This window comes from Deltaproteobacteria bacterium (assembly GCA_016874755.1).
Classification (GTDB): Bacteria; Desulfobacterota; Binatia; order UBA9968; family UBA9968; genus DP-20.
In genome coordinates, this window is record VGTH01000007.1 from 1 (window position 1) to 57,671 (window position 57,671).

Consider the following 57,671-nt stretch of genomic DNA (forward strand, 5'->3'; position numbering starts at 1 on the left):
AAGAGCTTCCGCAAACTGAACGCACCACAGCTTGTCGGAAAAGTAGCGCGCGGGACGAAGTATGACAATGGCAAAGAGATGAGGGTCGCCGCCTAGTATCTTTTTACACACCTATTGACAACGGCTCGGATAACAGGGTCGGGTCAACGCGCTGTTGCCGTTTTTAATATGGCAATTAAGAAAAATTTGCAAGAAAATGTTACAAATCTTGGCTTATTTCTGCTTTAAGGCCGCGTGAATTTTTTCTGCGGTGATGGGCAGGTCTTTGATTCTAACGCCCACTGCGTCTTCGACCGCGTTGGCGATGGCCGGTGCCACCGGGCCAATCGGATTTTCGCCAATGCCCTTCACATTGTAGGGTCCAACTCCGCTATCGCCCTGCACTAATACGGTTTTGAGTGGCGGAATGTCTTTGACGTTAGGAATCTTGTACTCCCCGAAGTGAGCCACCTCGACCCGTCCATCTAAAACTGGCAGGTGCTCGATCAAGCCGTAGCCAACGCCCTGCACGACGCCGCCGTCGATCTGCCCTTGGTGGCCGACGGGGTTCATGATAACGCCGGTATCGTGGGCCGTAATTAATCTGCGTAGAGCTATCGCGCCGGTTTCAGGATCGACGTGCACTTCGGCCACCTGCGCCGCGAATGCCGTGACGGGTGAATGTTCTTCGTCTTTGTTGACGGCTTCGCCGACGATTGAGCGGCCAACGCTTTTGAGCAGCTCGCGCCAACGGCGGCGCTGTTTGGTTTGTCGGTGAAGCAGCGAGCCATTTGCGAGAGAGATCTCTGCCTTAGGCCAATTCAACAATTTTTCCGCCAATATGAAAAGTTTTTCTCGTGCATCACATGCGGCGGTGTGGGCAGCGCCGCTGGCAACTCGTGTGCCGCGGCTGCCGCCAATGCCGGAATCGAAGGGCACGCCGCCGTCGGTGTCGAGGGTATCGATGCGGATCTCTTCCGGCGTGCAGCCAAGCTCTTCGGCGGCGATTTGGCGCAGCGTCGTATAGGTGCCGGAGCCTTGCTCGAAGAGGCCGGTGTGAATGACGATTGAGCCGTCGGGTTCCAAGGAGATTTGCATCGCCGTGTTGCCGCCGCCCGGACCGCGATAGCCCATGGCCACGCCGCGCCCGATGTTGGTTGGCTTGGGCGCCGAATAGCGTGCTGCGTCGAGCGCGGCGCGCAGGGTCTCTTTGGCTTTGATATTCTCGTAGTGGCCGCCGGTCATGGTGCGCTCGCCCTCTTCGATCAAATTCTTCAGGCGAAACTCGGCTGGGTCCATGCCGAGCTTGCGCGCCACGCAATCGATGTGCGACTCCGCTGCCCACATGCCTTGCGGTTCGCCGGGCGCGCGCATCTGGCCGCCCGGGAGATTGTTGGTGTAGACGCGCTTGACGGCGATGCGCGCGTGCTCAGCACGGTAGCAGCCGCCGCCGTGGGAGATGCCGCCGACGACGGCGCCGGGACGAAAACCGCCGTAGGCGCCGGCGTCCAAGTAGGCGTCCATTTCGTGGGCGACGATGGTGCCGTCGCGCTTGACGCCGGTTTTAAGCCGCATGACAGCGGCGTGGCGCGGTGCGCCGGCAAGAAATTCTTCACGGTACTCCATCACCATCTTTACCGGCCGGCCGGTTTTCTTCGCCAGCAGGTAGCAGATCGGTTCGTCGAAGGGTGCGCCCTTGCCGCCGAAGTCGCCGCCGATGGCGACCGGGTTGACGCGTATTTTGTCCTTGGGCAGATCGAAGGCCGCCGCCATGCTCGACTTCAATCCCTGCGGTACTTTGCAGGGTGACCACATTTGGATGCGTTCTTGCTCGTCAATCCACACCAGGCAGCAATGTGGTTCAAGAAACGCCTGATGGACGCGCGGCACTGTGTAGGTGTTCTCGACAACGATGTCGGCTTGCGCGAAGCCAACGGCCACGTCGCCGCGAATCGCGACGTCGTCGACAAACACGTTGGTTGGCCCGGCGAGCGGCTTAGGTAGCCCTTTGTAGGTCGCAACCTCGGGGTGGACAATCGGCGCGCCCTCTTGGCTGGCAGAGACGGGATCGAACACCGTTGGTAGCTCCTGGTATTCGACCTCGATAAGATCGAGGGCGGCTTCGGCTTGCTCCAGCGTATCGGCCGCCACTGCGGCGACGCGCTCGCCGACGAAACGGACCTTGTCCTGGGCGAGCACAGCGATATCGCGATAGCGCCGCCCGTAAATAATACCGCGCACGTCGCTGCCGGTGAGCACGGCGCGCACGCCCGGCGCCTTCTCGGCCCGTGCCGTGTCGATGCGCGTAATGCGCGCGTGGGCGTGCGGGCTGCGCAGCGTCTTGGCCCACAGCGTGCCGGGCAAGAGAACATCAGAGGTATAGCGCGACTCGCCGGTGACTTTGCCGATGTTGTCGATGCGCGGCACCGGCTGGCCGATGATTTGATAGCTCATGGGAAACCTCAATTGGGATCGATGGAGTGTTGGAGTATTGGTTCGGCATCCATCATGCCAAAACTCCAGTACTCCAAACCCGATTTTCTACAGATAGCCCTTCTCGCGATAATACTTCGCCGCGCCGGGATGGAGCGGCACCTGCAGCGGGCATTTTTCCGAGCCGCGACAGAGTTCTTTCATGTTGAGCGGTTTTTCGTCGTCGATCGGCAAGAGCTTGCTTTTTTCGTCGATGGTCTGGATCGCCGCGTACGCGACTCTGTCCGGTAGCCACTTGTGTGTCACCAGAGCCCAGCCGCTGTAGTCGATGGTGAGCGCGTCTGCCGTCAATTGTTTAAAGCGCTTTTTCGGCAGAACAGCGCGGGTGTAGCCCATCTGTTCCATTTTTTTTACGATGGCCAGTTCGATCGGGATAATTTCGAAGCCGTTTTCCAACGCGAGATCGAGCCAGCCGCCGACCGTGCTGACGCCTTCGTCGAAAACCGCATTGATGGCGCGCTTGCCAATCGCGTTCATGCGCTCTGCGGCAAACGGCCGGCCACATTCTTGAACCCGGCCGCCCCATTTCTTGATGTGGCCGAAGGAAAAGCCGTAGTGGGAGAGCAGGGCGGAAATCGTATAGTAAGTCCCGTTGTTGACGCCGGAGAAGCGCGTCGAGACGCGCAGCGGAATCTTGCGCTTGGCGATGTCGTGCAGCGATTTTACGCCGAGATCCTTCGAAACAACGAGCGCAATCCGATCCCACGACGGGAAGCCGCCGAGCACGCGCAGCGGCAGCTTTTGTTTGTAAGGGCCTTTGCCGCGATACGCCACCGTGACCATTGCTGCCGGGTTGACGTAGGCGATGTCGACACGCCGTGTGCCGACTTCCAGAGGCGCCAAGATGCCGCCGTAAACGTCGCCGTTGATGCCGATGCGAAACTCCGTGCGGCCGCGGTCGCGTTTGCCTAGACCGAGCGATACTTGCAGTTGAGTCGCCAGACTATCCGAACATTTGGCGAAAACCCCGGCAGCCAACTCCAGGCCGGTGATCGCGCGAATCTGCGGCGGTTCGAGATCGGTCATCATGTCGTCAATCGCCTCTTGGAATTTATTCAACTCCGCAGTTAACGTGAGCCCACCGACACTGTCAAACAAGTTATCAACAGCAACGCATAACGGCGCACCGATCGACGATTGACTTGTTTGTGGCGCGGCGACTATAACGCGTGGCCAGGAGGGGAGCATGATCCACAACTACAAAGTTTTCGATGCCGATGCCCATGTGATGATGAGCCCGGCCATGTGGGCGGACCTGCCAAAGGAGTATCATGTGCGGCGGCCGCGCCCCTTGACCGTGTCCGATAACGATGGCGCCGGCACCCGGCGGACGGGGTGGTTGATCGAAGGGCGTATGGAGCCCCATCCCTATGGCCCCGGCGCCCAGGGCGCCAACACGCCGACGACAGTCCTGCGCGAGTTCGGCGCGCGCGGTGACGACCTCGGTTCGCAAGACCTTTCCGATCCGGCGGCACGGTTGCACGACCTCGACAAATTCGGCATTGACGCGCAGCTGCTCTTCCCGTCGAGTCTGTACGCGGCCATGGGCAACGATCCATTTTTTGAGGCGGCGATGTTTCGCGCTTACAATCGCTATGCCGGTCGGCAGTGCAAAGCCGATTCGAAACGGCTCAAGTGGGCGGCGCTATTGCCGCTGCGCGATGTTGCTGAAGGCATCGCCGCGGTTGGCGAGATGGCGGAGCTTGGCGCTTCAGTGGCGGTGGTCTTCGGCACGGCCGGTGAGCGCCTGCTGTCACACCAGAGTTTTACGCCGATTTGGGATGAGCTCGCGCGCACCGGACTGCCGCTTTGTGTGCACATGGGCAGGAGCTATCCGCCCTTCGACAATCTGGTCGAAACGCGCCTCGAAGCGCATGTCATTGCCATGGGCATGCCTGCTATCCTTGGCTTCGTTGCGGTGGTGGCGCAGGGCATGCTCGATCGCTACCCGCAGCTCAAAGTAGCTTTTCTTGAGTTCGGTGCCGAGTGGCTCTTTTATGTCACTGGGCGGCTCGGTCACTACATGCCGAGTTATCGGCGCGATCCGACGGTCAAGGCGCTCGGCCGTTTGCCCGAGCGAGCGATTGAGGAATATCTCAGATCGGGAAGATTTTTCATCGCACCGGAAGCTGACGACCCGTTGCTCTTGCAAGAGATGGCGTTGGTCGGTGAGGAGCAAATTCTTTTCTCCTCCGACTACCCGCATGGCGAAGGGCGCGACAACGCGGCGAGTGAATTGTTAGAGCGCAGCGACTTGACCGACGCTCAGAAACAGAAGATTCTCTACCACAACACCGTCAAATTTTGCGGCGAGCCCTGATGCGCCGCCGGGGGCCAGGTGAGCCGTCCGTGGCGCTGGACGGCTCACTTGGAAAATCCCGGAGATAAATACCTTTGGCTTGATCGTGACTTCCACACGGCGCGCTTCGTTGGGCGTGCCGGTGCCGGTGGTTTGCTGGGGTTTGTCGATGACGATGCGGTCGCGCGCGATACCGGCTGCCTCCAAGCTCGCCCGTACGTTTTGCGAGCGGTTGAGCGCTAGCTGGCGGTTGTATTCGGAGTCTGCACCCGCAGGATCGTGAAAGCCGACCAGATGGGCTTTCGCGCCGGCGTGACCTTTTAAGTAGGCGACCACTTTCGCGAAAGTGTTGTTGACGTCGCCTGATACATTGAATTTGTCGAACGCGAAGTAAACGCGCGCATCGGGGATGGGTTCGGCCACCGCGGGCGCCGGCGTCGGAGCGGGCGCAGGCGCGGCGACGGGTTCCGGCGCCGGTGCCACCGGTGCTACAGGAGCAGCCACCGGCGCCGACGCGCCGACCGAGCACTGGCGCCAAGAGCTTGGCCCGATGCTGAATAGCAGCGGCAGCAAAAACAACAGCGCGCCCAGTATCAATCCAACAGTCGTGTCAAGCTTGTTATACGAACTATAGGAATCAGCGGTCATACCGTAATTGGTTTCCATGGGTTACTCCTTAACGATTACCGGCTATGAGGCCGTCTTGCAGCGACTTCAAGGCACGCCAACGATTGCGCGCAGCCAGGTCGGCTTGTTCGGGCCAGGTTTCCGGGTTGGCGACGACTCTGGGCGGCGCCGATTGCAGCGAAACGATTTGACTACGCAGTCCGGCGATGGCCGAGACTTCGGACTCGAGGGCGCGAATCCGTACCATGTGCTGCGGGTTATCGACGGTCTTTTCAACGATTTTTTCGACGACACGGTCGACGACTTTTTCGACCACCCGGTCGACCGGTTTCTCGATAATCTTCTCGACCTCGACGATCTTCGGCGGCGCCGAGCGCAGCTCGACGATCTCATTGCGCAACGCGGGAATCCTGGCGATTTCGTCTTCCAGGAATTTAATGCGGATGAGGTGTTCCGGGTTGTCGACCGTGGCCTCCAATTTGGCGAGTTGGCTGCGCAGCCCTGGCAGCACGGCGAGCTCACCCTCCAGCGTTTTGATCCGTGCCAAGTGCTCCGGGTTGTCCACCATACGGTCGACGATGCGTCCACCGGTCGATTGATGACCGTCGGCGGGCGTTTGTAGCGCTTGCTGGGCAGCCAACTGGCGAGCCAGCCTAAGAACGCAGCCAAGACGATCCACCACAAAAAGCAGAGAAATGATGGCATGATTCCTCCTCTCAACGTAAACCATCAGAATAAAGCGACGCAGATGGTCCATGCCGCAGAAAATCCGGCGAATGATTGGATTGGACGTAACAACTGCCCGATTCCTTTCAATGGTCTAGAGTTTAGGTCCGAGTCAAGAAAATTTTCGTGAACTCTTGGTGAATAAATGCAAAGCGCTCATCGAAGCGCTTGCTTACCGATGGGCTGGCGGTGTAAATGAGCAGCTAAATAGAGTCTTAACAACGCAAACTTCCGGAGGCCAGTCATGGTGCGCCCAGTCCCGGTCATCGACGCTGACGGTCATGTCGTCGAAGTATCACACGAACTGCGCGAGTTCTTGCCCAGCGGTTTTCACAAAGAAGACGGCAAGCGCGAATACAATTTGTTTCCGCGCGACGGCTGGATGCGCGGCGCTTTGACGCCGCGCAAGCGCGAGTCCCCCGACGCCAAACGCTGGATCGAGTTTCTTGATGCCTGCCAGATCGATGCCACCGTGCTTTACCCGAGCGGCGGGTTGTCGCTCGGTCTGATTCACGATGCCGATGGCGCAGTGGCTTTGGCACGCGCCTACAACGACTGGCTCCATGAGCACTACATTAAAGTGAGCCCGCGCTTTCAAGGCGTGGCGCTGCTCCCGGTGCAAGATCCGCCGGAGGCTGCCAAGGAGTTAGAGCGCTGCGTTCGTAAACTTGGCATGGTGGGCGGCATGCTGGTGGCGGTAATGAATCCGCTAAAGGGCTATGGTCTGCCGCAGTTCGAACCGATCTTTGCGATGGCGGACCAATTGGGCACTGCCCTCGGCGTGCATGGCGGCTCGGCGGCGGAGCTGGGCTTGGATCATTTCACCAGTTTTGCCGGGGTCTATCCGTTGAGTCATCCGTTCGGTCAAATGCAGCAACTGACGAGCATGATGATTCACGGCATTTTCGAGCGTTACCCCAATGTGCGTGTCGCGTTTCTCGAATCGGGCTGCGGCTGGGTGCCCTATCTGATGCACCGGTTGCAGGAGAGCTTCGAACAGCGCTACAACCGCTGGCCCTATCCTGCGAAAAAGTCTCCCGCCGAGCTGATGCGCAACGGCAATCTTTATTATTCCTGTGAAGTCGGTGAGGAGATGATCCCCGCCGTGGCGCAGATGATGGGCAGCACGCAGCTACTCTGGCCGTCGGATTTTCCCCATGAGAAGCCACCGGAGCAGTTTAGCGGTGAGCTCGACGGCTTCATCGGGCGCAAAGATCTGAACGAAGCGATGACGCGTCAGATCGTGTGGGACAACCCGTGCCGGCTCTACGGCCTGTCCAAAGAAAAAATTTCGGTCCATAGGAGCGCTGCTTGACTCCTGCCGCACCAGACTGTGTCGCAATGCGGAAAGTCCCCGGTTTGTCATCCTGAGCGCAAGCGAAGAAACTGCTTTTTCGCGCAGTTGCATGGAGCAGATTCTTCGCCTTTGGCTCAGAATGACAATTGCGACACAGCCTCCACAGCCGGGAAGGCCGCTGTCGTACGGGCTTGCTGATGTCTGCTGGTAGCGGTCGCGCCGCCTGCCTTTCGATCACGGTGTCGGCTTTACTTTGTCATGCTGACCTGTAATCTTCTTCTGTAACATAATTACTTTTTCATGAACTTTGTCGAACGTTATGGGCCGTGGGCGCTGGTCACCGGCGCCTCCGCCGGCATCGGTGCGGAATTTGCTCGCCAGTTGGCCGCGCGTGGCCTGCATCTAGTGTTGCTCGCCCGGCGCAAGGATAAATTGGAAGAGCTGGCGCTGGAGTTGCGGCAAAAACATCGGATCGAGGTGCGCGTCCTCGCCGCCGACTTGGCGCGCGCGGATTTCGCAGATGAAGTCGGCGCTGCGCTCGCTGCGCAGGAGATTGGCTTGCTGGTGAACAATGCCGGCTTTGGCATCACCGGAGAGTTTCTGCGCCATGATTTGGAGCGGGAGAGCGATCTATTGGCGGTCAACTGCCGAGCGTTGATGATCTTGACGCATCGCTTGGGACCGCCGATGGCACAGCGCAAGCGTGGTGGGATTATTTTTGTTTCGTCCGTGCTGGCCTTTCTCGCCACGCCCTATTCGGCGCACTACGCTGCCAGCAAAGTCTACGAGCTGTCGCTGGCGCAAGGGCTGCGCTACGAGCTTGGCCGTTACGGTGTGGATGTGTTGGCGCTCTGCCCCGGGTCGACCGATACCGAATTTCACGACGTCGCCGGTTCGCGCGCGGTGGGTGCGATGGCGGTGGAGCCCGTGGTCCGCCAGGGGCTTGCCGGGCTCGGCCGCAGATCGGTGGTCATACCCGGTTGGCGCAACCGGCTGCTGGTCGGCTTGCTCAAGTTTGCACCGCGGGCGCTGAGCACAACGTTCGCCGGCCAGGCGATGCGCCGGCTCGGTAGAGTGCAGAAGTAGTTCCTATGGCCGCGATAGCCAGCGCCACGGTGCGCCTGTGGCACATCTTTTTGTTGATAGGATTGTGCGCCGCGCTTTATTTTCCCTATCTCGCGAGCACGCCGTTTTTTGACAAAGGCGAGCCGCGCGAAGCGATGGCGGTGCAGGACATTATGAACCGCGGCGAATGGCTCGTCCCGCTCAAGCGCGCCACCGACGTTCCCTCCAAGCCGCCGCTATTTCACTGGAGCGCCGCCGCGGTGTCCACGCTCGCGGGACAGATGAACGAGGCCACGATTCGCTTCCCGTCGGCGCTCTACGCCACGCTCGGCGTGCTACTGGTGTATTTTCTCGGCGGCAAGCTTTTCGGCGCGGATACCGCGCTCCTTGGCGCGGCCATTCTGGCTACGACTTTGGTGTACGGCGACCAAGCCTTGAGCGCGCGCGTCGACATGACGCTGTGCTTTTATGTGACGCTGAGTTTGGGTTTGTTCTATGCCATCTATCGCGGTTTTTTGCGCTCGGGCGTTTGGCTTTATGTCTTTTATGGGCTCGTCGGCATCAGCACGCTGGCCAAAGGACCTCTGGGGATTCTTTTGCCGGCGCTGGTATGCGCCAGCCTGGTTTTGCTCGAGCGCCGCTGGGATTGGCTGGGCAAATTTTGCGTGCATCCGGGCGTGCTACTGATGCTGATCCTTGGCGCCGGCTGGTATGTGATCGCGGTGAGCCGTGGCGGTGAAGGCTTTTTTAGCCGGCAAATCGTTTCGGAAAATCTCGCTCGCTTCGCCGGCGGATCGGGCCACAGCCACCCGGTGTACTACTATGTTTCTTATCTGTTCTCGCTCGGCATGCCGTGGGCGGTGTTTTTTCCGTTGCTATTTTGGGACTACGGCAAGCGGCGCTGGTTTGCCGACGGCGACAAGCTGTTCTTGGGCTTGTGGTTCGTGGTGATATTCTTGTTCTTTTCGATCTCGGCAGGCAAGCGTCCGGTCTATCTGCTGCCGATCTATCCCGCGCTTGCGCTGCTGCTCGCCGTATGGCTGCGCCAAATGGCTGGCGCTGGAACGATCCGCCGATGGTTGTTGCGCCTGATCGCGCTCAACGCGGTGCTAGTCGGCGCGGCGCTTTTACTGATCACCCTGGGCGCGTTGTGGAATCATGACGCGGCGTGGTTTTTTGAGCCCATCGGCAAGCTCCTGCGCGCCAAGGACCGCGCCAACTTTTTCGTCGTGCGAGATTCGCTGGCCGATTTCGGCAATCTGTTTACGCTAGTCGCGCTGGCGTCGGCGGCGCTGTGGCTTGGGCTCGGTCAGGCGCTTTGGCGATATAGGCTGCGCGCCGCCGCGGTTTTGCTGATCGTCAACTCGATTCTCTTTGGCTTCGTGGCGCATCGGATCGTCGTGCCGGCGATCGCCGAGACTAAAAGCTACAAGCCGTTCATGGCCCAGGTAAACCAGCGGGTGCAGTCAAAGCCGCTCTATCTTTTCGGAGAATTCAACAGTGATCCCGTGCTGTTTTACCGCGGCCAAACTATTCCCATGCTGCGCGCGTCAGTGGCGGAAATCGCGCCGACGCTCGGCCAGGGACAACGTTATCTGATCATGACCGAGAGCGCTTGGAAGGAAATGCAGAAGGCAACCCCGGCATTGCCGGCGCCGCTCTTCACTAGCAGCGGGACCGGGCCCGAGGGGGACGCTCGCTTGGTATTGACTGCGGCGCGGTGATTCCCGCTTGAGACAAAGCACCTGCGGCAACTGCTACCAACACTCATTCATCCATTGAGTGATCTGTGCTCGGCTTGCTGAATCGCTCTTTGCCAATTCCACTAACTGCGTTTTGCAGATGTGATCGCAAAACGCCAACACGGCCTGGCCAATAATCATGGTTTTGCCGTTCATTGTGGCATGGCCGGTGAGCCGGCCGTGACGCAAAAAGATGGTTTCTTCTGGGTGGTAAATTAGATCGTAGAAGCGCGCTTCAGCGGGAATCTGCTGCGCCAGCTCCAAGGAGGCGCGCTGGTTGGCTGCAACTTCCGCTGCAAAACGCTGCATGCTTGGGTCAGCAGAGTCCGTCTTGCTATATTCCAGCTCCGGGACCGCGATGACAGCGGCGCACGCCAGCGACGAGTAGGGCTCGGTGGTTTGCACTATGCCGTTGCCCAACCGCTGGAACCCGCCCTGGCCTTTGGTCGTGCTATTGATGATCACGTCGGCTTGGGGCGCCCATTGGCGCAGCCCGGCTTCGTCGATGGCCTGTGCGTCTCTGTCGAGTTTGCGGATCTCTGCAGCCAGCTCCTGGGCATGACTCAGAGTTCGATTGCAGACGATCAGTCGGCCATGTCCCAGCCGTTCGGCGACGCCGAAGGCGACCGCGCGCGCCGAGCCGCCGGCGCCGAGCAGCAGCACGGTGCGGTTTTCCAGCGCTGGGACAAAGCTCGCTCGCGACCCTGGCTGCGCTTCGAGAATGCTATTGATGAATCCGCCGCTGTCAGTGTTGTGGCCGCTCAGGCGTCCGTCCGGACTGCGGACGATTGTGTTGACGGCGCCGATGCGCTTGGCCAGCGCGTCGATGCTGTCGAGGTAGGGCATCACTGCGAGTTTGTGCGGCACCGTGACGTTGACGCCCAGCATGCGCTCCGAGCGGCGCAGCGCGGCGAGGAGTTCTTGCACCCGCCGCACTTCGACGTCCATGGGGACGTAAATGGCGTCCATGCCGAGGTGGCGAAAGGCGCCATTCCACAGCGCCGGGCTTTTCGAGTATTGCGACGGCGCCGTGCCGATGACGCCGGCGGTGCGGCGCTTACCGATCGCTCCTTGGTCGAGCCGATTGCTAAGACAGGCCTGAATTCTATCGAGATCGTCCATCGAGCTCCAACGTAGCATAGTTGCAGGGACAGGTCGCGGCCTGTCCCGACGGCGATGAAAACGATCCGGTTTGTTTGCTCTCAGTGGACGGGTTTGATGGTCAAACGGTTTTCGCCGAAGTGAAGGTGGTTTTTCTTGCCGTTGATCAGGGTTTCGAGAACCACCTCGCGCCCCCAGAGCTGGCGCAGGTATTGTAATGTCTTCTCGGCGTATTCGAGCTGGAGATCGCGGCCGTCGTGGGCGTGTTTGAGAAATAGCGCGCGGTTGCTGTTGTAGTCGGCATCATCGACGGCGATGACCGGAATCGTGCCGGTGCCGACACTTTGAATCAGCGTGTCTTTGATTCTTTGCCAGTTCTCCTCATCGGCGACGCGGCTAACCACTTTGTCGTTGCCGCGCTGCTGGTACTCGAATAGATTGAGCTCGCGGACCAATTCTTCGGTCAAATAGCGGCGCAGAAACGAGCTGTCGCGCTCGACTTCGCGAACTTCGAAGAGTTTATCGCGGGCGGATTTCTTTTTCGGGCCGAATTCCGCTTCTTCTTTGGAGTTGGGGTCCTTCCAGCGCCGTTCGATATCCTCCCAGACCTTCATGCCGACGTGATAGGGGTTCAAGCTTCCCGGATGGGGGCTTAAGACCTGATTGTGGCGCACGATGAACTCCAGCTGCATGCCCTGGGGCAGCCCGGCGCTATCGAGGATGCGCTTGTGCCAGAAGCTCGCCCAGCCCTCATTCATGATTTTGGTTTCGATCTGGGGGATGAAGTACTGCGCCTGCTCGTGGACGATGGTGAGCAAGTCCTTTTGCCATTCGGCGAGCTGCGGATTGTGATCGCGAATGAACAGCAGGATATCTTCTTCGGGATAGGGCGGCACCTTCGCCAAGTCGGGTGGAACCCATTCTTTGCGGCGATGGATCGACTGAAAGGCGTCGCGCGACGGCTTGGATTCTTCGAGCTTGTCTTCGCGCTGCTCGGCCTCGCTGCGTTTGCGAATCGCGAGATTGCGCCGGCACTGCAGCGACAGGGCATGGGCGGCGTCGAGAATGGTTTCGACTCTTTCCAGGCCGATGCTGGGATCTTCGACATAATGCCGCACCCGGTTGGCGTGGGCCTTGAACGTTTCGATGGTGTAGTTGGCGCGGGTGGTCTTGAAGGTGAAATTATTCTTAAAAAAATCGTTATGGCCATAGACGTGGGCGATGGTCAGCACCTGCAGCGCCAGGGTGTTGTCGCGCATCAGATAGGCGATGCTCGGATTGGAGTTGATGACCATTTCGTAGGGCAGGCCGCTCAAGCCGTAATCGTAGAGCGTTTTGAGTTTCTCAAAGGATTTGCCATAGGACCAATGCGGATAGTGGGAGGGCATGCCGGAATAGACCATGTACGAGAGCGTCTCTTCATGGTCGCAAATCTCGAACTCCTGCGGGTACGGGTCGAGGCCGAACTTTTCGACCAGCTCGACGATCTGGCGGTTCCAGCGTTGGAGGTCGTCAATGGAGTAGGGGGCTGCCATGGCGGATCTCACGCCGCGTCGTCGCGCACACGGTCCTTACTCAAGAAAATCTTGAACGATGGCCAGATGTCTTCTTTGCGTTGAATCTGCACGGTCTGAAAATTGGGCTCGGTGATCTGTGAAAAATATTGAATCATCGTGCTGCCGTAGTAGCCGGCGCCCAGCGGTTTGATCTCGCCGTAGCCAAATAGATTGCAAACCTGCGTCAGTTCTTTAGCGGCCTTCAGCGCCGCTTCGTTGTCCGAGTCGAAATTGTCGCCGTCGGAGCAGTGAAACGCATAAACGTTCCACAGCGACGGATGGTAGCGCTCGTGGACGATGTCCAGGGCTTTGTTGTAGCCGGAGGAAATTAAAGTCCCGCCCGACTCGCCTTTATGGAAAAATTCGTCTTCGGTCACTTCCTGGGCCTCGGTGTGGTGGGCGATGAAAACGATCTCGACGTTTTGATAGCGGGTGCAGAGAAATCGGTAGAGGAGAAAGAAAGAACTCCGCGCCAAATACTTTTTCATGGTGTCCATCGAGCCCGAGGTGTCCATGATGCAAAGCACCACGGCATTGGACTGGCGGCGCATCTCGGTGACCACGTGGTGATAGCGCAGGTCGTCTTTGTGAAACGGGAAACGGTTGTCGCGGTGCAGCGTAACGCCGGCACGCAGCGATGCTTTTTTGCGCTTGATGCGCGAGCGGGCGGTGCGTTTCTTGTCCAAGCGGACGCGCACGCCTTTTTTGCGGTAGCCCTGCTGGCGAAACATCCGCTCGACTTCCATCTCGCGCAGATTCTTGCGATCGAGGTCGGGCAGCTCCAGGTCCTCGAACATGACTTCGACTAGCTCATCGAGGCTGACTTCGGTTTCATAGTAATCGGTGCCCGGCTGGTCGCCGGCCTGATGCCCTTTGCCGCCGTCTTTGCCCTGGCTGACCACTTGGCCAGGTTTTACCTCGCCGTCGCCGCCCTGGCCGACGCCGGGTGCGTTCTCGCCGTACACGAAGCGATACTCTTTAACACCGCGGATCGGCACTTTGACAATGCGATTGTTGTCTTTGCCGATGATCGATTCTTCGGCGATGATGTCGGCGATATTGCCGCGGATCGCTTCACGGACTTTCTCCCGGTGGCGCAGCCGATCGCCGGCGCTGCGGTCGCTGCGCTGCCCGGAGGATGGAATGTAGGGGCGAAAGATCGTATCCATAGAGATCGGCCCGACTGATCTGCTGTTAGTCCTTCCACAGGTTGTTGGCCGCGTACTTAAGAATGACGTCAACGCAGCTGGCACAATAGCCGTGCTCCAGCAGATTCTTCACCATGGTGTTGTACTTTTCGGTTTGTTCCTCGTCGCGCATTCTCGCCTTGGTGATGACCCGGCTCAAGTCGCGCACCGAGGTGATCAATTTCTTTTCGATGGCCTCTTTGAGCGGTTCGTAGCTGCGGTACTCGATCTTCTCGCCGCGCCGGTTGGCGGCCCACAGGAAGGAGATGACTTCCTGGCGGAAGCCGTCGGCGGCGGAACCGATGATGGCGATCTGTTCTTCAATCGATTTCATGAACGGTTCGTCGGGCGTTAGCTCTTCCTTGGTGTTGCGGTCTTTGACTTTGGTTTTGTTGACGTACGCTTCGGCGTGATCGAGATAGTTTTGAAACAGATTCTCCGCCTGCTCCTGGTAGGAGTAAACAAACGCCCGAGTGATCTCTTTCTCCAAGAGCTCGAGATATTCCTTGTGCAGGGTGTCCTGCAGCAGCTCGAGGTATTGCTTGCGAGCGTCGTCGGAGAGCTCGGCTTCCTTGACCATGTTGATGAGCGCTTCGCGCACGTTGATCGGGTTGATGCAGTTGCCGGCAGTGTTGTCCGAGAGCGCGTTGTCGAGTGCTTTCATGATGAAGCGCGTCGAAATTCCGTTCATGCCCTCGCGTTTGGTCGCCTCACGCAGCTCGTGCACATCGACTTTCTTGGTGCGCCCCTTCTCCACGACTTCTTCACCGTTGTAGAGCTTCAGTTTGGTCACCAGGTCGCACTTGTTGGTGGGCTCGAGCCGCGACAGGATCGCGAACATGGAAGCTATTTCCAGCGTGTGCGGCGCGACATGGGCGCGGAAATCCGAGTTGCGGATGATCTTCTGGTAAATTTTCACTTCCTCGGAGAGACGCAGATTGTAGGGCACGCGGACGACGACGATGCGGTCGAGGATCGCTTCGTTGGTGTGATCGCCTTTGAATTTTTGCCACTCAGCTTCGTTGGAATGGGCGACGATGACAGTGTCGACGTAGACCAAACCGTGGCGGCCGGGCGCGGGGACAACCTTTTCCTGGGTCGCCGTGATCATACAGTGGAGGTACTCGATCTCGTTCTTGAACACTTCGATGAACTCGACTAAGCCGCGGTTGCCGACGTTGAGCGCGCCGTTCAACTCTAACACCCGCGGATCGCCCTCGGAGTAGAGATCGAGCTTGGAGATGTCTTCGCTGCCGATCAACACGGAGGTGTCCTGGTTGTTGGGATCGACGGGCGGCACCACGCCGATGCCGATGCGGGCGCGCTTGGAAAATTCCACCGTGTGCACGGGGAATTCTTCGTATTTGCCGGCGAACTCGTCGCGCAGGCGGAAGCGGCAGACCGGGCAAAGGTCGCCCTCGATGTGCACGCCGAGCATTTTTTCGAACTCCTTGCGCAGGTGGCGCGGAACCAAGTGTAGCGGCTCTTCGTGCATCGGGCAGCCTTCGATGGCACAGAACGGCTCGGCTTCTTCAAGGCCGCGGTGGAGTTTTTCCACGAGCGAGCTTTTGCCCGAGCCCACGGGGCCCATCAAATAGAGCACCTGGCGGCTCTCTTCGCCTTTGAGCGATGCGGCGTGAAAATAGCGGACGATCTGAGCTACGGTCTTTTCGATGCCGAAAAATTCATCGGAGAAAAAGTCGTAGACCTTGATCGACTCGTCCTTATAGAGCCGCTTCACATGGGGATCGTCGTCGTCGTGGATGTCGCGCACGCCGGCTTTGACCAGCAGATCGTACATGCGCGCGTGGGCCAAGCGGGCGATGGGCGGATCGTTGCGCAGCTTTTCCAGGTAGCCGAGCAGGTTGCCGCGCCAAGCGCGCGCTTGATGGCGGTCGCGATCTTTTTGAATCAGGTTTTCAAATTCATTGGTCATATCCATTCCGACTACCCCCTTTTCGTCACTGCGCCGAATTGCGTGGCGGCGCATTCCGGCGCGGTTCTATATCACGACAGTGGCAATGAAAATTTGAAATCGTGAAATGGGTGATGCTGAACACACAAATATGAGTGTTTCGTTTCACCTTGAGTTCGAGACAAGCTGTCGGGGAAGTCGTGCGGAGGAAAACCGGGAGTGAATCAGGGCTTGCATGCGACCTCCTCGTACTGCTTAGTCGGCCAGCTAATGCGCTTCCTCTACTTTGACGACGAAGGGCTTACTTCCTTCGTTGCGCCGGTTTCTACTACAAGCATTGAAACGTTATTTGGCTGCGTTGTCAAGAAAATTGTGTCTAGCTCGGTTTGCCACGGCGGCTCGGCGGCGCCCCTTGGGTTATCAAAACGACTATTGTTTGCTACCATGCCAGAGAGTTGACGTTGGTGGTTGCGACAATTATTTACCGTAGACTGGAGAGCCATGACACAGGAGACGCTGCGCATCGAAGCGGGCCGACGTTGGTACGCGATGCAAACCAAACCCATGAAGGAGCGGGAAGTTGCCAAGCGTTTAACCGACTTGGGATTGGAAGTGTTTCTCCCCTGGCTGCGCACGCGGCGGCGCATTGGCAGCCGCCACCAATGGGTGTTGGTGCCGCTTTTTCCCGGCTATCTTTTTTCATTTCTCGATATGGTCGAGTCCGGCAAGGCGGCCCGCTATTCACCCGGGGTCAAAGACTTCTTAAAGTTTGGCAGCCACTTGGCTGAGGTAGGTCAGGAAATTATCGACGCGCTGCGCGATCGTTGCCCCGAAGGAGTGGCGCAGATCGATTTAGTGGCGGCTAAGCCGGGCGATGCGGTGCGCATTAACGAAGGGCCATTTTCCGGCTTGGAGGCCATCTTTGAGAAATCGCTCAAGGGTAGCGAGCGGGTTGCGGTACTGCTGGACATCCTCGGTCGGCAGACTAGGATCGAGCTGCCGGCGGAAGCCATAGGGCGGGTTTAGACCGACACTAAGCCTAGAGCTTTGAGGTTCGAAGTCTGCGCCACTTCTCTCGTCAAGCCTCCTCCTCCAGTCCTCATTTTGCTTCCTTGACACCCCTGGGCTGGTTTGAATAAATGCCCCCGGGAAAAAAGCCTCCCGGCTGCTTCCCAAGGGGGCGTTATGCAACAGCAGGCTCGGCAACAATGGAGCGTACTTGCGATCATTGGGTTCAGTGCGCTGGTCTTACTCGGCAGTTCATTGGCGGCTTCCATCCGGGCGATCAATAATCCTTTCCCGGGATTTTTTGTCCACGAAAACCTGACCGTCGGGCCGTATTTTCTGCCGAGCTGGAGCGGCCAGAAGGCCGGCATCCAATCGCTCGATCGCGTCGTGGCGGTCAACGGTGCGCCGCTTGAGCGGCGCGCCGACTTGTATGAGCAAGTGCAAAAAGCGCCGGCGGGGACGCTGTTTCGCTACACGGTGGAGCGCCACCACAAGACCGTCGACCTGACGGTGGCAACCATGCGGCTAGCCTTCAGCGACTGGTTTTTGATCTTTGGCGTTTACCTGGTCATGGGCCTGGCTTTTCTAGTCATCGGTGTGGCTCCTTACTATTACCGCGCCTCATCGCCGGCGGCGCTGCCGCTTTGCTTCATGGTGATCGCGGTCTTTGTTTGGTTCGTGGCCACCTTCGATTTCATGACGTTGGGAGCGTTGCCGAAAGAGTTGCGTATCTTCGGTTTGACCTTGACGCCCAGCGCGGCGATCCACCTTGCTTGGTTGCTGACCAGTGGCCAATCGATGTGGCGCAATCATCCGGTGGCGCTGGTGGTGCTCTATGCGCTGGGGCTGGCGCTAGGCGGCCTCATCAGTACGACTTTCTTCGGCCCCCTCGATCTTTGGTTTGCGGCGTTTCGCGCCGGTTACCTTTTTACCTGTTTTGGTGCACTGAGTTTCTTATTTATCGTCGGCACGGCGCTGCGCGGTAGCTTGAGCGATCTCGATCGTTCGCGCTTGCGCGTGATGTTCGTGGGCGCGCTGTTTGGCTTTCTTATTCCCACCGTGGCGACAGTTTTGACCAGCTCTTTTCAGTGGCGCATCCCCTATAATTTGGCGTTGGTGCCAACGGTGTGTTTCCCGCTGTCGGTGGCCTATGCGCTGCTCAAATATAGCCTTTTCGATTTGGGCAACGCTTTGAAGATCGCCGTCAGTCGGATCGCCCTGACCGTCGCTTTGCTAGCGATCTACGTCCTGGTGGTTCACCTGTTGGGGCCCTGGGCGGGCATGCTCACCAACGATCCGTTGGTGCCGCTGTTTTTTTCCATTCTCGTCGTGCTGCTCTTCAACCCGTTGCTGCGCCGCATCGAGACGGTCGTCGATCGCTACGTTTATCGGCTCGACTACGACCCTGTCTGGGTGCGTAACCAAACCAGTCTGTTCCTGCGCTCCCTCGCGCCGGCGCCGGAGTTGGCCGAAGGCTACTGCGAAAAACTCAGGGCGTGGATGGGGTTGGAAAGCGTGACGCTCGCCTATCAACCACACAGCGGCGAAGCGTGCCTCATCGCACCGGCGGCCGAGCAGGACGCCGCGGCGGCTGGCGCCACACGTTTATGTCATCTGTTGCAGCAACGCAACGATATCGACGGCAGCGCGATCTCGCGCAGCGAGATCGCCACCGATCCACGTTTTCAAAATCGGCGCGAGGATTGGTTGGCAAGCTTCGCTGGCTTGGCCAACGAGCTCTTGGTCCCGGTGATTTTTGAGAACCAGGTGCGCGGCTTGGTCGCCTTTGGCGCCAAGCGCTCGAGGCGCGAGTACAACGCCGAAGACGTCCGGCTGCTCACCGTCTTGACGGATCAGCTGGCGCTCTCGTTGGAAAACGGCCGCCTCTATGACGAGTCGGTGCAGGCCTACCGCAAGGCCGAAGCGGCCAACCAGAAACTGATCGAGATGGACCGCATCAAAAAAGACTTCGTCGCCAACATCTGTCACGAGATCCGCACGCCGGTGAGCACGATCATCGGTTACGGTGAAATCCTGGCCGACAAAAATTTCAGCGGCGACGCCAATGTAATTCTGGCGCGGCTGATCAACAAAGGCCAGGAGTTAGCCAGCTTGATGGATAACCTGATGAACTTTACGCGCATGGAAAACGATGGCGCGACCGCGCACCTTGAGCTGGTCAAGCTGCACGAAATCTTGGCTGGACTAAAAATGATGACGCAACGGCTGATCCGGGAGCGTCCCATCGAAGTCGGCATCGAGATCGAGCCCGCCATTGAAGCCATCGAGAGCGACGGTCAGAAGCTGCAGCAAATCTTGGTCGAGCTGGTGACCAATGCGCTCAAGTTTACCAAGCAAGGCAAGGTCGAACTGGCAGTGCGCAAGACCCATGAAGCTGGGCGCGATTTCGTCGAGATCGCCGTGGCCGATACCGGGCCGGGCATCAAGGCGGAAGACCAGGAGCTGATTTTCGAAGACTTTCGCCAGCTCGATGGCTCATCGAGCCGGACCTATGGCGGCACCGGGCTTGGTTTGGGCTTGTGCAAGAAACTCGCCGCGGCACTCGGCGGCACGATTCGCCTGTCGAGTGAGCTCGGTGTCGGCAGCGTTTTTAGTCTACTGCTGCCGGTAAAAGGAAATATGCCGCGCGCCGATGGCAAACGCTTGCTGCCGGCGCTTGGATAATTTTCTTCATTGCCGGCTTGTGTTAAGCATGGGGCACGGTTTTTTCGGAAGGGGAGAGTGCCATGCCTCAGCTTCGCCAAGTCGCCATCGCCGCAAACGATCCCTCCAAGCTAGCGGCATTTTACCACGACGTTTTTGAGCTCGAAGTCATTGGCGAAGCATCGACCATGAGCTGCGCGATCCCGACGGCAACCGAATCGGTTTGTTGTCGCGCGCCTTTGACACGGCTTACAAGCAAACTCCGGTGCCGATCCGCCATGTGGCGTTGTTCACGCCCAATCCGCAACGCTTGGCGAATTTTTATTGCCAGCTGTTCGATATGACCGTGGTCGATAAGACCGACCGCTCGTCGATGTTTGTCTCTGACGGTGAGATCAATTTGGCGCTTTTATACCAACGCAAAGAAGAGCCCATCGGGTTTAACCATTTCGGCTTTCACGTGAAGAGCAACGAAGAGATGCAGGCGCGCGCCGAACGGGCTGGTGTTTCTAAAGGAGCCGCGCGCCCCTCGCGCATTCCGTTCGCCGAGTATCGCGTGCACGATCCCGAGGGAAACGGCATCGATATTTCGCAAAAAGGGCTGGAAGCTGCGAGTATGAACCGGTTCCAATCGTTCCAGGGTTCCAGCCATCGGAAGCGGCTCTGCAGCGCCAGAGTATTTGGTGATGAATAGCAGCGAATTTCTCCAAGCGATTTTAGTGCCGGTGCACGAGTTCTGCCGGTCGCTCGACGGCAATCCGCCGGCCTATAGCTACATCCCGCTCAAGAGCGATGAAGAGCGCATTCGGGTGATGCAAAGCCGCTTGTTTAACGAGCTGCGCGCGGCGGACTTGTTCGGCACTTGGCTCCGGACAACGCCGGAGTTCGATGTGAAGGCGAAGCTGGCCGAATCGGCCCATGAAGAGATGGTTCACGCCGAGCTTTTGGCCAATCGGATTCGCGACCTCGGCGCCGAGCCTTTTGATTATAAACCGCTGCCGGCGCAGATGGCGATGTTCAATGCCTTGGAAGCGTTGACTGACACGTGTGAGCGCATCGCTGGGTTTTCGCTGGCCGGTGAAACCGTGGCGAATTATCTGATCGAGATGTGTCTAAAATCGCCGGACGTTCCCGAGTGGATCAAGCAGCCCTATCGCCGCATCACCGAAGACGAAGCCGGCCACGGCAGCGTGCCCCAAGGTTTTCTCAAGCGCTACGCGATCACGGAAGAACGCCAAGAGCGCTGCCGGCGCGCGGTGGCGATGCGCATGGGGTTGTTCCGTGAATATCTCGCAAGCTTAGACCGTTGGGCGATGGGCCGGGATCGCTGGTGAACAGGTTCCCGCGCAATAAAGGAGCGAAAATGAAGCTATGTTTCTTCGACGATTTCAAACTCGGCGTGGTCGAAGGTGACTCGGTTGTCGATGTGACTGACGCGGTGCGCGCGATTCCCCATCTCGGGCCCCATGATTTGATCAACGGTTTGATCGAGCGCTTTGCTGAGTATCGCGCGGCGCTCGAAAAGGCAGCGCAGGGACAGGGAAAACCCGTGAGCAGTGTGCGGCTGCGGCCTCCGCTGCCGCGGCCGGTCAATATCGACTGCATGGCGGTGAACTATATGGAGGATGGCACACGCAAGGAGCCGGCGCCGATCAACGCCTTTCATAAATCGCCGAGTGCGATCATCGGCGCCGGCGACACAATGATTCTGCCCGACGTGCCGGCGACGATTTTCGAAGGCGAAGCGGAGCTGGCCTTGGTCATCGGCAAGCGTGCGCAAAACGTTGCGGCGGCGCAGGCGCTGGATTACATTTTTGGCTACATTAATTTTATCGACGGCTCGGCGCGCGGCCTGCCGCCGAGCGGCAACACTTTTTACCAGATGAAATCGCGCGCGACGTTTTGCCCGATCGGGCCCTATTTGGTGACCAAGGATGAGATCGCCGATCCGCACCAGCTCCAGGTGCAGCTGTGGAACAACGGCACGCTGATGCAGAACTACAACACCAGCGACATGGCGCATAAGATTCCGCGCTGCATCGAGTGGGTAAGCTCGATCCATCCGCTGGAGCCCGGCGACATTCTGGCGCTTGGCACCAATCACCGCGGACTGAACGCTTTTCAGGATGGCGATTTGATCGAGCTTGAAACCGGGCCGCTGGGCAGGTTGCATGTGAAGATCCGCGATGACTTGAAACGCACCTGGGCGCGCGAGACGCGGCTGCAGCGCCACGAGAAGGGCCTCGACGGCAACACGCCGCAGCGCACCGGCAAGTACGCCAAGCCGTAATTGAAAATCGCTAATGGAAAATTGAAAATGTTTCGGAGTCTTGGTTCCGATCTCGGCGGAGGTTGTCAGAATGGCCGATAGCAAAGCTGCAACCGGGAGTAGCACTCTCAGTTCCTACCAACAACTACTCGATGATTTGCCGCGCACCGGCCCGGGCACCAAGGGCGGCGAGATGCTGCGGCGCTACTGGCATCCGGTCTGTGTCGCGGAAGACCTCAAGGACATTCCCATCGCTGTGCGCATGCTGAGCGAAGACTTGGTGGTGTTTCGCGATGGTCAGGGGCGGCCCGGGCTGTTGGGGATTCGCTGCCCGCATCGTTTGGCGTCGTTGGAATATGGCCAGGTTCGTGAGGACGGTCTCATGTGTTCCTATCACGGCTGGCGGTTTGACGTGCGCGGTCACTGCATCGATACGCCGATTGAGCCGGCCGGTAGCGATCTCAAGACTCGCATCAGGCATCTCTGGTATCCCGCGCAGGAGTGGGGTGGGGTGATCTGGACTTATATGGGGCCGGAGAAAGAAAACCCGCCGCCGCTGCCGAAGATCGACGTGTTGGCCCGCACCGACGGCGAGCCGCGGGTGGTGGCGGGGGATTTCCGCAATTACAACTATCTCAACTGGATGGAAAACTTCGCCGACATGGGCCATGCGGTGATCTTGCATGGCTTGTTGGTCAGAGATTTGCCGGATGAGCTCAAACCTTACAGCGATCTCACGATCAAAAATTGGGCGCCGCTGCCGATGGAGTTTGTCGAAACCGACTACGGCATGAAGACCGTTTCGGTGCTCGATACCGGCGATCCGGCAATCAAGTTCGTCAACACCTGGGCTTTGGCCATGCCGATTCACTGGCGTTTTTCTGGTGTGCGCTCAGGGTTTCCGCCCGATTTCACCGACGAGCGACAGGAGGGCGGCGGCATGATCCGCATCATCGACGATACCCACTTCGAGTTGTTCCGCTATAATCTGTTTCGTAGGGGCAATTTCCCCGGTACGTTCTTGTTCGGCCTGCCGCCAGGACTGCGCGGCCCCGGTGAATGCAAACCCTACGACAATCGCAGGTATGCTGGTTGGGAGGGGATCCCGGCCCTGGAAGATCTCGTCATCCAAGAGTCCCAGGGAGAGATTCCCGAGCGCCGCTTGGAGCACTTGGGCACCTCCGATCGTGGCGTCATCATGATGCGCCGGCTCTGGCACAGGGCGATGGCGGATGTAGCTGAAGGGAAGGATCCCAGGGGGGTATGGCGAGAAAATAAAAAGATGCTTGAGGTTGATACATTTCACGGCCACGTCAAAGCCAGTGAGTTGAAGATCGCCCCTGAGAACATGCCATCGTCGTGCGACGGGCGGGGCCTTTTGCGCGATCAAAAGGGCAATCTGATCTTTCCATAGGCATGGCGTTTTAGCTCGTAAGCTGGTGGGAAGCTTGTTATAATAGTGAGCTTAAACAAGGAGAACGAACATGGAAGAGAGCGGCAACCGGCTCTTTGTCGGCATTAAGATCACCAAGGCGTTGCAAGAAGATATCGACAGCCCGGCGCCTGGGGTGAAGCATTATTTTGAAAGCAATAACAAAGAATATCTACAAATAGTTCAAATGCGGGATGAGAAATTTATCGGCCGCTACATCAACGACGGTTTTCCGGTTGCTAACCTTGCCGATGTCGGTCGCAACGTCTGCAGCATCGTAAAGTTGATCACCAAAGGAAAACGCATCGAAGAGAAAGAGGTGCAAATCTATTCCTGCTAAGGTTTGCTTCGACAGCGTAGCGGGCGGCGATCCGTAGCCTAAACTTCAAAGTTTAGCGATCCTGCAGTTTTCGTAAGTCCTCATCGATTTAAGCGGTTGTATGCAAATCCTCCAGATCACGCTCTGGCTCTACGGAACTGCGCTCAAGAAATCCCTGGAGTGCGTGCGTAAGAACTGGGTGGTGAGTTTCGCGCCGGTTGCCTACGGCATCGTGATGTCGGCGGTGGGCATGATCGCGTGGCGCCTCGGGTTTCTCGGTGGTTTTCTGATCGGCTTGGCAGCCCAGGCCTGTATCAGCTCCGGGCTCCACCTGATTGGCAACATGATTCAGCAGGGCAAGGCCGATTTCGATGACTTTATCAAAGGCTTCACTGTCTACCTATGGGAGTTGCTCGGCATCGCTTTCATTCTGTGGATTCCTATGCGGCTGGCGGCGATGGCGCTCGCCGGTGTGCCCAACGGCGGTTTGATTTATCTGATGCTGCAAATTGCCGTTTATGTTTTTCTTAACCCGGTGCCCGAGCTGGTTTATCAATCGCGCACCTCGGGGTTGGGGCTGCTCAGCGCCAGCTACAAGTTCATCGGGGAAAATTGGATCGAGTGGTTTATTCCCAATGTCATTCTTTTAATCGGCGGCTACTTCCTGTGGAACCTTGTCAGCGCGCTCCTCTTGGGCATGCCGGGAATCCTGGCGACCTTCATCGAGCTTTTCGTGCTCGGATTGGCATTGACCTACATCATGCTGTTTCGCGGTTTCCTCTTTGCCGAACTCTACGGTTCGACCCGCCGTAGCCGCGAATATCGCTTCCGCGCCCGCGGCTAACGCCTCGGCCGTTTGAACTTGCCGGGTTCTTATGGTGTCCTAGTTAAGTTCAATTCTAGTTATCCCATGAAAGTAACCAGTATCAGAGGCTTCGCCGATGTGTTCCCCGGCGAAGTGGAGACGTGGCAAGCCCTGGAGGCGGCGGCGCGGCGGGTTTTTGCGGCGTATAACTTTGGTGAAATTCGCATTCCGATTCTAGAAAAGACCGAGCTCTTCAGCCGCTCCATCGGCGAGACCACCGATATCGTCGAAAAGGAGATGTACACTTTCGAAATCCGCGACAGCCGCAACCCCGACGCCGTGCCCGCGGAGAGGGTCACCATGCGACCGGAGGGCACGGCGGGTGTCGTGCGCGCCTACGTGGAATCGGAAATGTACAAGGTCGAACCGGCGCGCAAGCTCTATTATCTCGGTCCGATGTTCCGCCGCGAACGGCCGCAGAAGGGACGCATGCGTCAGTTTCATCAGATCGGCGCTGAAGCGTTCGGCCGTGAGGATCCGTTCATCGATGCGGAAATCCTGTTGATGGTCAACGACCTGTTCGCCGCGGTGGGTTTGACCGAGCCGATCCTGCAGCTCAATTCGCTCGGCTGCTCCCAATGCCGGCCCGAATACCGGACTAAGTTGTTGGGTTTTCTCAAGGAGCGTGAAGCTGCGCTCTGCGGCAACTGTCAGCGGCGCATCGAGCGCAATCCCCTGCGCGCTTTGGATTGCAAGGAGCCCGGCTGCATCGATGCGACGCAGGATGCGCCGGCGATTGTCGATTCGCTGTGCGCGGCTTGCCGCGAGCATTTTGAAACTGTGCAGCGTTTACTGTGGGTGACCCACGTCGAGTTTAGGCTCAATCCGCGCATGGTGCGCGGCCTGGATTACTATTGCCGGACGACGTTCGAGTGGACGACCAGTTTATTGGGCTCGCAAAGCGCCGTGGGCGGCGGCGGCCGCTACGATGGCTTGGTCCAAGAGCTCGGCGGGCCGCCGATTCCCGGCGTCGGTTTTGCGCTGGGCGTCGAGCGGTTGACCATGCTTTTGCGGCAAAATCAGACCGATGCGGCGGCCGAGCCGTCCGTTTATTTTGCTTGGCTCGGCGACAAAGCGCGCGATTGGGCGTTTCCGGTCGTGCACCGTTTGCGGCGAAACGGCTTGGCGGTGGAGCTCGAAGCCGAGGCGCGCAGCCTGAAGAGCCAGATGCGCCGCGCCGACAAACTCAAGGCGTCCACGGTGGTGATCGTCGGCGACAATGAGCTGGAGAAAAGTATCGCAGTGCTGCGCGACATGGCGAGCAAGGTTCAAGAAGAAATCGGTTTAGATGTTTTAGAGGCCAAGCTGGTGGCGAGGAAGGCGAGTTAATGGCGGAGCGAGTTTTTAGCGATCAGTTGGGAGAGTGGAAGCGCAGCCGCTACTGCGGCGAGCCGCGCAAGGACGCGGTTGGGCAAGAGCTGACGCTGTTTGGCTGGGTGCATTCGCGGCGCGACCATGGCGGCGTGATCTTTGTCGATTTGCGCGATCGCAGCGGTATTTGCCAGGTGGTTTTCAATCCGGAAGTCGACGGCGCTTCCCACGAAAAGGCCAAACAGCTCCGCTCCGAGGACGTGATCGCCGTGCGCGGCAAGCTGGCGCCGCGCAGCGCCGAGACGATCAACCCTAATCTCGCCACCGGTGAAGTCGAGTTGATGTGCCAGGAGCTGCGCTTGCTCAACGCCTCGGCGGTGCCGCCGTTTATCATCGACGATGAGACCGACGCCAACGAGAACACCCGGCTCAAATATCGCTACCTCGATCTGCGCCGGCCGCAAAGCCTAAACCCTTTGCTGCTGCGCTACCGTATGACCAAATTGATTCGCGACTACCTCGACGGCCAGGGTTTCATCGACGTCGAAACCCCGGTGCTGACCAAGAGCACGCCGGAGGGGGCGCGCGACTATTTGGTCCCGAGCCGCATTTACCACGGCAAGTTCTATGCGCTGCCGCAGTCGCCGCAGCTGTTTAAGCAAATTCTCATGGTCGGCGGGCTCGACCGCTATTTTCAAATCGTTAAATGTTTTCGCGACGAAGATTTGCGCGCCGACCGCCAGCCAGAGTTTACCCAGCTCGATATGGAGCTGTCCTTTGTCCAACCCGAAGATGTCATGCAGGTCGTCGAGGGAATGATTTCCCTGTTATTTAAAAAACTGAAAGACATCGACGTCAAGCGTCCGTTTGCGCGGGTTACTTGGCATGAGGCGATGGCGCGTTTCGGCTCGGACAAGCCGGATATGCGCTTTGGCTTGGAGCTGTGCGACTTTACCGACGCGCTGCGCCACTGTAAGGCCAAGGTTTTCGCCAGCGCCATCGAGAAGGGCGGTGTCGTCAAAGGCTTGCGCATCCCCAAACAACACGAGCTGTCGCGCAAAGACCTCGACGACATGACGCCGTTCGCCGCGACTTTTGGCGCTAAAGGCATCGCCTACACGCGCATCACCGAGCAGGGCTGGCAGTCGCCGATCGCCAAGTTTCTCTCCGAGACCGAGCAAAAAGACATTGAGAAAATCGCCGGCGCCGAAGTCGGCGACGTGGTGCTGTTTTCCGCCGATACTTTCAAAATCGTCAACGACGCGCTGGGTGCCCTGCGTTTGCACATGGGCGAGAAGCTCGGCTTGATTCCTGCCGATCAGTTCGCGCTGGTCTGGGTGGTCGATTTTCCGCTGATGGAATTCGATCCCGAGGAGAAGCGCTACGTGGCGTTGCATCATCCGTTCACCGCGCCGTTGGATGAAGACTTGCCGCTGCTCGATTCGGAGCTGGCCAAGAGCCGATCGAAAGCCTACGACTTGGCGTTGAACGGCATGGAGATCGGTGGCGGCAGCGTTCGTATCCATCAACTCGAACTGCAGAAAAAGATTTTTGGCTTGATGGGCATCGGCGCCGAAGAGGCGCAGGCGAAGTTTGGCTTTTTTCTCGAGGCGTTGAGCTTTGGTGCGCCGCCCCACGGCGGCATCGCCTTTGGCGTCGATCGCTTGGCGATGTTGTTGAGCGGCGCCAAGTCGCTGCGTGACGTGATCGCGTTTCCCAAGAGCCAGCGCGCCGTCTGTATGCTCACCGAGGCACCTTCGGAGGTCGACGCGCGCCAGCTGCGCGAGTTGAGCATAAGCGTCAATGCCGCGGAGAAGAGCGCCGCAAAATAGATTGAAATGATCTATCGATTCTTGCTTCTGATGTTGCTCTGTGGCTGCGGCGCCGCCAGCGGCAATCTGCAGAGCCGCCATTCCAGCGATGTGGCGGCCCGCGGGATCCGCCGCATCGCGGTGCTGCCACCGACCGCAGTGGCGGGGCAGAAGGCCGCTATCCCTTTTACCGCCCCGGTTGGCGTGCCGCGCGCAACGGAGCGCGAGGCGCCCGAGATTTTGGCGCGGCAACTCTATTTGTCGCTGGCTAGCCTGGGTCAATGGCAGATCGTCTCTGAAAGTGAAGTGCGCGAAGTCGACACGGCTAGTTTGGGCGGCGAGGCGGCGCGCATGCAGCGGGTCGGCGAGATGGCCTATGCCGATGCCGTCTTGACCGGAACGGTGCTGCGTTTTCGCGAGCGCGTCGGCGAAGAGTGGGGCGCCAAGAGCCCAGCGTCTGTGGCCTTCACCCTCGAATTGGTGGACGTGTGCCGCGGCGACGTGGTTTGGTCGGCGCGCTTTGACGAAACCCAGAAATCCCTCAGTGAAAATCTCATGGGTGTGTTTCAAATCGGTGAGCGCGGGCTGCGCTGGCTAAGCGCCGAAGAGCTAAGTTCCGAAGGTGTCAAGCAGGCGATCGGCCAGCTGCATCGCTTGCTGGTGAAGAATCCCAACTAGACTCAGTTTCTAATCAATCGTGCTCGTGGGGGCGAGGTGCAACCTCGCGCCGAAATTCGCTTTCTTGGATGATTTCTCGCATCAAGGCTCTGTTTGAGCTCGACCTGCGCTCGCTCGGCTGTTTTCGTATCGCGGTCGCGGCGGTCGTGCTTGCCGATGTCCTTTTGCGCGCCCTAGATATGGACGCTCTGTATGGTGCTCGCGGCGTGTTGCCGCCCACCGTGGCGTCGACCTTGTGGGATTGGCGCACAGTTTATTCCCCGTTTACACTATTATCCGACGCGCCCCTACTACTTTGGACCGGCTTTACACTGATTGGGTTCGCCGCGGTCTTGCTTGGGCTTGGGATCGCACCGCGCCTTGCGGCGGCCATTGCTTGGTTTCTTCTCGCCGGGCTACAAAATCGCAACCCGCCTTTGTACATGGTTGGCGATCGCTATTTGCTGCTGCTCCTCATGTGGTGTGTATTGCTGCCGACGGGCGCGCGCTTTTCGCTTCGTCCAGCGGCGCCGGGGGTGACGACGCTACGCTCCTGGGCGGCCGCCGGTTTGTTATTGCAACTCTTCGTGGCGTACACGCTGACCGGATTTAAAAAAACCGGTGCCGAATGGTTCGATGGCACAGCCATTTGGTACGCGCTCAACTTGCCCGACAATGTTCGTTGGCTGGGAAGTTGGCTCGCGCTCCAGCCGGATCTTACCGTCCCCCTATCCCATATCGTCAAATGGGGCGAAGCCCTGATGCCCGTCGTTTTGTTCTCGCCGTGGTGCAGCGGTGTCTGCCGGCTCATGGTGGTAGGTTTTTTTTGGCTATTCCACCTCGGGATCGAGGCAACGATGCAGATCGGCATTTTTCAGTTTGTTGGCATTGCGGCTTGGACAGCGGCGCTGCCGCCGCTCGTTTGGCAATGGTTCGAAACGCGCGCGAAGCGCCGTGAAACTTCTACGACTCGATACGCGCTTGTCGGATTTTCCTGGACGGTGGATCGCCTCGCTATCGGATTGCTGTTTTACATGCTGACGCAGTTGGTCTTTAACGTGGGTGGTATCATGCTCGCCGGTGTCCCAGACCCCGGTCCGAGGTGGGTCAATTTCATTGCTCATACGCTGCATTTTCAGGAAGGTTGGGCGATGTATATGCGCGTGTCGCGAGTGCAGCGCTGGGTGGTTGTGCCAGGAAGATTGATCGACGGCACGGAGATCGATGCTTTGCGAGAGACGCCGCTGGTATGGAACAAGCCGGAAAACTTTCAATCCGCTCAAGGTGGCTTTCGCTGGACCCATTACCTGACCAACGCGACTCTCAAGGCGAGTTTCGAGGCAAAGCTGGCAAGCACCCACGAGCCCCTGCTCGGTTATCTATGCCGGCGCTGGAACCAACGCCACGGCGGCCGGCGCCGCTTGGAACATGTCGAGTTGAGCATCGTCAATATTGCCACCCCGGAGCTTGGAGTTGCCACGCCGTCAGCTCAGGTGGAGCGCAACGTTGCCAACCGAGATTGTTCGCCGTAGCGAAAAATCCGCTCTCAGACAAATTTCTCGCTTGACTCTTGTTTCGCGCTTCCACTAAGGTGAGGCGGTCTTGGGCTCGTCATCTCTCCGTCACGAAAGGAGCATATTCATGGTTTACCTTCGAGCGGTGTTTGTCGTTCTCGCGCTAGCTTGTTTCCATCGAGAGTTTGCCCAAGGCGCGGCCGCGCCGACCAAGATGGTGATTGCCTATGCGTCGATCAGCCCGCGCGTCTCGCCGCTCTGGGCTGCCGACGAACAAGGCTTCTTTCGTAAGAATGGCATTGAGCCGACGCTGATTTTTGTCCGCGGCGCGCCGACGCTGGTGGCAGCGCTGGCGTCCGGCGACATGGACGTTGGCTATACCGGTGGCACGGCCGTCTTGGGTGCAGCGGCGGGTGGACTAGATCTGAAGATCATAGCCGTTCTCACCAACCGTGTGACCTACGATTTGGTGGCCCGCCCGGAGATCAAAAGGGTTGAAGATCTGCGCGGCAAGCGCTTCGGCGTCACCAGCATCGGCGGTACCCTTTGGATGGGCGCGGTGCTGGGCCTGGAGAAGCTTGGCATCGACAGTAACAAAGATGATATTCGTTTTCTCGTGATCGGCGACCAAGGCGAGTTGAGCCACGCGCTGGTGACAAACCGCATCGATGCCACGGTGACCGATATCGTGTTTAGTAAACGACTGCGCGAGAAGGGCTTCCCGGTGCTGGCGGAGTTTCACAAGACCACGTTGCCGATCACCAGCACGAGTCTAGTGGCGCGCCAAGCCCTGATACAAAAGAGCCCGCAGCTTATGGAGGGTTTCGTCAAAGCGGTGCTTGAAGGCATCGCCTTTGTTTCGAGCCCAGCTCATAAGGCGGCAACGCTGAAACTTTTGCAGCGCCGTTTGCGCGTCAGCGAGAAGGACGCCGAAGAAGGTTTCACCGATATGTTGATCGGGATGGACAAAAAGCCGTTTCCCTCGCTGGAAGGGCTGCGTAACATTCAACGGTTGATGAGACAGCGCAACCCCAAACTGGGAGAGATCAAAGCGGAAAATCTAATTGACGACCAGATCCTGCGCCGGCTGGAGAGCACGGGCTATATCGATCAGCTCTTTGCGGCCTACGGCGTAAAGTAAACGGAGACAAAGTTATGGAAGAACGCATTATCTATCTGAACGGCTCATTTGTGCCCGAGAGTCAAGCAAAGGTGTCGGTGTTCGACAGCGGCTTCAACTCCGGCGACGGCGTTTACGACGTCACGCGCACCTTCGCGCACAAACCGTTTCGCCTGCGCGACCACGTCGAGCGGCTGTTTCGTTCTTTGCAATACACGCGCATCGATTGCGGCTTGTCGCCGGGTGAGATGGAAAAGATTTCGCTCGAAGTCATCGAGCGCAACCGGCCGCTCTTGGCGGCCAACGAGGATTTGGCCCTCTGGCAAGTCGTCAGCCGCGGCCTGCGTTCGCCGCGCGGCAATCGCGTCGCCGGCGGCGCGACGGTGGCGGTCTACTCGGTCATCGTCAATTTTCCCGAGTTTGCCAGTTTCTATGTCGAAGGCGCGCCCATCGTGATTCCCTCAACCCGGCGTGTGCCGCCGGAGTGTGTCGAATCCAAGGCCAAGATAACCAACAAGATGAACCACATCATGGCGAGTTTCGAAGCCAAGCAAGTCGATCCCAGAGCGATCCCGCTGATGCTCGATATCCATGGCAACTTAAGCGAGACCAGCGCGCATAATTTCTTTTTGGTGGTGAATGGCAAGTTATGCACGCCCACCGATCGCAACGTGCTGGGCGGCATTACTAAAGTTGCAGTTTTTGAGCTTGCGGCCCAGCTTGGCATCGAGATCGTTGAGGATGAGTTCACGCCGTTTGACCTCTACACGGCGGAAGAAGCCTTTCTCGCCAGCACCAGCCCCACCATTGTGCCGGTGCGCAGCGTTAACGGCGCTAAAATTGGCAAAGGCGCTCCGGGTCCGATGACGCTGCGCCTAATCGCCGCCTGGAACAAGATGGTTGGCATGGATATGGTCGATCAATCGCTTAGCCATCTCGACCAGGACGAGCGCGATCGGCTCGCGGCGTTGTGGCGCAACAAGAGGGCGGCGTAACTATCGCACGGGTTGCAATTTTCTCTTCGCCGCATTCGCGCCGGCCGCCATTAGTTAGCTGACTTTTTGTGCGGCCAACTGGCGCGCAAAGGAGAGGCACTCGCTACAAATCTGCTGTTCTGATGCGCCTACCATGCGCTGCCCGGGACCACTCCTGCGGCGGCAAAACGAGCAGCGCAGCTTGGCATTGCCATCAACCGGCGCAGTTGTTCGACGGCAAGACGGCGCTTTCCTAAATCTTGCAAGGCCGCATCAGCGAAGTTGCCGATCGCTACGAAGTGCTGCTGCGATACCAGGCATGAGCGCAGCCGAGACGATTGATCACGCGCACGAACCGGTATTTCGCGTCCTGCGAGCCGATCGGCAAAACGCGCTCGATGCGTCTTTCAGCCAGAAGGCCATCGACAACCGTTGGAACCATAGCGAGTTTGCCGCGCTTTACTTGTGTTGCAGCGTCGAAGTGGCGCGCGCCGTGGCCCGCGACATTCTCGGCTACGGTGGCATCGATGTCCACGACCTTCACGCCGAATATCTGCCGGAGTTGATCCATGTCAGCTGGCACGGGCCAGTCGTTGACGTTACCTCAGCGCACGGCATAGCCGCGGTCGATCTTCCGTCAGACTACCCGAAGAACTGCGATAAGAGATCGACGCGAAGACTGGCGCAACAATGGTTCCAGCAAAAGTACGAAGGCGTCGTTTGCCGCAGCGCCTCGATGATGCGGCGCGGCGGGGATGCTGGCAGGCCGGTCACGAGGTCTGGAGTGAGCTGGCACTATTCGTTGACAACCTAAAGCGAAAACCAACAAAGGCAAAAAGAAGCCCGCTCGTGCTATAGTCGACAGACATGGCTGCTTGGTTCTGGAAATTTCTCGGTGCCGGCGCGGCGCCGCCGCAGTCGCGCAAGAAGCTCGGCGTGGTGGCGTTGCTTTATTTTATCCAAGGCGCGCCGGCGGCGATTCTTTGGGAAGTGTTGCCGGTCTACTTTCGCATCAACGGTGTCTCGCTCCGCGCCATCGGCGGGCTGCGTTTGCTTGAGTTGCCCTATTCTTTGAAAGTGTTTTGGTCGCCGCTGGTGCATCGCTATGGCGACCGGCGTTTGTGGATTCTTGCCTGCATGCTCGGCATCGCGGCCGTGCTGTTCGCACTGCCGTTTGTGGAGGTCGCTGCGGTGGGGTTGATCGTGCTGGTTTTGATTCTCGCGCTGACCACCTTGTCGGCGACCCAAGACGTCGCCATCGATTCCTATTCCGTCGGTTTGGTCAACCGTGATGAAGAGGGCGCTGCCAATGGGGTGCGCGCCTCGGCGTACCGCGTGGCTCTTGTGGCGGTGGGTGGTGGATTGGTGTTTCTCGCAGGTGTGCTGGCATGGAATTCTTTGTTTTTCTTGGCAGCCGCGGTGTTTGTGCTGCTTGCACTCGCGTCGCTCGCCATCCCACAGCTCAGTTTGCCGCCGCAAGCCCGCGAACATTGGTTCCAAGGCTTCGCTTCTTGGGCCGGCACTTGGCGCGTCGTGCCGCTGATTCTATTCGTCTTGACCTACAAGTTGGGCGAGTTCGCCATCGGCCCGATGGTGAAGCCGTTTTGGGTCGACTATGGCAAGGCGATCTGGCCGGTGAAAGAAGACTTGATGTTTCAGATCGGGCTGTTCCCGACCACGTTTGGCATTGTCCTCAGCGTCGTCGGCGCTTTGTTAGGCGGTGCGTTTATTTCACGCTTTGGCATTTTTCACGGCGTCTGGGCGTTGGGGCTGCTCCAGGCGGTGTCGAACATGGGCTACTCGTTTGTCGAGTGGCTCGATCTCGGCCGCTATGGCCTCTACGGTGCATCGATGTTCGAGTCGATTTCCGGTGGCCTTGGCACAGCGGCGTTCTTGGCGTTTTTGATGAACGTCTGTGACAAACAGCATGCCACCGTGCAGTACGCGTTTTTGTCTTCGGTGTTTTCTCTGACCGGACGCCTGATTGGCGCAATCAGTGGTTTGGGTGCGGAGAAGTACGGCTACGGGAATTACTTCGCGATCACGTTTCTGTTGTCAATGCCCGCCTATCTGCTTTTGCCGTGGATCAAAGGCTGGATTCACGAAGCGCCGCGCTCATGAGCGGCATGAGTCGTGGACCATTTCTCTAGCTCCCGCAGCAACAGCTTCCAACTATTGATTTCGCGTCGCGGTTGCACCAGCGGTGCGACCCGGGCGCAGCGGCGTTTCAAAGTGTGATAAAAAATCTTGTCGGTTTCGGCGCGGTGCAGAAGGCGCGCTAGGTCGGCGGTATCGCCGACGCGAAAGTAGCCTGGGTAATCCTTGCCCAAGGTGCCGATCAGGCCGGGAATCTTGCTGGCGATCACCGGCACGGAAGACGCCAGCGCCTCCGACAAGACGTTGGAGCTGCCTTCCATATGCGAGCTGATGACAAGGAGATGGCTATGCGCCAGTACGCGGCGCGTCATCCAATAGGGCAGCTCGCCGGCCAGCCGATAGCGCGGGTTCCTGGCTGCCACCTGGCGCGCTTCGACGCCGAGTTTTTTGTCGAGCACTTTGCCAATATGCAAAACTTCGATCTTCGACGTCGGGGGCAGGAAGCGCAGCGCCCATGGCGTGCACAGCGGGTCCTTTTCTTTGCGCAAGTGGCCAATGACGCAGACCCGGAAGGTGCGCTCGGGGTTAGGCGGCTGTGGCGCATAGGGCTCGGCCGATTGATAGATGATGCGGGTCTTTGAATGCAGCCGCTTCGGCAGCTCTTCCAGGGCTTGCTGCTGCAAAACCACCAACCGGGTGGCGAGCTCCAGAGATGGTTGCGCCCGCGCGTCGATTTTAATGTCGTGGTAAATATCCGTGCCGGTCAAAATCAAGACCAATGGGTTGTTAGGGTAGCGCTCATGATAGGCGCGCACCGAGCGCGCGCTGCGGCGCGCGTGCAGCGCGATTAACATGTCGCAGGGTGCTCCGGTGTAACGCGGCTCGAAGGTGACCTTGTGACCGAGGGCCCGAACGATCCGGCCGAGACGCACGGCGGTGATCTTATTGCCGTTGTTAAACGCCGGTGGTGTGGGTATGACGATTCGTATCTTCACGGTTTTTCAAGTGCACAGGTGCGAAAACCAGCCCAGACATCGCGCCGATCTGGCGTGTAAAAATTTCTCCAGCTATTGCGAATGAGCAGAGATGAAGTTGCCCAGCAGCCGCCGCGCAAGACTTTGTGGCTGCCGAACCAGGGCTGCGAATATTCTTTGTAAGGATCAACGGAAAACCCCGGGTACGGTTGAAAATCGCTCGCGGTCCATTCCCAAACGTTGCCGATCATCTGGCGGCAGCCAAAGGCGCTGTCGCCTTGGCCGTGGGCGCCGACATCGACCGGGCCGCCGCTATGCCAATCGAGATTTGCTTCGGCCAGCGTCGGCGCCTGATTTCCCCAGGGGAAATAGCGCCGCTTTGCAGCTTGCGTAAGTTTGCCATCGGCTGCTTCAGCTGAGGCAGCAACTTCCCATTCCACTTCAGTGGGTAAACGGCGCTGCGCCCAGCGGCAGTAGGCGTCGGCTTCGTACCAGCTGACGTGGAGCACCGGCAATTGTTCGTTCAGCTCGACATAGCGATCGTAGATGCCTTGTTGCCAGTTTGCGCCGGCGCGGCGCCAATAGACCGGGTGATCTAGGCGGCGCGTGTACTCCAGCCCATCTGACTCCTCGTCCATGTTGCGCTTGAAAAAGCCGGCGAACGATTGTTCCAACTGCGGGGCGCCGCCGGACTCCAACCAATGCCAACCGGCGTCACTCCAAAATTGGCGCTCGCGATAACCGCCGGCTTCGACGAAAGCCCGAAATTCTCCGTTGGTCACTGCCCGGCGCGCAATGCGAAAGGGTTTTACCCGCACTGGGTGCGCCCACTTTTCGTTGTCGAAGACAAAGGGAAAATCGCTTGTCGCGCCGAGCAAAAAATCGCCGCCCGGAATAGCGACGTCGCCGCCGCAGGGCTCCGCGTGGCGCGACGTCGCCGGTGCGGTGGCGGTCGTTTGTGGTGCCGTATAGCCGAGGGTCTGGCGCGTGTAAGCGAGCGCCTCGGCATGCATGCCTTCGTGAAACAGCGCGAGCAGATAAAAATAAAACTCAGCGTCGGAGAGCTGCGCTTTGTCGCTAAAGTTGCTTATGCTGCGTTCAAGCACTTCGGCCATGTAATCGTAGGTTTTTTGGCGCGGCGGCAGCAGCAGCTCCCAGCGGGTATCGTGGGCCACGTCCGTGGAATTGTAAAGCCGATCGCCGTCGCTCAGCAAAGGCTCATCGCCGCGCAGATGGCGCAGCACCCAAAACTCGCTAAACCAGGCCACATGGCCGATCTCCCAGAGCGGCGGATTGACGATGGCAAGACGCGGCCCGATCATTTGCTCATCGCTAAGGTCGGCGACGAGCGCCAGCGTGTGCGCGCGAAATTGGCGCATGAGCCGCACCAGCTCGCCTGGGTCGAGCTGGGCGAGCGGATAGTCAACCCGGTTCGTTGTCATCGTCACGGTCAGTCGCTAAGTCTTTTTAAGCTTGTGCAACAGGCGTAAGTGAAAACGAAGTTGTCAGCGATTTCGACGGGAGCACGCCATTGTCTCCCAGATCGTTGCCGTCCCGATAATCTGCAAATTCAGTGAGCATTGTCTTAGCGAAGTTGTAGGGTTTGGCGGGGCTACCGATAAACTTTCTCGCGAGCACGGACGAAATGCACCGCTGGTTCGGCGTGGAATCCGTGAGATTGAAATCGTCAATGTGTACAAATTTGATCTTTCTTCTGTTTCTATCGTCCTGGCACAAAACCGGCGTAATAACAAGAGCAACACTTAGAAACTCAAATCATGACAAATCATGACAAAACGTCCTTTCCCATCTGATTGAGCCAATTCTTGAGCTCCAGCGCCCAAGCGCGTCGTCGATGGCCCGTAAAATATTTAAGCGTTGAAAGCAGTTGCCGCTGCAGCGGCCGCGTCAGCTGGAGCGATTGTGGGTTTTTCTTGGCGGCCTGACGACGCTCGCAATAGAGTCGCAGGTTGCGCCAGTGACGCCGATCGGCGGCGCCAAATTTTTCTTCCACGATGGTGCGCCAGCTCACCTCGGGGCGATAGGCTCGCGGTGCTCGAGCGTAGTCAAAACAAGTTGCCAACGGCATAAAGCTCAACTCTTGCTGCAACAATGGATTGTTCAGATAGCCGTAGACGTGTTGCGGTAAGCGCGGGTCGCGTCCGAGTAGCGGGCCGATGTGCAATTCGTCCGCCATCGATAGATCGTTAACCGGATAGTTGTCCCACAGGATCAATCGGCGAGCGATTCTCCTTTGGACTTTGCGAACATGCGCAAGAGAGATTTCCTTGGGAACTACCGCGGGCCCGGTCCACATGCACGCCACGTCCTGGGGCAGTGTTTCGGCGAGCTTCTCTAAAAAGTTGTCTTCGAAAGCGCCAAAGACGCGCGCCAGTAACGGATCGGGCGTGTAGTAGGAAGGGCAGATCCACCATTCGACGTCGTGCCATGAGCTCGGCTGATGCTCGACAATTTTGCCGAGCCAATTTCCCTCGGCGCGTGCCAGGCTATTGCAATATTGTCGCCGGTCGCGCGCCTGCGTGAGGCGCGAGGGAATGTCGTCGAATAACACGGCGAACGTGCGCACCCCGGCATCGTAAAAGCGCTGCGCCTTGCGCAGCAAGATGCGCACGGGCTCGTCGTCGGAGAAGCACAAACCGGCGCCCGGGTGAAAGCCATAGACAAATGCGATCTCGCTTCGCCGTGCCGTGCTAATGAGTCTGGTAAGCTCGCGCCATTGTTTCGGCGGGTAGGGAAAGCGCCAGCGCAGCCGATGGTAGGGATCGTCTTTGGGCGCGTATAGATAAGTATTCATGCCCCGGGCTTGGCCGAAGGCGAACAGGCGCTTGCGGTGCGCCATGCTCCAGAGCGGGCCGAAGAAGCCTTCGACGATACCGCGCCGCTGGAATGTTAAGGACCGTGTCATTTTCAGCGGGTAACTTTGGCACAGCTCGGCACGGCCCACAACCGGGCAAATTTTTGTTAGCGACGCGCTTGCGCTTGCGGACGATCGACGTAAATATCTAAGCGTTCATTATGTTTCTCGCCATCGTACTGTTGCTCGCACTGGCGCCGCCGCTGTGCGGCGCGCAATCGCCGACGGCGATGGTGCGCGTTCCTGCCGGCGCGTTTCTGATGGGCAGCAACGACGGCCCGGAGGATGAGCGGCCGCAGCACAGCGTTACTCTGGCGGAGTTTTTCATCGACCGCACGCCGGTGACCAATAGACAGTTCGCCGAATTCTTAGATGCACTCGGGCCGCGGGGAACGCAAGGAGAGAAGTACTACGATATCGACGATAACGATGCGCGGGTGCACCGGGTCGGCGGCAAATGGCGCGCGGATGCCGGGCATGAGAATCATCCCGTGGTGGAAACATCGTGGTTCGGCGCGTTAGCTTTTTGCCGGTGGGCTGGCAAACGTCTGCCGACGGAAGCCGAATGGGAAAAAGCCGCGCGCGGCAGCGACGGTCGTAAGTATCCCTGGGGCAACGAAGCGCCTGATCGCACGCGCGCTCACTTCGGCGCCGGTTGGAACGATCTGCGGCCGGTGGACGGCGCGCCGAAGGGCGCCAGCCCCTACGGAGTATTCGATATGGCGGGCAATGGGTGGGAGTGGGTGAGCAGCGCCTACCTGCCTTATCCCTACGATGCTAAGGATGGTCGCGAGGAGTTGAGCAAGGATCAGGTCCGCGGCACAAGAGGCGGTGGCCATGATTCGCGCCCCGATGAGCTAACGACGTCTCACCGCGGGCGCCAGGTGTCGCGCAATTTTCGCTCGGGCCATCACAACATCACCTTTCGCTGCGCGCGTTAAATTTTCGCAACCACCCATGCGCCTGGATCTGTTCATCGAAGGTATCCTCATCGGCTTCGTAGTTGCTGTCCCAGTGGGGCCGCTGGGGCTGCTGTGCATCAATCGTGCGCTCATGTTGGGACCGCTCTGCGGTCTGTTTTCCGGATTCGGTGTCGCCACGGCCGATGCGCTGGCCGCTGGCATAGCCGCGCTGGGCATAACGCTGATCTCCGGTTTTCTCATCGATCACCAGTTCTTGCTGCGGCTCATCGGCGGATTCTTTCTCCTCTATCTCGGCATCAAGATCTATCGCACGCCGCCGAAAATCGAGCCGCCGCCCAGCGGTGTCAATGGTTTACTAAGCGCCTACGTCACGACGTTCTTTTTGACTGTCACCAACCCGGTGACGATCTTGTCCTTTATCGCCATCTACGCGGGCTGGCAGGTGCAAAGTTTGCACGGCAACTACCCGGGCGCTGCGGTGTTGACGTTCGGTGTGTTTATCGGCTCCTCGCTGTGGTGGGTGGCGCTATATCTCGGGCTGACGGCGTTTCGCGAACGGTTTAGCTTGGAAATGTTGGGTTGGGTGCATAAAGTTTCCGGCGTCGTGATCGCTGCCTTTGGCTTGGTCGTGCTGTTGAGCGTGCCGGTGAAACAGCTCATGGGAGCCGGCTTCTAAGATGGATGTGCAGGAAAGCCGGGATGACCTCTCCGGCAGGTTCAATATTGCGCTCGCCAGTTTCTACGCGGCGCTTTGGCTGTTGCAATATTTCCTGATGCCGCTTTTTTTACTGCCCAAGGATCGTGGTTGGGCCTGGCTGCTCTTGCCACTGGCGCTGCTGAACAATCCCTATTGGAGCCTTTTGCACGAAGCGATCCACGATCTGTTTCATCCACAGCGTCAGCTTAATGCCTTCTTTGGCCGCATGCTGTCGGTGCTTTTCGGTTCGCCGTTTCGCATCCTGCGCTTGAGCCACCTTTTGCACCACAAGCTCAACCGCACCTTGGCTGAAGCCACCGAACCTTACGATGCCAGCAAGACCTCCTGGACACGGGCGTCGCTGGGCTACTATTTCCAAATCTTCGGCGGCTTATATCTTGGCGAATTGATGAGCTCGGCGTTGTTTTTTCTGCCCAAAGCGCTGCTGCGCCGCGTTAAGGATCGCTTCATCGATCCCAAGTCGGTCAGCGGCATCCTGATGCAAAGCTGGACCCAAGATGCCGCGCTGCGCGAGATTCGCCAAGACGGCGCGCTAATCCTGTTGTGCTTGGGCCTGGCTTTTTACTGCTATGGCGAGAATTGGCCGATGCTGTTGGGAGTCTCGGCCGCGCGCGGTTTTTTGATTTCGTTCTTAGACAACGTCTATCACTACCGCACGCCCATCGACGATGTTTTTTACGCACATAATTTGCGGCTTCCCGCGCTTGCGGCGAAGTGCTTGTTGAACTTTAATCTGCACGGCATCCATCATCAAAACCCGGCAATCCCATGGCACCGGCTGCCGGCGAGCTTCGCCCAACAAAGGGAAATATTTCATGGCAATTATTTTGCGGCGGCAGCCAGCCAGCTCGGCGGTCCGATTGCGGCAGAAAAGTTGGTGCGGCACTAAATGGACTTCTTGAACAGCAGCAGGGAGAACCATTCTTTAGCGTCGGTGAAGTGGCCGACGCTGTGTAGGCCGAAATAGCGAAACTGCTCTTGCAAACGGAGCGGGTCGAACTTGCGGCTGATCTCGACCAAGATTCTTTCATTTTTGTGCCAGTGAAAAGCTGAGCCGTAGCTGGGGAAGTGAATTTCCTGAGCCGCATTGGCGACGGCATACATTTCGATTTGGCTCCACTCCGGGTTGAACCACGAATGGTAGCGCATCTTGCTTGCGTCGAAGTTGCTGCCGGTCAGCCGGTTGATGTTGAGAAAGACATTTAGAATGAATTCGGCGGTGAGTCCCTTTGCGTCGGCGTAAGCCGGTTCCAGAGTGTTCACATCTTTTACGCGGTCGGCGCCGAGTAGCAGAAAATCATTGGGGCCCATGGCGTCAGCCAGCTCGCTAAAGAAGTGCACGAAGGCCGGCGGATTGAAATTGCCGATGGTGCTGCCGAGAAAAACGAACAGCGTCGGCAGCGCTCTGTCGATGCTGCCAAAGCCGGTCTCGTAACGGGAGTGCAGGCCGTGAAATTCGACGGCGGGAAATTCTCTGGCAACGGCGTCACGCGACGCCTGCAGCCCCGAAATGCTTACGTCGATGGGGGCGAAGATCGTGCGGCTGCGCTGGAGTGTTTGTGCGGTCAGCAAATGGACCGTTTTCTTGCTGAAGCCGGCGCCCAGCTCAACGATGCACTCCACCGGCGCCGCGGCGATGATTTTTTCGGCATCGCGCTCGAGGATGCTGTTTTCGGTGCGCGTCAGATAGTATTCCGGCAGCTCGCAGATTTGCTCGAACAGCTCGGAGCCGCGCTCGTCATACAGATGAAAGGCTTCCAACCAGCGCGGTTGGTCCCACAGGGTTTTCATGACTGAGCGCGCCGGATCTTCGATGTGATTCCCGCCCACCGGTGCCCAGATGGCCGGTTCTTCCGAATGCCATAATTGTTTTTGGCCCGCGGCAAAAAACTCGGGTTTGCATGTGATCGCGCTCATGCCTTGTTGACTATAGAGGATTTATCGCTGGATTGTCTAATCCACGTCGTGTTAAACCCTTGCACATGAGCGCCGAGCGCAGCATCGAGTTCGATCGTGTGAGTTTCCGCTTGCCCAACGGCAAGACTTTGCTCAGCGATCTGACGCTTGCGGTCAACCGCGGCGAGACGCTCGTGCTGCTGGGCCGCAGCGGCTCAGGAAAAACCACGACGATGAAGCTAATCAATCGGCTCATCGATCCGACGAGCGGTGAGCTGCGCATCGAAGGCAAGCGCACCGTCGAATGGGACGCCATTGCGCTGCGCCGCCGCATTGGCTATGTGATTCAAGAGATCGGGCTGTTTCCGCATCTTACGATCGAGGAAAACATCGGTGTCGTGCCGCGCCTGGAAGGTTGGCAGCCGGATAGGATTGCCAGCCGGGCGCGTGAGTTACTCGCGATGGTTGGCTTGGAGCCGGCACGTTTTGCTTCGCGTTATCCGAAGGAGTTGTCCGGCGGGCAGCGCCAACGCGTCGGCGTGGCGCGGGCGCTGGCCGCCGACCCGCCGATCATTTTGCTCGATGAGCCCTTCGGCGCCCTCGATCCAATTACTCGCCGCGAAATTCAGCAAGAGTTTCGCATGCTGCAGGAAAAGCTCCACAAGACCATGGTCTTTGTCACGCACGACATCGGCGAAGCTTTTATTCTTGGCACGCGCATCGCGCTCTTGAAGGATGGCGAGATGATTCTGCTCGGCCCGCCGGCGGAACTATTAGAATCGCCCCATTCCGAAGCGCGCGCGTTTGCCGACTGTTTTCGCGACGGTCAAACCGTGGGGAGACCGGCGTGAGCCTGCTAGAGTTTTTCAGCCACAACAGCGGTGAAGTCGTAACGCTGATCATCGAGCATCTGTTTCTCGTCGTGGTGTCAGTTGGCATTGCCGTCGCCATCGGCGTGCCGCTGGGGATTCTGCTAACGCGCAAGCCGGCGCTCAGCAAACCGATTCTCGGTTTTGCCAACATCATGCAGACGGTGCCGAGCTTGGCGCTGTTCGGCTTTTTGATTCCACTCAATCTGTACCTGTTTCACTTCAAGATCCTCGGTGGCATCGGCGCGCGCACGGCGATAGTTGCGTTGGTGCTTTATTCATTGCTGCCAATCATTCGCAACACGTTTACCGGTATCAGCAACGTCGATCCCGCCATCCGCGAGGCCGGACGCGGCATGGGCATGACCGACCGGCAATTGCTCTTTCAAGTGGAGTTGCCGCTCGCCCTCGGCGTAATCATTGCCGGCATCCGCGTCGCCACCGTGATTTGCGTGGGCACGGCGACCATCGCGGCGGCGATCGATGCCGGCGGGCTGGGCCGCTATATTTTTCGCGGCCTGCGCGCCAACGATAATACCTTGATACTCGCCGGCGCGGTGCCGGCGGCGTTGATTGCGCTCTGCGCCGATTTACTGCTCGGCTACGCGGAGCGGGCGATCTTACTGAGCAACGCGGTTAAACAAAACGCCAAAAAGGTTCTTTGGGCCGGCGGCGCCGTGGCCACCGCTGTGCTGCTGTTTGGCATTGTCACGGCGCTGCGCGCCGGGCCGGCGCAAAAAATCGTCGTCGGCTCGAAGGACTTCACCGAGCAAGTCATTCTCGGTGAACTGTTGGCTCAGGCGATCGAGGCCAAAACCGATCGCCAAGTGGTGCGCCGCTTCGATCTGGGCGGCAATCTCGCGCACGAAGCGCTGGTTGCCGGCGAAATCGATCTCTATGTCGAGTACACCGGCACCGGTCTGTTGGCGATTCTCAAGGAAAAGCCGTTGGCCGATCCACAGCAGGTCTACCGCCGGGTTCAAGCGGAATACTCTAAGCGCTTCAACGCCCACTGGACCGAACCGCTCGGCTTTAACAACACTTTTGCCATCCTCGTGCGCGGCGACGACGCGCGCAAGTTTAATCTTAAGACCGTCACCGACGCGGCGAAGATTTCCGCCCAGTGGCGCGCCGGCTTTGGGCAAGATTTCATGTCGCGCGCCGATGGTTACCCCGGCTTCGGCAAAGCCTATGGTTTTCACTTCCAAGAGATACGCGAGATGGATTTGTCGTTGACCTATCGCGCGTTGGCCGAGAAGCAGGTCGATCTGATTGCCGGTAACTCGACCGACGGACTGATAAGCCGCTACGGCCTATTTCAGTTGGATGACGACCGGCATTATTTTCCACCCTACGACGCGGTTCCGGTGGTGCGTCAAGCGGCGCTCGACAAGCATCCTGCTTTGCGTGGTTTGCTCAAGCAATTGGAAGGTGTTCTCAGCGTCGATGAGATGCGCAAGCTGAACTATGCGGTGGATGGCGAGAAGCGCCAACCGAAGGATGTCGTTCGCGAGTTTCTTGCGCGCAAGGGACTGCTACTCGATAGTAAAATTGCGCTTTTAAAATAGCCGCACATTATTGGCTCCGCCCGCGATATTTGTTATGTCAAACTAGGGCCAAAGTCGTAGCTTCTTTGCCCGGAAAGTGAGGAGAGGCAATGGCAAAGGTCAAAGGATTCATCGATGCCGATGGGCATGTGGTAGAGGCTGATCGCGAGCTGCTGGATTTCTTGCCGGGAAACTTCAAGGGTAGGGAGGATCTGCTGTCGTTTCCGTTTTTTCCCACGCTCGACGGTTTTCATCGCCAGGCGCGCCGTGTGATGGACGGCAAAGGCCGCTTCATCGCCAAGGCGAGCTTGAAAGAGTGGCAGGAATTTCTCGACGAAGACGAAATTGCCTGGTCAGTGCTCTATCCCACCACCGGGTTAACCTTCGGCCTGGTGCGTGACCCGGACTGGGCCTGCGCACTGGCCACCGGCTACAACAACTATCTCTACGAGACTTTCACCAGGCACGAGAAGCGCCTCAAGGGCATGGCGCTGATTCCGCTGCAAAATATTCCCGCGGCGGTGAACGAGCTGCGCCGCGCTATCAAAGAACTGGGCTTTGTCGGTGCTGTCTTGCCGGCCGTCGGATTACGCCATCCCTTCGGCGACGACAGATATTTTCCCGTATACGAATCCGCCCAGGAATTGGGCGCGCTGCTCGCGGTGCATGCGGCGCCGACGCAAGGCATTGGCGTCGACGGCTTCGACAAATTGATCGAAGTGCGCACGCTGAGCCACGGCTTTGGCCAGATGATCCAAGTGACCAGCATGGTCTACAACGGCGTGTTCGATCGCTTTCCGCGCCTAAAAGTCGCGTACGCCGAAGCCGGCTGCGGCTGGGTGCCCTACCTGATGGAACGGTTAGATTTGGAATACGAGCATCGCAGCGCCCAAGCGCCGGCCTGCAAGGTTCTCCCGTCGGAGCATTTCAAGAGCGGGCGCATCTTCATCCACTGCGAGCTGGAAGACCGCTGCATCCACCAGATCGCCGACGGGCTGCGCGACGATATTTTGTTTTGCGCCAGCGATTTCCCGCACGAGCCGCGCCGCGAGTTTCGCGAGAACATCGAGCGCTTCATGGCGCGCGAAGATGTCAGCGCCGAGACCAAACATAAGATCTGCTTCGAAAATCCCAAGCGCATGTATCCGCTGGCGTGAGCCAACGCGCGGGCGCCGTACGTGAGCGAGAAGGGTCTGCAGGCGGTGATCGATTTCATCCGCCAGCGCAAGCCGCACACGCCGAATGTAAAAGCCGCCGAGTTCATGGAAAACCGGTTCAGCAAAGAACTCGATGACAGCGGTTTTATTAAAGGGCTATATCGCTAGATAAATGTGTTGTTTCAGTTAAAGACGTCTTTAGCGGAAAACTTGTGACGATCGAACCATTGTGGCTTCTTGCGGTGAATTGCCTTGCAGGACTTAACCCTGCCTTGTTGAATCAATACCTACCTGGCTGTTCTTGATCAGCTGGGCGTAAAATTTGATGCAGCGTTCGTAGTCTTCCAGTGCGATGCGCTCGTCGACGCCGTGGTAGCGCTGCGCGTCGTCTGGTTTCAACCGGATTGGCACAAAACGATAGATGTTTCGGCTCAAGCTGGCGTAGTGCCGTGAGTCCGTGGTGGCGACGAGTAAAGCGGGCGCAAATAATACGTCAGGCGCCACTTGCTTGAGGCTGCGTTGGATCAAGGTAAGGCCGGGCGCAGCGGGGTTCGATATGGCCGATGGCTCGGCTTGAGTCTTGAACGGGGCGATTTTTACATTCGGGTCCGCCACCACGTGGCGCACGTGATCGATGACACTTCCAATGCTATCGCCGGGAAGAATGCGATAGTTCATAACGGCGCGGGCATGATCGGCTAGAACGTTCTCACTGAGACCGCCGCGAAACACCGTGGCTGCCTGGGTTGTTCGAACGATGGTATTCGTCAGCGGCGACTGGGCTAACTGCCTCTGCACTAACGGGCTGAACAACCAAAGATTTGCCAGAATCATTGTTTGCGGCCATGCCATTTCCGGTGCCAGAAACTCGAACATCTGCTCGGTGGGCAGGGTGATGCGCGTGGGCATCGGTTGGCGCTCCAGCCGATCGATGGCGCTGCTTAAGATGCCGATCGGCGTGCGCGCCGGCGGCGCCGATGAATGACCGCCGCTGCCGCTCACTGTCAGTTCCAGGCTGAGGTAGCCTTTTTCGGCGATGCCGATCAACGCCACCGGGCGATCGGTGTTTGGAATGATGCCGTCGGTGATGTTGAGGCCTTCATCGAGGATGAATTCGAACTCCAGGCCGCGCGCCTTCAGTCGTGCAGCAATCGCCGCGGCGCCGTTGTGTCCGCCGATTTCTTCGTAGTGGCCGAAGGCGAAGTAGATCGAACGCGCGGGCTGGAACCCGCTCTTCAGCAGCGCTTCGACCGCTTCAAGCATTGCTAGGAGGCTGGATTTATCGTCCATGGTGCCGCGGCCCCAAACGTAACCGTTGGCGACAACGCCCGAGAACGGTGGGTGGGTCCAACGCGATGCGCTCGTCTCATCCGCCGGCACGACATCTTGGTGCGCCAGCAACAGAATCGGATTGAGAGCCGGATTGCTGCCTTGCCAAATGTAGAGCAAGCTATGCTCGGCAATTTTTTCTCTCGCAAGCGTCGCGTGCAGAAGCGGAAATGATTTTTGCAGTAACTCATGCAGTACTGAGAAGGCTTCGGCTTGGCCTTGTGGCGGCGCGACCGTGCGAAATTGGATCGCCGCGCTGAGTCGCTTGCTGGCTGATGCTGAGTCAACGGCGATCGACTCGGTTGCCGCCGTGCTGATTTGTCGCGAGCGCAACGACAGCGTGCGTATCGTCAGGATAGGGCTGAGGCTTGCCGCCAAAACCAAGATGATAAGCCAGAGTCGTTTCATTGCGGTGCGACGAGTAGCCCGGCGCGTTGTCAGCCTAGTGCCGATAGCTCCAAGACTTCCATGATGTGGCTGTTCCACTTGATCCAGCCGAACAGTTGAACTCTGGTACCCGCCGGCGGTAAGCCATTGCTGCGTGATTCGCTGAAGCGACACCACACGTCCCGTTGGTCTTCCAGGCGCACGCAAAAGAACCCCGCTCCAGGATGATTTTCTTTTACCTTGCCCTCGTATGATACGGCCAAGCCAAAGCGGCGGTAAAGCAATCTCAAGTAGAGGTCCGGTGCATTGTCGGCCGCCACGAGATCGCCGCCGGCCGGATCGGCATCGGCGGCTAACCAATAGCCTCGATTACGATCAATGATGACCAAGGTCTCCTGCGGCAAGCCAGCACCGTCGTATACCGCCGCGCCGGTAAGCCGTAATTTCTTGAGGTAGTCGATGTCGTCAATTTTTTCGGCGACTAGATCGAGGCTGCCGTGGCCGCGCCGTGCCGCCAGAAGCCGCAAGCCTTCGAGCATGGGCTCTGGCAATGGCTTTTTGAAATAGGCGATCGCGTGGTCGGCCGATTCCACTTTGGCAACGAGGTCGCGTAGCGATATTCGCAGGCTCATCTTCGGTTGGGTCAGTATTTCAAGTGTCGTGGCCATTTGAAACGACCGACAAAATAATTCAAGCGGGTCTGACACTACTCAGACGCATAACTCTCTGCTAAGAACGGTGCCCGTACGAAACGAGGGAGAAGCCATGGGCGCCTTAGATCAGCCGATATTGATAGCCAACAGCAACTACCACGAGCTTTGGCGCGGCCATCGATCAGATGATCTGCGAGCTCTTGCCCAAACACGGCATCGATCCGCAGTAGGATGTCGTCCTGCGCGCCCTTGAACCCACGCCGGCGCGCATCAGCGCGTCGATGGCCGGCTCCATCGACGCCGCAGTGCTGAACCAACTGGACAGTTTGATCGCCAAAAATAACGGCTACAATGAGCTGTTGTTTTATGGCGATCATCTCGAGTTTGTCACCGCCGGCGTGGCGGTGGCGGAAAAGCGGTTCGTGCTCGTTGACTTCAAGGCGCCGATGATTCCATCCGGCCTGCAAAATTTTGTTGAATCGCTGCGCAAAGTTTTTTATACATTTCCTGTTATGGCCGAGTTCGCCAATTCCAAGGACGGCGCCAACAAGATGATGCTGGGCTTCATCGTGCGCCGCTGTGCTGCCGACTTGGGCCATAAGCCCACCCCCGAGGAGTTTGTCCGTTGGGCCAACTACCAGAAACAGAACGGCAAGACCTATTGTTTGTTCGGCAAAGAGATTTCGGCTTCGGTCGCCAAAGTCATGTTCGCGCAACCGGGGCGCATGGTGACCGTGAGTGCCGAGGGACTCGAACGGCTGTGGAAATTCTCCGGGCGCTAGCCTGAACGATCTTCAGCGGGAATTAGGAGAGCTGCGATGGACCAACAGGTCAGACGAATCGATGCGCGCTTCGGCTTGAAATTGACTGAGGAGGAAATTCAGCGGATTGCGCGCGAAGCCGAGGCGCAGGAAAAAATCGTGCAGGCGCTCTACGAGGTCGATCTCGGTGAAACGCGGCCGGTTATCGGCCTCAGCAAACGGCCAAGGGTGGTGCGGACTAAGCGGGGGCGCAAATGAGCACGCTGCAAGTCGATGGTGCGACTATTACTGCCCTGGCGCCGCAGATCAAAGCCAAGAAGCTCTCGGCGGTGGCGTTGACCGAGAGTTTTCTCGCTCGTATTCATGCCGTTAATCCAGCCCTCAATGCCTATCAAACCCTGACCGAGAACGAGGCGTTAAATCAGGCGCGCAAGCTCGACAAAGAGTTGCGCGCCGGAAACTGGCGCGGGCCGCTGCACGGCATACCGTTTTCGATCAAAGATAATCTGGCGACCCGCGGCGTGAAAACGACCGCCGGTTCGAAGCACTTGGCGAATTGGCTGCCCGACTTCGATGCTACGGTGGTCGAGCGGCTCAAAGCTGCCGGCGCCGTGTTGCTCGGCAAGACCAACATGCATGAGTGGGCGTCGGGCAGCACGACGATCAACCCCTATTACGGCACGACGGCCAATCCCTGGGACAAGACCCGCATTGTCGGCGGATCGAGCGGCGGCTCGGCGGCCGCGGTGGCGGCGAGTCTGTGCCTCGGTTCCATCGGCACGGACAACGCCGGCTCGGTGCGCAACCCGGCGGCGCTGTGCGGCGTAGTCGGCTTGAAGGCGACTTTCGGACGGGTCAGCCGCTATGGCGGCGTGCTTGGCACCGGCGGTTTTTCCACCGACCAGTTTGGGCCGTTGGCCAAGACGGTGCGCGATTGCGCGCTCATCCTGCGGCCGATCGCCGGCCATGACCCGCAGGATCCGTTGAGCTCCGGCGAAACTGTGCCCAACTATGTCAGCTCGCTTGGTAAGCCAGTGAAAGGTTTGCGCGTCGGTGTGATCGGCGGTTACTTCGATGACTTGATGAGCCGAGAAGTGAAAAGTGTCTTCGACGCGGCGCTGCGGCAGCTCAAGACGTTGGGCATGAAGATTGTCGAGATCAAAATTCCGCACATGGATTTGATTCCGGCGGTGCAGTTGGCCACCAGCCGGGTGGAAAATGTCGCGACGGCGCACGAACATCTGCGCAACGCGCCGCGCGATTTTAGCCCGGCGCTGCTCTATCGCCACGTCAAAGCGTTGATGATGCCCGCCGACGTGTACATGACGGCGCAGCGGGTGCGGCGCTTGATCTGCGACGAGTTCGACGCCGTGCTGGCGAAGGTCGACGTGATTGCCGCGCCGACGGTGGGCTTGCCGGCCGAAACGGTGGAGGAGAGCCGCCAAGGCTTCGTCATGGTGGACGGCGAGAAGGTCGCGCTTGCGGAAGAACGCGGCAATCGCGGCACGTTGTGCACGATACCTTTCAATGTGACCGGCTTGCCGGCGCTGAGTCTTTGTTGCGGCTTTTCCAGCAACGGGTTGCCGATCGGCATGCAGATCGTTGCTGGAGCGTTCGAGGAGGGGTTAATTTTTCAAGTTGGGCATGCGTACGAGCTGGCAGCGGGGTGGTATCTGAGAAAGCCGGCGCTGTGAATAATGCAAAGTGCAAGGGGTAAGGGCTGGGGCGGGAAATAGCCGGGAGCAGGGGGCTTGGAGCAGGGAGTTCGATGCGAGGTGGGATGTTGATGCATTTTCTATCGAAGTTTGTTTTTGTCGGGTTGCTGTTGCAGGTGAGCTGGAGCGTTGATGGTTTCGCGCAGGGCCGCGACAAGCTGCGGTTCGGCTACGCGGCGCGCGCGGTGGCGCACTCGGTTCCCTACGTCGCCAAGGAAGCCGGGTTCTTCGCCGAAGACGGAATCGATGCCGAGATCATCCATACCGCCGGTTCGATTGCGCCGATGGCGCTGGCGGCCAATGAAGTCGACATGACGTTGATGTCGGCGTACTTGATGATTCCAGTCGCCTCGCAGAACAAAGATATCGTTATGCTGGGTGGCTTTTCGCGCTACGCCACGATGGTGTTCGTCGCGCGGCCGGAGATCAAAAGCGCGCAGGACCTAAAAGGCAAGATCGTCGGCATCCAGCGCCCCGGTGACGCCTATGAAAAAAGCGCGCGTTTTGCTTTGAAACATCTTGGCTTGGACGCCGACAAAGATATCAAGATGCTCGCGCTCGGCAGCAACGACGTCATGTTCGGTGCCCTGCAAACGGGCAGAGTGGCAGCGACGGTGCTGTCGCCGCCGGGAACTCTTTTCGCGCGCAAAGCAGGCATGAATTTCATGGTCGATCTGACTGATCTGAAGGTGGAGTATCAAGGTTCGACGATCACCAGCCGGCGCTCGTTGGTGCAAAAAAATCCGGCGATGCTGACGCGCGTGCTGCGCGCCATGGTGCGCGGCGTGCACTTGTTCAAGACGCGCAAGGAGGACACCATGCGCATTCTCGGCAAGTTCCTCGGCACGCAAAACCGCGAGGGGCTTGAGGAGTCTTGGGAATGGGCCGCGAAGATGCCGGCAAAACCGTACGCGGTGGAGAGCGCCGTCCAGGCCGTCATCGACCATTTAGCCGAGAGCCAACCGAAATTCGCTCACTATAAGCCCACGGAATTCATCGACGCGCGGCTGCTGACGGAGATCGACAAGAGCGGGTTCATCGATAAGCTCTACGCGGGCTCGGCAAAAGGAAAATAATTCGAGTCGGAAACAACCACGAAACAGACGAAGGACACGAAAAATAAAACCCTTAGCTCGGCTATTTTCGTGTGTTTCGTGATTTTCGCGGTTAAAAGTGGTTTGATAGTTTCCCGATGTTACGCGATCGAGATCAAGGGCAGTTTAAGCTCGTCGCCGATTTCAAACCGCAGGGCGATCAGCCGCAAGCCATCGACAAGCTGGTTGCCGGCGTCCAGGCCAACAAGAAGCATCAAGTGCTGCTCGGTGTCACCGGCTCGGGCAAGACGTTTACCATGGGCAATGTTGTGGCGCGCACCAACAAGACGACGCTGGTGATCGCGCCCAATAAGACCCTCGCCGCGCAGCTCTACAATGAATTTCGCACGTTGTTTCCGGACAACGCGGTGCGCTATTTCGTCAGCTATTACGATTACTACCAGCCGGAAGCCTACGTCCCGTCGACCGACACCTATATCGAAAAGGATTCGTCGATCAACGATGAAATCGACAAGCTGCGCCACTCGGCGACCAAGGCGCTGCTCGAACGGCGCGATACGTTGATCGTCGCCAGCGTGTCGTGCATCTACGGTCTCGGTTCTCCGGAAGCTTATTTTGACTTGATGGTCTATCTGGAAGAGGGGACGACCATCAACCGCGATCAGATGCTGCGCAAGCTGGTCGACATACAATACCAGCGCAGCGACTACGATTTTCACCGCGGCACCTTTCGCGTGCGCGGCGATATCGTCGAGATTTTTCCGGCCTACGAAGACAGCTCGGCGCTGCGGGTCGAATTTTTCGATGAGACCATCGAGACGATTCAGGAGATCGACCCGATCCGCGGCAAAGTTCTGCGCCGGGTCGACAAAGCCTGCGTCTATCCGGCGAGCCACTACGTCACCGGCGAAGATCGCATGAAGAAGGCGATCTTGGGCATACGCCTGGAGCTCAAAGAACGGCTGAAGGAATTACAGGAGCAAAAGAAGCTGCTCGAAGCGCAGCGGCTGCAGCAGCGCACGCTTTACGATCTGGAGCTGCTCGAAGAGATGGGTTTTTGCCCCGGCATCGAAAACTATTCGCGCCATTTGACCGGCCGCAATCCCGGCGAGCCCCCGCCGACGCTGCTGAGCTACTTCCCCAGTGACTTTTTGCTGATCATCGACGAGAGCCACGTCACCGTGCCGCAGATCGGCGGCATGTATCGCGGCGACCGCTCGCGCAAGGAAACCCTGGTCGAATACGGCTTTCGCCTGCCGTCAGCGCTCGACAATCGGCCGCTCAACTTCGATGAGTTTTCTGCTTGCGTGAGCCAGACGATCTACGTCTCGGCCACGCCGGCCAACTACGAAATGGAGCAGAGCCGGCGCATGGTCGTCGAACAGGTGATTCGGCCCACCGGTTTGATGGACCCAGAAATCATCGTGCGCCCGGCGCGCACCCAGGTCGACGACCTGCTGGGCGAAATCCGCAAACGGGTCGAGCGCAACGAGCGCGTGCTCGTGACCACTCTGACCAAGCGCATGGCCGAGGATCTCACCGATTATTATCAAGATCTCAACGTCAAAGTGCGTTATCTTCACTCCGACATCGAAACTCTGGAACGCGTCGAAATCATACGCCAGCTGCGCACCGGCGAGTTCGATGTGCTGGTGGGCATTAACCTGTTGCGCGAGGGACTCGATTTACCGGAAGTGTCGTTGGTGGCGATTCTCGATGCCGACAAGGAAGGCTTTCTCCGTTCCGACCGCTCGCTCATCCAAACCATCGGCCGCGCCGCGCGCAACGTCAACGGCAAAGTGATTCTCTACGCCGACGGCATGACCGATTCGATGCAGCGGGCGATGGGTGAGACCGACCGTAGACGGGCTTTGCAAGCGGCCTACAACAAGAAATACAAAATCACACCTCAGACGGTCATCCGCGCCCTCGGCTCGCCGCTGGTAAAGATTTACGACGCAGACTACGTCGATGTGCCGTTGGCAGCGGAATCCGGTGCAAAGTACGGTGCTAAAGAAATTACGCGTAAGCTGCGCCAGCTCAAAAAGGAGATGCAGGAAGCGGCGGCTAATTTAGAGTTCGAGCGCGCCGCAGAGCTGCGCGACCAACTGCGCGCGTTGGAGGCAAAGGATCTGGCGGCGCGTGACGCAACGCCGGTGGCGAGCGAGGATTAACCCTGGTTTGGTTCAGACTGTCTAACCGCGGCGGTACCGCCGCGAGGCTCCCTTTCGGTGCCCTCATGAAAGATCGTGGCGACAAAGAAAACCGCGATCAGAACGCCGCTAAAAGCGTATATGACGAACGGTTGCATGGAACCGTTCGAGTCGATGTAATCACCCCATTGAGCCATGAAACCGAGATAGTAGGTAAACAGGTAAGTGATCAGCAGGCAGATCTTTACGCGGTTCCACAGTAGAAACGGCAGCATGGCAGCGATGAAGAAAAGTACCTGCCAGATCGGAATGGCCTGGGTGAAGATGGCGTAGTCGAACATGAAGTTCTCCAGTGAGGGCTGTTGGAATGGGGAGTGAAAATCCAAAAGCCATGCCAGAAGTACGGTCCTTTAATTCGCTGCCCTTGGACGTAGCGGTGGTAAAATTGGGAACAGTAGCGGGAGACTCGGAAACTTGATTGACAAAAAGCTGTTGCGTTAACAGTTTTCGTCATCGAAAATTTGTCCAATTAGAACCAAAAATGAGCGCAGGGGCAGAAAAACTGGCTAGTTTGCCGACACGTCCGGGCGTCTACTTGATGCGCGACAAAGGCGGCAAAGTGATCTATGTCGGCAAGGCCAAAGACCTGCGCGCCCGTGTGCGGGCCTATTTCAACAACGCCGATGAGCGCTCGCAGATTCAGTTTTTGGTGCGGCGCATCGAAGACATCGAAACCCTGGTGACCAGCAGCGACAAGGAAGCGCTGATCCTGGAAAACAACCTGATCAAGCAGTACAAGCCGCGCTACAACATCCGCCTCAAAGACGACAAAAGTTACCTGAGCATCAAAGTGACCACCCAGCACGCCTGGCCGCGCATCTACGCGACGCGTAAGATAGTTAAGGACGGCAACCGCTACTTTGGGCCGTTTTCGTCGGCGCTGGCGGCGCGTGAAACCATCGATATCATCGAAAAGCACTTCCTGCTGCGCAACTGCACCGACCATAACTTCAAAAATCGCAGCCGGCCTTGTCTGCAATATCAGATCAAGCGCTGCTGGGCGCCCTGCGTGCTGCCCGTGGGTAACGATGACTATCGCGAGCAGGTGCGCCAAGCGATGCTGTTCATCGAAGGCCGCCAGCATGAGCTGATCGCCGAGTTGAAGCAGCGCATGCAAGAAAAATCCGACGCGCTGGAATACGAAGCCGCGGCCAAGCTGCGTGACCAAATCCAAGCAGTGGAGAAGACCCTCGAAAAGCAGCGCATGGTGTCCCACTGGGGCAACGATCAGGACATTTTTGGTCTTTATCGCGAAGGCGGTTTCATCGAAGTCCAGGTGCTGCTGGTGCGCCAAGGCAAGCTGACCGGTAATCAAGCCTACTCGCTGCAAGACTTGGAATTCCCTGACAGCGAGATTCTCGGTTCACTGCTGACCCAATTCTATCAAGGGCAGCGCTTTGTTCCCGATGAGATTCTTTTGCCGGCGGAACTCGATGACGCCGAGGTGCGCGAAGAATATTTGGCCGAGCGCAAAGGCAAGAAGGTCGAGATTCTGTTTCCGCAGCGCGGCGACAAGCGCCAACTGGTCGAGATGGCCGCTGAGAACGCCCGGCAAAGCTTTGCCGACCGCCACGATCAAGAAAAGGCGCGCGAGAAGATGCTGCTCGATCTGCAGAGCCAACTGCGCTTGAAACACTTTCCGCGGCGCATCGAGTGTTATGATATCTCGACGATTCACGGCGCCCATGCGGTGGGCTCGCGGGTGACGTTTATCAACGGCGAGGCGGATAAGAATCACTATCGCCACTATCGCATTCGAACCATTGGCGCCGAGTCGGGCGGCGATGACTTCGGCATGATGCTGGAAGTGTTGAAGCGCCGCTTCGATAAGCAAGACAAAACCAACGACAGCGACGCAGAGGAGAGCGACTTTCCCGATCTGGTCGTCGTCGACGGCGGTAAAGGACAGTTGGCGATGGCGATCACCGCGCTTGCCGAGGTGGGCGTCGAAGGCATCGATACCATCGGTCTAGCCAAGGACCGGGTCGAGGCGGCGCCGCGCAGCGCGGAGATTCAGCGCTCCGAAGAACGCGTTTTTCTGCCGGGACAGAGCAATCCCATCGTCCTCAAGCGCAACTCCAACGCCTTGTTTCTGCTGCAACAGGTGCGTGATGAGGCGCACCGATTTGCCATCACCTACCATCGCAAGCTGCGCTCGAAGCAGACGATCTATTCGGCCCTCGACCGCATCCCCGGTGTGGGCGGCGCGCGCAAGCGCGCGCTCTTGCGCGCCTTCGGCAGCGTCAAAGCGATCGAAGCGGCGAGCCTCGAAGACTTGTTGAAAATCCCCTCGGTCAATGAAAAGCTGGCTCGCGAGATTTTGCAGTCATTGCGTACGACACCCATGAGCGAGCAGCAAGATGACCGAGGACGACCACCGTCCTCCTGACGGTCGAAACCTAATCCACCATCCTTCGGTTTGGCTGGTGTCGGCGACGCTGGCCTTGCTGGTTGGCCAAGCGGCGGCCGTCCCGTCATGGTCCGCGCCCACAAGCGCGGCCTACGGGCTCCTGGCCCCTGTGCCGCTGTTGTTGGCGCGCCGCTGGCGGCGCTGGGGCGCGTTAGTGATTCTCGTTGGTGTGGCGTTTGCCCTTGGCTATGTGCGCCATCGCGAATTGCTCCATCCCGAATTTTCGTCCGCCCATCTCCGCTCCGTTATGACGCGCCACGAGTCGCTGTATCTCGAAGGGGTACTGCGCCAGGAACCGGAGAAACTGCCCAATCGCACGCGCTGGCTCGTGCGCGCCGAGGCGCTCTGGCATCCCACCGGCTCGGAGGAGGTCGAGGGCAACTTATTAATCTCGGTTCGCACGGTTCGGCGCGATTGGCGCTACGGCGATCGGGTGCGACTGACCATCAAACCGAGTTTGCCGCGCGACAGCGGCAACCCCGGCGGCTTTAACTACGCCGCCTATCTTGCCGATCGCGAGATCTACGTCACCGGCTATCTCGACAACGATGGCGAAGTGCAGCTGGTGAAGCGGCAAGTGGGCGGGCTGCGCGTCACGATCGAATCGTTACGGCGCGATATTCGCCGGTTCATCCAGCGCCAGTTGTCGCCGGAGAACGGGCCGCTGCTCAAAGCTCTGGTGGTCGGCGACATGGGCGAGATTCCCAAAGACGTGCGCAATAATTTCACGGCCGCCGGCGTGAACCACGTGCTGTCGATTTCCGGGTTGCACGTCAGCATGCTCGGACTGTTGGTTTTCGCATTGATCCGCTTTGGCCTGGGCTTCAATACGTATCTTTTGCTGCGTTGGAACCTGCTGAAGCTCGCGACGTTCTTTTCCTTTTTTGCGGTGGTTTTCTACACCGCCTTGGCCGGCGCCCAAGTGCCGACGCTGCGCTCGGCGATCATGATCGGTGTCTACGAGCTAGCGATCCTGCTCGACCGCGAAGAGGAAGTGATGACTAGCCTAACGTTGGCGGCGTTGTTGATCGCGCTGATTTGGCCCGGTGTAATTTCCGATATTTCGTTTCAGCTATCGTTCTTGGCGGTCTTGTTCATCGCCTGGGGCATGCGCAAAGCGATGGAATGGGTGCCCAAGCCTGAGAAAGATTTGCTGCCCCAGGAGAAGAGTTGGGTCAAAGATTACCTGCGCAAGATCGGTTTGCAGTTTCTCGTGCCGCTGATGGCCACGCTCGGCACCGGGCCGTTGATCGCGCATTACTTCGGCCACCTGTCGCTGGCCGGTCTTATTTCGAATCCGCTGATTGTGCCTTTGACGGGCTTCGTCGTCGTGCCGCTGGGTCTGCTCATCGGCATTTGTGCCGTGGTGGCGCCGGCCGCCGCGACTCCGTTAGTTTGGCTGGCCGAACGGCTAACAGCTTTGACCACCTGGTTGGTGCAAGTCTTGGCCAACTTGCCCCTCGCCAATCTCAGCGTGCCGGCACCTAATCTTTATGAAGTGGCGTTACTCTACGCCTTGTTTATTGCGGTATTGTTGCTGAAGACCTACCGCACGGCGATCGTGGCTGTGCTGCTTGTGCTGGGCGTTCTCGGTGCCGACGTTCTCTATTGGCGCGGTGAACGGTGGCAGCGGCGCGAGTTGCGCGTGACGCACTTGAATGTCGGCCAGGGCGACGCCGCGGTGATTGAATTTCCCGGCTCGAAAGTGCTTGTGCTCGACGCTGGCGGCACGGCCGTGGGCGATTTCGACACCGGCGAAAGCATTGTCGCGCCGTTTCTGCGCTCGCGCAAAATTCTCAAGGCCGACTATCTCATGGTCAGCCACGCGCGCATCGATCATTACGGCGGCATGCGTGCGCTGGTCAAAGAATTTTCACCGGAGGAATTTTGGTCCGGCCCGGCGACCAGCAAACTTGGCCGCTTTGAAGAACTCGATGACGCGGTGGAACGGGCCGGCATTAAACGAATCAAGCTGAGTAGTGAAGCCCCTTGCCGGATCATCGAAGCGGTGAAGCTTTGCACGGTCTATCCAGGTAGCGATGGCGGCGATGATCGCTCGGTGGTCCTGCGCCTGGAATTCGGCAAAGCGAGCTTTCTATTCGCCGGCGACATCGACAAGCGCGACGAGCGCGCGCTGCAGGGGAACCCAAAGGCCTTGCGC

48 protein-coding genes and 1 pseudogene (1 of these 49 running past the window's edge) are annotated in these 57,671 nt (G+C 58.5%); 33 read left to right on the plus strand and 16 right to left on the minus strand.

Translation table 11 applies throughout. The features are described 5' to 3' along the window. Positions 1 to 213: 213 nt before the first annotated feature. Both FJ145_05840 and FJ145_05845 read right to left on the minus strand, forming a co-directional pair. Positions 214 to 2,433, minus strand: coding sequence for a xanthine dehydrogenase family protein molybdopterin-binding subunit (locus FJ145_05840; protein ID MBM4260951.1), 2,220 nt, complete (start codon positions 2,431 to 2,433; stop codon positions 214 to 216). An 87-nt stretch (positions 2,434 to 2,520) separates the two neighbouring features. Then, complete coding sequence (locus FJ145_05845) at positions 2,521 to 3,660, minus strand: hypothetical protein (GenBank protein ID MBM4260952.1); 1,140 nt, start codon at positions 3,658 to 3,660, stop codon at positions 2,521 to 2,523. Between FJ145_05845 and FJ145_05850 the strand changes: the two genes are divergently transcribed. Then, positions 3,659 to 4,792 carry a hypothetical protein gene (locus FJ145_05850; protein MBM4260953.1) on the plus strand — a complete coding sequence of 378 codons (1,134 nt, stop codon included), beginning with the start codon at positions 3,659 to 3,661 and terminating at the stop codon, positions 4,790 to 4,792. The genes FJ145_05845 and FJ145_05850 overlap by 2 nt on opposite strands. On the opposite strand, the gene FJ145_05855 is transcribed toward FJ145_05850, so the two are convergent. Together FJ145_05855 and FJ145_05860 are read right to left on the minus strand one after the other, a co-directional pair. Further along, positions 4,712 to 5,437: an OmpA family protein gene (locus FJ145_05855; GenBank protein ID MBM4260954.1), complete on the minus strand. Its 726-nt coding sequence runs from the start codon at positions 5,435 to 5,437 to the stop codon at positions 4,712 to 4,714. The two genes, FJ145_05850 and FJ145_05855, sit on opposite strands and share 81 nt — an antisense overlap. Positions 5,438 to 5,669: 232 nt before the next feature. Further along, positions 5,670 to 5,759, minus strand: a pseudogene (locus FJ145_05860) (DUF2760 domain-containing protein). A 609-nt stretch (positions 5,760 to 6,368) separates the two neighbouring features. Between FJ145_05860 and FJ145_05865 the strand changes: the two are divergent. From FJ145_05865 to FJ145_05875, 3 genes are all read left to right on the plus strand, one after another. Beyond that, positions 6,369 to 7,439: an amidohydrolase gene (locus tag FJ145_05865; protein MBM4260955.1), complete on the plus strand. Its 1,071-nt coding sequence runs from the start codon at positions 6,369 to 6,371 to the stop codon at positions 7,437 to 7,439. A 282-nt stretch (positions 7,440 to 7,721) separates the two neighbouring features. After that, positions 7,722 to 8,507 carry an SDR family oxidoreductase gene (locus FJ145_05870; GenBank protein ID MBM4260956.1) on the plus strand — a complete coding sequence of 262 codons (786 nt, stop codon included), beginning with the start codon at positions 7,722 to 7,724 and terminating at the stop codon, positions 8,505 to 8,507. Positions 8,508 to 8,512: 5 nt separating this feature from the next. Then, positions 8,513 to 10,210 (plus strand): glycosyltransferase family 39 protein, encoded by a 1,698-nt coding sequence (locus FJ145_05875; GenBank protein ID MBM4260957.1) that lies wholly within the window; start codon positions 8,513 to 8,515, stop codon positions 10,208 to 10,210. Between the two features lie 33 nt (positions 10,211 to 10,243). Here FJ145_05875 and FJ145_05880 read toward each other — a convergent pair whose 3' ends face one another. From FJ145_05880 to FJ145_05895, 4 genes are all read right to left on the minus strand, one after another. Continuing rightward, positions 10,244 to 11,368, minus strand: coding sequence for a shikimate dehydrogenase (locus FJ145_05880; GenBank protein ID MBM4260958.1), 1,125 nt, complete (start codon positions 11,366 to 11,368; stop codon positions 10,244 to 10,246). Positions 11,369 to 11,430: 62 nt separating this feature from the next. After that, entirely contained in the window at positions 11,431 to 12,864 is a 1,434-nt protein-coding gene (locus FJ145_05885) for a SpoVR family protein (GenBank protein MBM4260959.1), read from the minus strand. An 8-nt stretch (positions 12,865 to 12,872) separates the two neighbouring features. Then, a complete protein-coding gene (gene yhbH / locus FJ145_05890) occupies positions 12,873 to 14,054 on the minus strand; it encodes a sporulation protein YhbH (GenBank protein MBM4260960.1) in 1,182 nt (393 codons plus the stop codon). A gap of 25 nt (positions 14,055 to 14,079) precedes the next feature. Continuing rightward, positions 14,080 to 16,014 carry a serine protein kinase gene (locus FJ145_05895; protein MBM4260961.1) on the minus strand — a complete coding sequence of 645 codons (1,935 nt, stop codon included), beginning with the start codon at positions 16,012 to 16,014 and terminating at the stop codon, positions 14,080 to 14,082. 474 nt (positions 16,015 to 16,488) lie between these two features. Here FJ145_05895 and FJ145_05900 point away from each other — a divergent pair, with 474 nt between their 5' ends. The 14 genes from FJ145_05900 to FJ145_05965 all read left to right on the plus strand — a co-directional run bounded on the left by FJ145_05900 (position 16,489) and on the right by FJ145_05965 (position 31,952). Continuing rightward, a complete protein-coding gene (locus FJ145_05900; GenBank protein MBM4260962.1) occupies positions 16,489 to 17,013 on the plus strand; it encodes a hypothetical protein in 525 nt (174 codons plus the stop codon). 159 nt (positions 17,014 to 17,172) lie between these two features. Then, complete coding sequence (locus tag FJ145_05905) at positions 17,173 to 19,680, plus strand: GAF domain-containing protein (protein ID MBM4260963.1); 2,508 nt, start codon at positions 17,173 to 17,175, stop codon at positions 19,678 to 19,680. Positions 19,681 to 19,840: 160 nt separating this feature from the next. After that, positions 19,841 to 20,353 (plus strand): VOC family protein, encoded by a 513-nt coding sequence (locus FJ145_05910; protein MBM4260964.1) that lies wholly within the window; start codon positions 19,841 to 19,843, stop codon positions 20,351 to 20,353. Continuing rightward, complete coding sequence (locus tag FJ145_05915) at positions 20,346 to 20,993, plus strand: ferritin-like domain-containing protein (protein ID MBM4260965.1); 648 nt, start codon at positions 20,346 to 20,348, stop codon at positions 20,991 to 20,993. Before FJ145_05910 ends, FJ145_05915 begins: the two co-directional genes overlap by 8 nt. A gap of 29 nt (positions 20,994 to 21,022) precedes the next feature. Continuing rightward, positions 21,023 to 21,949, plus strand: a complete 927-nt coding sequence (locus tag FJ145_05920; GenBank protein ID MBM4260966.1) for a fumarylacetoacetate hydrolase family protein — start codon at positions 21,023 to 21,025, stop codon at positions 21,947 to 21,949. A gap of 70 nt (positions 21,950 to 22,019) precedes the next feature. Further along, positions 22,020 to 23,342, plus strand: a complete 1,323-nt coding sequence (locus tag FJ145_05925; GenBank protein MBM4260967.1) for a Rieske 2Fe-2S domain-containing protein — start codon at positions 22,020 to 22,022, stop codon at positions 23,340 to 23,342. 70 nt (positions 23,343 to 23,412) lie between these two features. Then, a complete protein-coding gene (locus FJ145_05930) occupies positions 23,413 to 23,700 on the plus strand; it encodes a hypothetical protein (protein MBM4260968.1) in 288 nt (95 codons plus the stop codon). Positions 23,701 to 23,800: 100 nt separating this feature from the next. Continuing rightward, positions 23,801 to 24,523 carry a hypothetical protein gene (locus FJ145_05935; GenBank protein ID MBM4260969.1) on the plus strand — a complete coding sequence of 241 codons (723 nt, stop codon included), beginning with the start codon at positions 23,801 to 23,803 and terminating at the stop codon, positions 24,521 to 24,523. 66 nt (positions 24,524 to 24,589) lie between these two features. Then, positions 24,590 to 25,873 carry a histidine--tRNA ligase gene (locus tag FJ145_05940; GenBank protein MBM4260970.1) on the plus strand — a complete coding sequence of 428 codons (1,284 nt, stop codon included), beginning with the start codon at positions 24,590 to 24,592 and terminating at the stop codon, positions 25,871 to 25,873. Then, positions 25,873 to 27,687, plus strand: coding sequence for an aspartate--tRNA ligase (gene aspS, locus FJ145_05945; GenBank protein ID MBM4260971.1), 1,815 nt, complete (start codon positions 25,873 to 25,875; stop codon positions 27,685 to 27,687). Before FJ145_05940 ends, aspS begins: the two co-directional genes overlap by 1 nt. Before the next feature lie 6 nt (positions 27,688 to 27,693). Further along, positions 27,694 to 28,344, plus strand: coding sequence for a hypothetical protein (locus FJ145_05950; GenBank protein MBM4260972.1), 651 nt, complete (start codon positions 27,694 to 27,696; stop codon positions 28,342 to 28,344). A gap of 68 nt (positions 28,345 to 28,412) precedes the next feature. Next, the gene (locus tag FJ145_05955; protein ID MBM4260973.1) at positions 28,413 to 29,855 is read left to right on the plus strand and encodes a hypothetical protein; all 1,443 of its coding nucleotides are present in this window, start codon (positions 28,413 to 28,415) and stop codon (positions 29,853 to 29,855) included. 109 nt (positions 29,856 to 29,964) lie between these two features. Further along, positions 29,965 to 30,978, plus strand: coding sequence for an ABC transporter substrate-binding protein (locus FJ145_05960; protein ID MBM4260974.1), 1,014 nt, complete (start codon positions 29,965 to 29,967; stop codon positions 30,976 to 30,978). Positions 30,979 to 30,992: 14 nt separating this feature from the next. Further along, positions 30,993 to 31,952 carry a branched-chain amino acid aminotransferase gene (locus tag FJ145_05965; GenBank protein ID MBM4260975.1) on the plus strand — a complete coding sequence of 320 codons (960 nt, stop codon included), beginning with the start codon at positions 30,993 to 30,995 and terminating at the stop codon, positions 31,950 to 31,952. A 54-nt stretch (positions 31,953 to 32,006) separates the two neighbouring features. On the opposite strand, the gene FJ145_05970 is transcribed toward FJ145_05965, so the two are convergent. Further along, complete coding sequence (locus FJ145_05970; protein ID MBM4260976.1) at positions 32,007 to 32,132, minus strand: hypothetical protein; 126 nt, start codon at positions 32,130 to 32,132, stop codon at positions 32,007 to 32,009. Here FJ145_05970 and FJ145_05975 point away from each other — a divergent pair. Next, positions 32,086 to 32,745 (plus strand): RES domain-containing protein, encoded by a 660-nt coding sequence (locus FJ145_05975; protein MBM4260977.1) that lies wholly within the window; start codon positions 32,086 to 32,088, stop codon positions 32,743 to 32,745. The two genes, FJ145_05970 and FJ145_05975, sit on opposite strands and share 47 nt — an antisense overlap. Before the next feature lie 53 nt (positions 32,746 to 32,798). Beyond that, on the plus strand, positions 32,799 to 34,052 hold the full coding sequence (locus tag FJ145_05980) for an AmpG family muropeptide MFS transporter (GenBank protein ID MBM4260978.1): 1,254 nt from the start codon (positions 32,799 to 32,801) through the stop codon (positions 34,050 to 34,052). On the opposite strand, the gene FJ145_05985 is transcribed toward FJ145_05980, so the two are convergent. From FJ145_05985 to FJ145_05995, 3 genes are all read right to left on the minus strand, one after another. Then, positions 34,031 to 35,005 (minus strand): TIGR04348 family glycosyltransferase, encoded by a 975-nt coding sequence (locus FJ145_05985; protein ID MBM4260979.1) that lies wholly within the window; start codon positions 35,003 to 35,005, stop codon positions 34,031 to 34,033. The genes FJ145_05980 and FJ145_05985 overlap by 22 nt on opposite strands. Positions 35,006 to 35,019: 14 nt before the next feature. Beyond that, positions 35,020 to 36,444: an ergothioneine biosynthesis protein EgtB gene (locus tag FJ145_05990; protein ID MBM4260980.1), complete on the minus strand. Its 1,425-nt coding sequence runs from the start codon at positions 36,442 to 36,444 to the stop codon at positions 35,020 to 35,022. Positions 36,445 to 36,788: 344 nt separating this feature from the next. Then, the gene (locus tag FJ145_05995; protein MBM4260981.1) at positions 36,789 to 37,928 is read right to left on the minus strand and encodes a hypothetical protein; all 1,140 of its coding nucleotides are present in this window, start codon (positions 37,926 to 37,928) and stop codon (positions 36,789 to 36,791) included. A 110-nt stretch (positions 37,929 to 38,038) separates the two neighbouring features. On the opposite strand from FJ145_05995, the gene FJ145_06000 reads away from it, so the two are divergent. Genes FJ145_06000 through FJ145_06010 form a run of 3 tightly spaced genes read left to right on the plus strand, consistent with a single transcriptional unit; the run spans position 38,039 to position 40,407 of the window. Then, on the plus strand, positions 38,039 to 38,818 hold the full coding sequence (locus FJ145_06000; protein ID MBM4260982.1) for a formylglycine-generating enzyme family protein: 780 nt from the start codon (positions 38,039 to 38,041) through the stop codon (positions 38,816 to 38,818). 16 nt (positions 38,819 to 38,834) lie between these two features. Continuing rightward, complete coding sequence (locus FJ145_06005) at positions 38,835 to 39,476, plus strand: LysE family translocator (GenBank protein MBM4260983.1); 642 nt, start codon at positions 38,835 to 38,837, stop codon at positions 39,474 to 39,476. A 1-nt stretch (position 39,477) separates the two neighbouring features. Beyond that, complete coding sequence (locus FJ145_06010; GenBank protein ID MBM4260984.1) at positions 39,478 to 40,407, plus strand: fatty acid desaturase; 930 nt, start codon at positions 39,478 to 39,480, stop codon at positions 40,405 to 40,407. Here the strand turns inward: FJ145_06010 and FJ145_06015 are convergent. After that, the gene (locus FJ145_06015) at positions 40,404 to 41,435 is read right to left on the minus strand and encodes an L-histidine N(alpha)-methyltransferase (GenBank protein MBM4260985.1); all 1,032 of its coding nucleotides are present in this window, start codon (positions 41,433 to 41,435) and stop codon (positions 40,404 to 40,406) included. The genes FJ145_06010 and FJ145_06015 overlap by 4 nt on opposite strands. A 59-nt stretch (positions 41,436 to 41,494) precedes the next feature. On the opposite strand from FJ145_06015, the gene FJ145_06020 reads away from it, so the two are divergent. The 3 genes from FJ145_06020 (at position 41,495) to FJ145_06030 (ending at position 44,987) form a co-directional block, all read left to right on the plus strand. Further along, the gene (locus FJ145_06020) at positions 41,495 to 42,265 is read left to right on the plus strand and encodes an ATP-binding cassette domain-containing protein (GenBank protein MBM4260986.1); all 771 of its coding nucleotides are present in this window, start codon (positions 41,495 to 41,497) and stop codon (positions 42,263 to 42,265) included. A gap of 2 nt (positions 42,266 to 42,267) precedes the next feature. Further along, positions 42,268 to 43,851, plus strand: coding sequence for an ABC transporter permease subunit (locus FJ145_06025; GenBank protein MBM4260987.1), 1,584 nt, complete (start codon positions 42,268 to 42,270; stop codon positions 43,849 to 43,851). An 89-nt stretch (positions 43,852 to 43,940) separates the two neighbouring features. After that, positions 43,941 to 44,987: an amidohydrolase gene (locus FJ145_06030; protein MBM4260988.1), complete on the plus strand. Its 1,047-nt coding sequence runs from the start codon at positions 43,941 to 43,943 to the stop codon at positions 44,985 to 44,987. Between the two features lie 261 nt (positions 44,988 to 45,248). On the opposite strand, the gene FJ145_06035 is transcribed toward FJ145_06030, so the two are convergent. Both FJ145_06035 and FJ145_06040 read right to left on the minus strand, forming a co-directional pair. Then, positions 45,249 to 46,724, minus strand: coding sequence for a M20 family peptidase (locus FJ145_06035; protein MBM4260989.1), 1,476 nt, complete (start codon positions 46,722 to 46,724; stop codon positions 45,249 to 45,251). Positions 46,725 to 46,753: 29 nt separating this feature from the next. Further along, positions 46,754 to 47,371, minus strand: a complete 618-nt coding sequence (locus tag FJ145_06040; protein MBM4260990.1) for a hypothetical protein — start codon at positions 47,369 to 47,371, stop codon at positions 46,754 to 46,756. 266 nt (positions 47,372 to 47,637) lie between these two features. Here FJ145_06040 and FJ145_06045 point away from each other — a divergent pair, with 266 nt between their 5' ends. The 5 genes from FJ145_06045 (at position 47,638) to uvrB (ending at position 53,061) form a co-directional block, all read left to right on the plus strand. After that, positions 47,638 to 48,138 carry a hypothetical protein gene (locus tag FJ145_06045; protein ID MBM4260991.1) on the plus strand — a complete coding sequence of 167 codons (501 nt, stop codon included), beginning with the start codon at positions 47,638 to 47,640 and terminating at the stop codon, positions 48,136 to 48,138. 36 nt (positions 48,139 to 48,174) lie between these two features. Continuing rightward, the gene (locus tag FJ145_06050; GenBank protein MBM4260992.1) at positions 48,175 to 48,375 is read left to right on the plus strand and encodes a hypothetical protein; all 201 of its coding nucleotides are present in this window, start codon (positions 48,175 to 48,177) and stop codon (positions 48,373 to 48,375) included. After that, positions 48,372 to 49,811 (plus strand): aspartyl/glutamyl-tRNA amidotransferase subunit A, encoded by a 1,440-nt coding sequence (locus FJ145_06055; GenBank protein MBM4260993.1) that lies wholly within the window; start codon positions 48,372 to 48,374, stop codon positions 49,809 to 49,811. The genes FJ145_06050 and FJ145_06055 overlap by 4 nt, the downstream gene beginning before the upstream one ends. Before the next feature lie 74 nt (positions 49,812 to 49,885). Then, entirely contained in the window at positions 49,886 to 50,908 is a 1,023-nt protein-coding gene (locus FJ145_06060) for an ABC transporter substrate-binding protein (GenBank protein ID MBM4260994.1), read from the plus strand. Between the two features lie 116 nt (positions 50,909 to 51,024). Beyond that, a complete protein-coding gene (gene uvrB / locus FJ145_06065; protein ID MBM4260995.1) occupies positions 51,025 to 53,061 on the plus strand; it encodes an excinuclease ABC subunit UvrB in 2,037 nt (678 codons plus the stop codon). On the opposite strand, the gene FJ145_06070 is transcribed toward uvrB, so the two are convergent. Beyond that, on the minus strand, positions 53,058 to 53,381 hold the full coding sequence (locus FJ145_06070) for a hypothetical protein (protein ID MBM4260996.1): 324 nt from the start codon (positions 53,379 to 53,381) through the stop codon (positions 53,058 to 53,060). The two genes, uvrB and FJ145_06070, sit on opposite strands and share 4 nt — an antisense overlap. 200 nt (positions 53,382 to 53,581) lie before the next feature. Between FJ145_06070 and uvrC the strand changes: the two genes are divergently transcribed. Together uvrC and FJ145_06080 are read left to right on the plus strand one after the other, a co-directional pair. Next, entirely contained in the window at positions 53,582 to 55,489 is a 1,908-nt protein-coding gene (uvrC, locus tag FJ145_06075) for an excinuclease ABC subunit UvrC (GenBank protein ID MBM4260997.1), read from the plus strand. After that, positions 55,461 to 57,671, plus strand: the 5' portion of a protein-coding gene (locus FJ145_06080; GenBank protein ID MBM4260998.1) for a DNA internalization-related competence protein ComEC/Rec2. It continues 270 nt past the right edge of the window; only the first 2,211 of its 2,481 coding nucleotides appear in the window; it begins with the start codon at positions 55,461 to 55,463; its stop codon lies off the right edge, out of view. The genes uvrC and FJ145_06080 overlap by 29 nt, the downstream gene beginning before the upstream one ends.

Bases quoted from the DNA above. Each gene is read 5' to 3' on its own strand.
- FJ145_05870 (MBM4260956.1), top strand. From the start codon at position 7,722: ATGAACTTTGTCGAACGTTATGGGCCGTGGGCGCTGGTCACCGGCGCC.
- FJ145_06005 (MBM4260983.1), top strand. From the start codon at position 38,835: ATGCGCCTGGATCTGTTCATCGAAGGTATCCTCATCGGCTTCGTAGTT.
- yhbH (MBM4260960.1), bottom strand. From the start codon at position 14,054: ATGGATACGATCTTTCGCCCCTACATTCCATCCTCCGGGCAGCGCAGC.
- FJ145_06050 (MBM4260992.1), top strand. From the start codon at position 48,175: ATGGACCAACAGGTCAGACGAATCGATGCGCGCTTCGGCTTGAAATTG.
- FJ145_05905 (MBM4260963.1), top strand. From the start codon at position 17,173: ATGCAACAGCAGGCTCGGCAACAATGGAGCGTACTTGCGATCATTGGG.
- FJ145_06070 (MBM4260996.1), bottom strand. From the start codon at position 53,381: ATGTTCGACTACGCCATCTTCACCCAGGCCATTCCGATCTGGCAGGTA.
- FJ145_06015 (MBM4260985.1), bottom strand. From the start codon at position 41,435: ATGAGCGCGATCACATGCAAACCCGAGTTTTTTGCCGCGGGCCAAAAA.
- FJ145_05915 (MBM4260965.1), top strand. From the start codon at position 20,346: ATGAATAGCAGCGAATTTCTCCAAGCGATTTTAGTGCCGGTGCACGAG.
- uvrB (MBM4260995.1), top strand. From the start codon at position 51,025: ATGTTACGCGATCGAGATCAAGGGCAGTTTAAGCTCGTCGCCGATTTC.
- FJ145_06060 (MBM4260994.1), top strand. From the start codon at position 49,886: ATGCGAGGTGGGATGTTGATGCATTTTCTATCGAAGTTTGTTTTTGTC.
- FJ145_05850 (MBM4260953.1), top strand. From the start codon at position 3,659: ATGATCCACAACTACAAAGTTTTCGATGCCGATGCCCATGTGATGATG.
- FJ145_05900 (MBM4260962.1), top strand. From the start codon at position 16,489: ATGACACAGGAGACGCTGCGCATCGAAGCGGGCCGACGTTGGTACGCG.
- FJ145_05955 (MBM4260973.1), top strand. From the start codon at position 28,413: ATGATTTCTCGCATCAAGGCTCTGTTTGAGCTCGACCTGCGCTCGCTC.
- FJ145_05940 (MBM4260970.1), top strand. From the start codon at position 24,590: ATGAAAGTAACCAGTATCAGAGGCTTCGCCGATGTGTTCCCCGGCGAA.
- FJ145_05855 (MBM4260954.1), bottom strand. From the start codon at position 5,437: ATGGAAACCAATTACGGTATGACCGCTGATTCCTATAGTTCGTATAAC.
- FJ145_05960 (MBM4260974.1), top strand. From the start codon at position 29,965: ATGGTTTACCTTCGAGCGGTGTTTGTCGTTCTCGCGCTAGCTTGTTTC.
- FJ145_05950 (MBM4260972.1), top strand. From the start codon at position 27,694: ATGATCTATCGATTCTTGCTTCTGATGTTGCTCTGTGGCTGCGGCGCC.
- FJ145_05995 (MBM4260981.1), bottom strand. From the start codon at position 37,928: ATGACACGGTCCTTAACATTCCAGCGGCGCGGTATCGTCGAAGGCTTC.
- FJ145_05920 (MBM4260966.1), top strand. From the start codon at position 21,023: ATGAAGCTATGTTTCTTCGACGATTTCAAACTCGGCGTGGTCGAAGGT.
- FJ145_06035 (MBM4260989.1), bottom strand. From the start codon at position 46,724: ATGAAACGACTCTGGCTTATCATCTTGGTTTTGGCGGCAAGCCTCAGC.
- FJ145_05965 (MBM4260975.1), top strand. From the start codon at position 30,993: ATGGAAGAACGCATTATCTATCTGAACGGCTCATTTGTGCCCGAGAGT.
- FJ145_06000 (MBM4260982.1), top strand. From the start codon at position 38,039: ATGTTTCTCGCCATCGTACTGTTGCTCGCACTGGCGCCGCCGCTGTGC.
- uvrC (MBM4260997.1), top strand. From the start codon at position 53,582: ATGAGCGCAGGGGCAGAAAAACTGGCTAGTTTGCCGACACGTCCGGGC.
- FJ145_05865 (MBM4260955.1), top strand. From the start codon at position 6,369: ATGGTGCGCCCAGTCCCGGTCATCGACGCTGACGGTCATGTCGTCGAA.
- FJ145_05875 (MBM4260957.1), top strand. From the start codon at position 8,513: ATGGCCGCGATAGCCAGCGCCACGGTGCGCCTGTGGCACATCTTTTTG.
- FJ145_06045 (MBM4260991.1), top strand. From the start codon at position 47,638: ATGGCCGGCTCCATCGACGCCGCAGTGCTGAACCAACTGGACAGTTTG.
- FJ145_06040 (MBM4260990.1), bottom strand. From the start codon at position 47,371: ATGGCCACGACACTTGAAATACTGACCCAACCGAAGATGAGCCTGCGA.
- FJ145_05980 (MBM4260978.1), top strand. From the start codon at position 32,799: ATGGCTGCTTGGTTCTGGAAATTTCTCGGTGCCGGCGCGGCGCCGCCG.
- FJ145_05845 (MBM4260952.1), bottom strand. From the start codon at position 3,660: ATGCTCCCCTCCTGGCCACGCGTTATAGTCGCCGCGCCACAAACAAGT.
- FJ145_05895 (MBM4260961.1), bottom strand. From the start codon at position 16,014: ATGGATATGACCAATGAATTTGAAAACCTGATTCAAAAAGATCGCGAC.
- FJ145_05935 (MBM4260969.1), top strand. From the start codon at position 23,801: ATGCAAATCCTCCAGATCACGCTCTGGCTCTACGGAACTGCGCTCAAG.
- FJ145_05990 (MBM4260980.1), bottom strand. From the start codon at position 36,444: ATGACAACGAACCGGGTTGACTATCCGCTCGCCCAGCTCGACCCAGGC.
- FJ145_05885 (MBM4260959.1), bottom strand. From the start codon at position 12,864: ATGGCAGCCCCCTACTCCATTGACGACCTCCAACGCTGGAACCGCCAG.
- FJ145_05925 (MBM4260967.1), top strand. From the start codon at position 22,020: ATGGCCGATAGCAAAGCTGCAACCGGGAGTAGCACTCTCAGTTCCTAC.
- aspS (MBM4260971.1), top strand. From the start codon at position 25,873: ATGGCGGAGCGAGTTTTTAGCGATCAGTTGGGAGAGTGGAAGCGCAGC.
- FJ145_05930 (MBM4260968.1), top strand. From the start codon at position 23,413: ATGGAAGAGAGCGGCAACCGGCTCTTTGTCGGCATTAAGATCACCAAG.
- FJ145_06010 (MBM4260984.1), top strand. From the start codon at position 39,478: ATGGATGTGCAGGAAAGCCGGGATGACCTCTCCGGCAGGTTCAATATT.
- FJ145_06030 (MBM4260988.1), top strand. From the start codon at position 43,941: ATGGCAAAGGTCAAAGGATTCATCGATGCCGATGGGCATGTGGTAGAG.
- FJ145_05975 (MBM4260977.1), top strand. From the start codon at position 32,086: ATGCGCTGCCCGGGACCACTCCTGCGGCGGCAAAACGAGCAGCGCAGC.
- FJ145_06055 (MBM4260993.1), top strand. From the start codon at position 48,372: ATGAGCACGCTGCAAGTCGATGGTGCGACTATTACTGCCCTGGCGCCG.
- FJ145_05880 (MBM4260958.1), bottom strand. From the start codon at position 11,368: ATGCTACGTTGGAGCTCGATGGACGATCTCGATAGAATTCAGGCCTGT.
- FJ145_05840 (MBM4260951.1), bottom strand. From the start codon at position 2,433: ATGAGCTATCAAATCATCGGCCAGCCGGTGCCGCGCATCGACAACATC.